This window comes from Nocardia sp. NPDC056064, from assembly GCF_042266925.1.
In the GTDB taxonomy this organism is placed as follows: Bacteria; Actinomycetota; Actinomycetes; order Mycobacteriales; family Mycobacteriaceae; genus Nocardia.
The window spans coordinates 553,117-610,787 of the sequence record NZ_JBHJWO010000001.1 but is presented as its reverse complement, the minus strand read 5'-3'; the positions used below and the strand labels follow the sequence as shown (position 1 = coordinate 610,787).

Sequence of the window (57,671 nt, the reverse complement as noted above, 5' to 3'; positions counted from 1 at the left end):
CTGTCCGCCGGGGCCGCCGAGGCGGCCGACGGGCGCTGGATCGAGATGCTCGAGACCGACGCCCGCCTCGCCCCCGAGCTGCTCGTGCCCGCGCACGAACCCGCCGGTTCCGCGACGGCCCTGCTGACCGGGGCGACCGGTTTCGTCGGCATCCACCTGCTGCGCGAACTGCTCGACAGCACCGACGCCCGGATCTGGTGCCTGGTGCGCGCCGACGACATCGAGGCGGGCCATCAGCGCCTGGCCGCGACCATGGCACGCTTCGGGCTCGACGCCACCGACCTACGCGAGCGGGTGGTCCCGCTGCCCGGTGACCTGGCCGCCCCGCGCCTCGGCCTGTCCGAGGACGACTGGGCCACCCTCGCCGGGCAGATCGAGGTGATCTACCACAACGGCGCCCGGGTGAACCATCTCGAACCGTACGAGGTGCTGCGCCCGGCCAATATCGGCGGCACCGTGGAGGTGCTGCGGCTCGCGGTGACCACCCGGGTGAAGACGCTGCACTTCGTGTCCACGGTGAACGCCGCGGTCGGCATCGACCACACCGGCATCGTCACCGAGGCCGCCGCCATCACCGCCGCCGAGGTGCCCCGCAACGGGTACATGGCGGGCAAGTGGGTCGCCGAACAGCTCGTGCTCGCCGCCGCCCGGCGCGGCCTGCCGGTGGCCGTGCACCGTCCCGGCCTGGTCTCGGGCGCCACCACCAACGGCACCGTGAACAGCGACGACGCCTTCTGGACCCTCATCCGCTCGGCCGCCCACCTGGGCGTGGCCCCCGAGATCGGCGAGGCGAAGGTGACCCTGGCCCCGGTCGACTACGTCGCCCGCGCCATCGTCGCCCTGGCCACCGCCCGCCACCCCGCCGGCGAGGTCTACCACCTGGTCAACCGCGAACCCACCCCCATCGCGGCCATCCTCGACGTCCTGCGCGACCAGGGCTACCCCGTCGACACCGTCGCCGTCGAGGACGCCGCCCACCGCCTCGCCGACCGCATCGGCGACCACGCCGACCTCATGCGCGCCGCCCTCATCGCCGAGAACTACCTCGGCGCAGGCGGCGGCGACCTCGTCATCGACGACGAAGCCACCCGCACCGCCCTGGCAGGCACCGAGGTCGCCTGCCCCCGCGTCGACACCCCCCTCCTGCACCGCTACATCACCGGCTTCGTCACCACCGGCCTGCTGCCCCAGCCCGTCTGACGTGGTTATGGTGGAGACGTGGGCATCATGGGTGAGCTGTTTCCCGGGCAGAAGCTGCAGAACGACGGCAGTGGGGACAGTGACGGGCAGGGGCATCGGCCGCGGGTCGATCTGGATCTCGACGCCGGGGTGATCCGGGTGTCGGGGACGGTGGCGCCGCGGCCCGCCGAGGACGACGCGCAGGACTGACCTGCGGGGAGTTCGGCTCAGCGGTGGGCGAACCATTGCGGGCCGGGGTGCGCGTCGCGGATAGTTCACGGCACTTCGCCCAGAAGGAGCCGCCCATGACCGCCACCGAAGTTCCCCGTTCCGGGGCCCGCGCCGTCGACCGTGCCGTCCATGTCCTCAACTGCTTCCAGGGCGGCGATCCGGAGCTGTCGCTGAGCGAACTCGCCCAGCGCGCCGGGCTGCCGGTGAGCACCACCTTCCGGCTGGCGCAGGCGCTGGTGCGCGGCAGGCTGCTCGAACAGGACACCGCCACCGACCGCTACCGGATCGGGCACGGACTGGCCTGCCTGGCCCGCCCCGCGCTGTCACGGCTCGGGCTCGACGCGGCCGCACCGCATCTCTACGCGCTGGCGGCCGGCATCAAGATCACCGTCAGCTTGAGCGTGCCCGAGGACGACGAAGCCCTCACCGTCTTCCAGGCGCGTCCGCCGGTCTCGTTCTGCCACAACCAGATCCCCCGCGAACGCAGCCCACTGCACAGCAGCGCGGTCGGGCACGCGCTGCTGGCCCACACCGCCACCGGCGCCGACCGCCGCGAACTGTTCGACACCGTGCGCAGGCGCGGCTTCGCGGTCGAGGAGATCGACAGCGAGGAACCGATCCGCGCCATCGCCGTGCCCGTGCTCGGCCCGGACAAGCAGGTGTGGGGCGCGCTGGGCGTGCAGGCGCGGGCGGTGCGCCTGGATCACGACCTGGTGCGCGCCGTGGTGCCCGCCATGCATCAGATCGCGGTGCGGATCGGCCCGTATTTCCACACCGCCGCCGCTACCGAATTCGGCGCACCGTGATTTCCACGATGTGAAAACAATATTGCCCAACCCGTATCACGCACCGCACCATAGGAATTCGAGACGGCGAATCATTCGCCGATCCCCCGGCAGGAAAGTCCCGACATGACCGACACCCTCGCGCTCGTCCGCCGCAGGACGGTGGACCTGATGCGCCTGTCGCCCGGGTGCTGTCGCCGCTGATCTCCCGGCGACCGTCTGCGCGTCGCCCAGCCTGTTCTTCTTCTCTCCCCCGTTAGTCCGTTCCGTGCGGATCGTCGCGGCGTGCCTTCTTCCGGCACGCGGCGCGATCGCGCACGCCATCGAAAGATTCGCCAACCATGCTGTCCACCCTCTTGCGACGACGTCCGCTGCGTGCGCTCGCCGCCGCGCTCGTCGTTCCCGCCGCCCTCGCGGTGGTCACCGCGTGCGGCGCCTCCGACACGCCGACGACCGCCGACGGCAAGACCGTGTTGCGCTACCAGGGGCAGACCGGCCTGGTCACCCCCTTCGAACTGGCCGACGACCTCGGCTATTTCAGCTCGATCGCCCTGCAGTGGGAGAGCGACACCACCAGCGGCCCGGCCAATATCCAGGCCGCGGCCACCAAGCAGGTCGAGTTCGGCAGCGCGTTCAACGGCGCGGTGGTCAAGCTCGCCGCCGGCGGTGCGCCCGTGCAGGCGGTGCTGAGTTCCTACGGTTCCGACGCCAAGTCCTTCACCGGCTATTTCGTGCGCGAGGACGCGGGCATCAAGACCGCGCGTGACCTGATCGGCAAGAAGGTCGGCATCAACACCCTCGGCGCGCACCACGAGTTCGTCACCCGCGAATGGCTGCACCAGCAGGGCCTGACCGAGGCCGAGATCAAGCAGGTCCAGCTCATCGTGGTGCCCCCGATCAACACCGAGGAGGCGCTGCGCAGCGGGCAGATCGATGTCGGCGCGCTGGGTGGTGTCTACCGCGAGACCGCGGTGCCGCGCGGCGGTCTGCACGCACTGTTCACCGACAAGGACATCTTCGGTGAATTCGACTACGGCACCTACGTCTTCCGCAAGGACTTCATCGCCCAGAACCCCGAGGCCGTGAAGGACTTCGTCCAGGGCACCGCCCGCGCCACCCGCTGGCTGCAGATCACCCCGCGCGACGAGGTGGTCGCCAAGTTCACCGAGATCATCAGCAAGCGCGGCCGCAACGAGAACCTCAAGCTGCTCGACTACTGGCGCAGCTCCGGCATCCCGGTCCCCGGCGCGGTGATCGCCGAGCGCGAGATCCAGATCTGGATCGACTGGCTCGAACGCAACGGCGAGCTCGAGCGCGGCAAGATCACCGCCGCCGACCTCTACACCAACAAGGACAACCCCTACGCCAACGGCACCTACCAGCCCGAGAGCGGACCGACCGGAGAGGTGGTGGCCGCGAAATGAGCAGCACCGCAGTCAAACTCGCACTCCAGGGCGTCGGCAAGCAGTTCGCCGTCCGGGGCAGCGCCGAGCGTTTCACCGCCATCGACGACATCTCCATCGAGGTCGGCGCCGGGGAATTCCTGGTCCTGGTCGGCCCGAGTGGTTCGGGCAAGTCCACCCTGCTCGACCTGCTCGGCGGGCTGAGCACCCCGAGTTCGGGCCGCATCCTGCTCGACGGCGCCCCGATCTCCGGACCCGGCCTCGACCGCGGGGTGGTGTTCCAGCAGTACGCGCTGCTGCCGTGGCGTACCGCCCGCGCCAATATCCAGTTCGGGCTCGAGGCCAAGGGCGTACCGCGCAAGGAACGCAAAGCGATCGCCGATCACTATCTCGAATTGGTCGGCCTCACCGGATTCGGTGACCGGTATCCGCACGAACTCTCGGGCGGGATGAAGCAGCGGGTCGCGATCGCGCGCAGCCTGGCCTTCGACCCGGAGGTGCTGCTGATGGACGAGCCGTTCGCCGCGCTCGACGCCCAGACCAGGGAGTCGCTGCAGGACGAACTGCTGCGCATCTGGGAAGCCACCGGCAAGACCATCCTGTTCATCACCCACGGCATCGACGAGGCCGTCTACCTGGGTCAGCGGGTCGCGGTGCTCACCTCGCGACCGGGCCGGATCAAGGCCGTCATCGATATCGACATCGCGCGCGGTGGCGATATCGACGTCCGGTCCAGCGAGCAGTTCCGCGAGTACCGCCACCGGATCTGGACCGAACTGCAGAGCGAGGTGAGCCGGGCCCAGCAGCTCGAGCTCGCCGCCGCCGAGGACAGCACCGCCTCGGAGGCATCCACCGACAGGAGTCCCGCCCATGTCTAGCGCCGTCCCGGTCCTCGACCGGCCCACCGATCTCGTCCCCCCGGCACCCGCACCCGCCGCGGCACCGGCCCGCGCGGTTCCCGGCAGCGTCACCCGGGCGGCCGCGACCGCGGGCAGGCTGCTGATCCGCATCGCCAAGCCGCTGCTGGCCTTCGCGCTGCTGCTCGGCGCCTGGGAACTCGCGCCGCGCTTCGGCCTGGTGGACGAGGTGTTCCTGCCGCCGTTCTCGATCGTCGTGCAGGCGTTCTTCGAGCTGGCGGCCAACGGCCAGCTCGGCGACCACATCTCGGCCAGCCTCACCCGCTCGGTCACCGGGTTCTCCATCGCACTGGTGATCGCGGTGCCCGCCGGTATCGCCATCGCCTGGTACAAGCCGGTCTCGGACTTCCTCAACCCGGTGCTCGAGCTGTTCCGCAACACCGCCGCCCTGGCGCTGCTGCCGGTGTTCGTGCTCATCCTCGGGATCGGCGAGACCTCCAAGATCGCGCTGATCGGCTACGCCACCTTCTTCCCGATCCTGCTCAACACCATCACCGGGGTCCGCACGGTGGACCCGCTGCTGGTGAAATCGGCGGTGTCGCTGGGCTTCTCGCCGCTGCGGCTGTTCCAGAAGGTGATCCTGCCCGCGGCGGTGCCCTCGATCTTCACCGGCATCCGGATGGCGGCCTCGGGGTCGATCCTGGTCCTCATCGCCGCCGAGATGATCGGGGCCAGGGCCGGGCTCGGTTATCTGATCACCGCCGCCCAGCAGAACTTCCAGATCCCGCAGATGTACGCGGGGATCGTGGCGATCTCGCTGATCGGCCTCGGATTCAATGTCGCCCTCGTCGCCCTGGAGCGCCGCCTCTCCCGCTGGCGCACCGCCGCCGCCACCATCTGATCAGGAGAATTCCTTGTCTCGCAGGACCTTTCATCTCAATGCCTTCCTGATGGGCGTCGGCCACCACGAGGCGGCCTGGCGGCATCCGCGCACCGAGGAACACCGGGTGCTCGATGTGCGGCACTTCCAGGAGGTCGCCCGGATCGCCGAACGCGGCAAGCTCGACTCGGTGTTCTTCGCCGACACCCTCGCCGTCGGCCCGCGCGTCGAACGCAATGCGCTCACGGTGTTCGAGCCGGTGACGCTGCTGGCCGCCGTCGCGGCGGTCACCGAGCGGATCGGACTGATCGCCACCGCGTCGACCAGCTACAACGAGCCGTTCAACCTGGCCCGCAAATTCGCCTCGCTCGACCACATCAGCGGCGGGCGGGCCGGCTGGAACATCGTCACCTCCGGCACCGTCGACGAGGCCTACAACTTCGGGCTCGACGCCATTCCCGAGCACGCGCGCCGCTACGAACGGGCCGCGGAGTTCGTCGACGTGGCGCTCGCGCTGTGGGACAGCTGGGAATCCGAGGCGATCGTGCTCGACACCGAGACCGGTGTCTTCGCCGATCCCACCAAGGTGCACACCCTCGACTACACCGGGGAGCGGTTCCGGGTGCGCGGACCGCTCAATTCGCCGCGGGGCCCGCAGGGCAGGCCGCTGCTGGTGCAGGCCGGGTCCTCGGAATCGGGCAAGGAGTTCGCCGCCCAGCACGCCGAGGCCGTGTTCACCGCGCAACGCACCCTCGAGGAGGGCGTGCGTTTCTCCCGCGACCTGAAGTCGCGCCTGGCGAAGTACGGCCGGGCCGAGCACGAACTGAAGGTGCTGCCGGGGCTGGTGCCGTTCATCGCCGACACCGCCGAGGAGGCCAGGGCGCTCGAGCAGGAGTTCACCGACCTCATCTCCCCCGACTACGCGCTGCGTCAGCTCTCCACCATGCTCGGGGTCGACCTCACCGCGCACGCGCTGGACGCCCCGCTGCCGCCGCTGCCCGCCGAGAGCGAGATCGAGGGCGGCAAGAGCCGGTTCACGCTGGTCAAGGAGCTGGCCGAGACCGAGGACCTGACCGTGCGCCAGCTCATCGGCAAGCTCGGTGGTGGCCGCGGGCACCGCACCTTCGCGGGCACGCCCGAGCAGGTGGCCGACGAATTGCAGCGCTGGTTCGACGCGGGCGCGGCCGACGGCTTCAACATCATGCCGCCGTATCTGCCCGGCGGGCTGGCGGAGTTCGTCGACCGGGTGGTGCCGATCCTGCAGGAGCGCGGCCTGTTCCGCACCGACTACGAATCCACCACCCTGCGTGGGCACTACGGACTGGACCCGGTGGGCAACCGCTTCGCCCAGCGGGATTCGCGGGTCAGCGCCTGATGCGTGCCCGCCGGATCGAGATCGACCTCATGCGGGTGATCGCCAGCTCCTGTCCGGACCGGGGTCCACCTCGCTTCCACTCCGGCTCCACCCGAAGGACCATCGACATGACCACTATCGAGAACACCCGCACCGTCACCATCGCGCCCGTCGCGGGCCACATCGGCGCCGAGGTCACCGGCCTCGACCTGCGCGAGGAGCTCACCGAGACCCAGGTCGGCGAGCTCACCGAGGCGCTGCACCGGCACAAGGTGCTGTTCTTCCGCGACCAGCAGATCGGCCACGCCGAGCAGATCGCGTTCTCCCGCCGCTTCGGCGCCGTCACCCCCTCGCACCCGTACGACGACGACGCGCCCACCGAGCACCCCGAGATCCTCGCCGTCGACAGCAGGCTCTACGAGAAGAAGTTCGGCCGCAAGAAGTTCAGCTACACCAACAAGTGGCACACCGATGTCTCCCCGCTGATCAACCCGCCCGCGGCCTCCATCCTGCGCGCCGAGATCGCCCCGGAGATCGGCGGCGACACCCAGTGGACCAACCTCGCGGCGGTCTACGCGGCGCTGCCGGAATCGCTGCGCACCTTCCTCGACGGCCTGCGCGCCGAGCACCGTTTCGGTGGCCGGATCCCGCAGTGGGAGGCCGACAGCGAGTACGCCCGCAAGATCGCCGCCGCACCGCTGGTCACCGAGCACCCGGTGGTCCGCGTGCACCCGGTGACCGGCGAGCGCGCACTGTTCGTCAACCCCGGCTTCACCACCCGCATCCTGGGCCTGACCCCGCCGCAGAGCGACGCCCTGCTGCAGCTGCTCTTCGACGAGATCTCCCACCCCGCCTACACCGTGCGGTTCCGCTGGGAGAAGGGCAGCATCGCGTTCTGGGACAACCGCGCCACCGCCCACCTCGCCCCCAGCGACCTCGACCACCTCGACGTCACCCGCGTGCTCTACCGCACCACCCTCGAGGGCGACATCCCGGTCGGCGTGGACGGCCAACCCTCCCGCCCGATCGCCGGCGACAAATTCACCGGCGCCTGACAAACCACGGTGGTGCCCGACGCAATCGCTCCGGGCACCACCGACCCCCACATCCCGACCCCGAGGAGGGATCGCCGACGCAGTCGGCGGTTCGCGCCCGTCCCGTCGATCAGGTGCCGTTGCGTACGCGACGAAGGAGCAAGCAACGGCGCCTGATCGACGGGACCGCCCAAGGGGCGCGAACTCGAGCGCGCCAGCGCTCCAATAACAAGGACAGCTTCCTATGAGCGAGATATTGCAGGCGAGCACCGATGTGCTCATCATCGGCGGTGGTCCGGCCGCGTGCTGGGCGGCCATCCACGCCCGTGAGACGGGGGCCGACGTGGTCCTGGTCGACAAGGGCTACTGCGGCACCAGTGGCGCGACCGCGCCGTCGGGTACCGGTGTCTGGTACGTGGCGCCCGAGGCCGAGGCGCGCGCCGCCGCGAAGGCGAGCCGGGAGGCGCTGGGCGGCTATCTCGCCGATCACCACTGGATGGATCGCGTCCTGGATCAGACCTACACGAACATGAACCGGCTCGCCGTCGAGGGCCGGTACCCGTTCCCGGTCGACCCGGCGACCGGCACACCGCTGCGCACGGGCGTGCAGGGCCCGGAGTACATGCGCCGGATGCGGGCCTGGCTGACGCGGATCGGCGTCCGGGTCCACGATCACAGTCCCGCCCTGGAACTGCTCGTCGACGAGTCCGGCGCGGTCCGTGGCGCGGCGGGCCATCAGCGTCAGCTCGACCGCGACTACCGGATCACCGCGGGCGCGGTGGTGCTGGCCACGGGTGGCTGCGCGTTCCTGTCGCGGGCGCTGGGCACCAATGTCGACACCGGCGACGGCGCGCTCATGGCGGCCGAGGCCGGTGCCCGCTTCTCCGGCATGGAGTTCTCCAACGCCTACGCGCTGGTGCCCAAGGGTTCCACCATCACCAAGACCGCCTACTACGGCTACGCCACCTTCTTCGGCGCCGACGGCCGGGTGCTCGAGGAGGCAGGCTCGGCGCGCGGCCGCTCGGTGATCGCGCGCACCCTGCTGCAGGAGAAGGTGTTCGCCCAGCTCGATCGCGCGGACGCGACCGTGCAGGCACAGATGCGGGTGGGTCAGCCCAACTTCTTCCTGCAGTTCGACCGGCGCGGCATCGATCCGTTCACCCAGCGCTTCGAGATCGATCTGCTCGCCGAGGGCACCGTGCGCGGCACCGGCGGCATCGATGTGGTCGACGACGATTGCGCGACAACGGTTCCCGGCCTGTATGTCGCCGGTGACGCGGCGACCAGGGAACGGATCTGTGGCGGGTTCACCGGCGGTGGCAGCCACAACGCGGCCTGGGCGATGTCGTCGGGCAGCTGGGCGGGTGCGGGCGCGGCCCGCTACGCGCGGACGGCCGAGGTCGGCACCGGCGCGGTGCGCGGTCTCGGTGGCGTCGGACTACGGCCCGAGGGTGGGCCGTCGGTGTCGGCTGCCGAGGTGGTGGCCGCCGCGCAGGCCGAACTGCTGCCGATCGAGCACAATTTCCTGCGCCACGGCGAGCGGCTTCGCCCGGCGCTGGCCCGGCTCGACGAGCTGTGGTCGGCCGCGTCCGACGGGCTCGGCGGGTCGAGCGGGGACGAACGGATCCGGGCCCGTCAGGCCGCGGCCATCACCGCGGTCGGGCGGCTCATGTACCGGTCGGCGCTGGCGCGCACCGAGACCCGCGGCATGAGCAAGCGCGCCGATCATCCGGACCTGGACCCGGCCCAGCACCATCATCTGCTCTCCGGCGGACTGGACGCGCCGTGGACGGATCCGGCGCCCACCCGCGAGCGGGCACTGGCGGTGGCGTCGTGATCGAGCTGCTGCGCGCCGACGACTGCATCGGCTGCGACAAGTGCGTGGCCGCCTGCCCGACCAATGTGTTCGACAGCACCGACAGCGGCATCCCGGTCATCGCCCGGCAGTCCGACTGCCAGACATGCTTCCTGTGCGAGGCGTATTGCCCGGTCGACGCGCTCTACGTCGCCCCGGAGGTCACCCCGCTGCCCGCCGGTGCCGCGGTGCCGACCGAGCACATCGGTGGCTACCGGGAGAAACTCGGCTGGGGACGCGGCCGCACACCGGGTGCCCGGCTCGCGGTGGGACCCCGGCTCCCGCACGGCACCCCGCCGCCGCGGCTCAGTTCCTGAGCAGCCGATCCCGCTCCGGCGTGCGCAGCGGCCCGAACAGCGGATCGTCGAAGACGGTGCGCTCCACGACCGGAGTGGGATCGCGCAGCAGGTCGGCGGTGCTGACCTCCGACCAGTCGTATCGGCCGTTCTCGCAGAGCAATTCGACCATCGACACGGCCGAGACCGTGTCGTCGAGGGTGAAGTCGACGAAACCGTCCTCGGCCAGGGCCGCGCGGATCCGGTCGCGCGAAGACGGCTCGGTCGCGTGCGCCAGGGCCAGGTAGGGCTGCAGCGGCTCGCCGAATTCGGGGATGCGCTCGCGGATCCATACCTCGCTCAGCGCGCGGGTGAGGTCTTCGCGCACGCGAACCAGTTCCTCGGGCAGGGCGATCGGCAGCCGGATCGAGTCGTCGGCGACCATGGGCGGACCGAATGTGAGCGGGAACGGCGCGTGCTCGGCCAGCAGGTCGCGCGCCCCGGCGACCAGCGCCGCCAGATGCACGCCCTTGACGCCGTCGACGAAACCGATGCCCTGCACCCCGATCCGCAGACGGGCGGCGTCGACCTGCTCGAGCCCGGGTAATCGGGCCAGCGTCGGCGCGAAGATCTCGACGAGTTTGTCGGCGACGGTCTGGGTGGGCACGATCTGCCAGTCGTAGAAGGAACGCCCCGGTGTCCACCCCGGCCGCCACCACCAGCGGCTGGCAACCGTCATCTCGCTCGCGATCATGGTCCCACCTCCCGATCTCGGCCGGTGCTGCGATGCCAGTTACCTCTCAGCGACGGTATTCCCCGGCGCTGTGGGCCCGCAACACGACGAGACCGTTCCGTTGCCTCTTCGATCCCGAGTCAGCGCTTCGAGCCACGGCGCGCCTGCGCGCACTACACTGACCGGCATGCCTGTTCGACGGCTGATCTCGCTCTGCGCGTTCGCCCTGCTGCTTCCCCTCGCCGCCACCGCCTGCACCATGACCGGCCCCGGCACCACCTCCGAGTGCACCGTCGGCGGCTGCACCATCACCTTCGAGCGCGGGGTGCAGGCCAAGGCCTCGGTCCTCGGGATCGACGCCGAGCTCGTCGCCGTCAACGGTGACCTGGTCACCCTGAGCATCGGTGGCCAGCAGATCACCGTGCCGGTGGGTCAGTCCCAGGCCGCCGACGGGGTCGATGTCCGGGTCAGCGAGGTGACCGCCGACAAGGTGGTCGTCGTGCTGAACTCCGGCCTGCAGCAGAACTGACGCTCAGCCCAGCACGTTGGGCTGATCCAGGATCCATCGCCAGCTCCCGTCGGGCTGCCGCCGCGCGACTTCCACCGTGGCCCCACCACCGCCGGGCAGCCGCGACGAGGTGAGCGCGAGGTCGCCCGCGCGTAGGGCGGGCGATTGCGCGCCCGGCTGGAACACCGGCCGCGAGGCCACCAGCCGCGTGTAGGCGGCCCTGATCTGCTCGATCCCGGTCGCGACGACACCGTCGGGCAGGGCGAGCACCGCGTCGGACTCGTACAGCTCCACCAGACCGTCCACATCGCCGGCGTTGAGCCGTTCGACCACGAGCCTGCTCAGGTCTTCCGGGCGCCGGGCACGTTCGCGCGCGGCGTTGTCGTTCTCGGTCATCGCCACCCCTGTCCTCGATATGGGCTGTGCGACAACGGTAACGCCGGGGTCCGACACGTTCGGCGCACCGGAGCGCAGACGACGAAACCCCCGAAAGCCGGTGGCTGTTCGGGGGTTTCGTCAGCGTGCCTCAACCGATCACAGCGGCGGGAACCCCGACGAGCCGGTCGCCATCCAGTTCCAGAACTCGGCGGCGCGGTTCACGAGCAACGCGATGACGTCGAGGGCAGTGCTTCCCATGGTCTTCCTCACGGTCGAACGAACAAACTTCCGCGCGCCACCATAGCAACCGGCTTCGGCTGGGCAACGCTGTGATAACGCGCAGATAACGAGCCCCGAGGGCGCCTATAGTTCACCAGAGGGGTGTCACCCGACGACCACGGTGAGGGCCGATGGAAGGCAACAGACACAAGCTCCTGCACGGGCCCTTGTTCTCCCGGGTCCCGCTCGACCAGCGCAATGCCGCCAGCCGGATCAGCGCCTACATCTACGGCAACATCCTGATTCTGGCCGCGCTGATCCCGGTCTCGCCGTCGAACGAGAACGTCGGCATCCTCGTCGTGCTCGGCACCGCCCTGTCGACCTTCGTCGCGCACGCCTTCGCCGAGAACATCGGCCGGTCGGTGCGGTCGGATCAGCCACCGACCGGGCTCGAGCGCTGGACCGACCTGCGCGACTCGCTGCCCATCCTCACCTCCGCCGTGCTGCCGTGCGTGATCCTCGCGGTCGCGGCGATCGGCTGGCTCGAACCGCGCACCGCGCAGATCCTCGCCGAGGCCGTGATGCTGGTCCGCATCGGCGGCATCGTCTTCGTCATCCGGCGGCTGCAGGGTGCGCGCCCGGACCGGTCGACGCTGACCGGTGCCCTGCTGCTGACCTGTGTGGCCACCGCGATCGTGGTGGTCAAAGTCGTCCTGACCCACTGACCCCGAGGAGCATGCCGATGTCGGCGCCACCGGTGAAGTCGAGTGCGATCGTGCTGGCCGTCCTGGCCTCCGGCCAGTTCCTGATGACGCTGGACAGTTCGGTGATGAACGTGTCGATGGCCACCGTCGCGCAGGATCTCGGCACCACCATCACCGGCATCCAGTCCGCGATCACGCTCTACACCCTGGTCATGGCCTCGCTGATGATCACCGGCAGCAAGGTGGGCGCGATCCTGGGACGGCGCCGGGTGTTCGGGATCGGCCTGGTCGTCTACGGTATCGGCTCGCTGGTCACCGGCGCGGCGCCGAATCTGGCGGTCCTGCTGCTGGGCTGGTCGCTGCTCGAGGGCATCGGTGCCGCCCTGATCATGCCCGCGATCGTCTCGCTCGTCGCGGGGAACTTCGCCGCCGAGCGCAGGCCCGCGGCCTACGGACTGGTGGCGGCGGCGGGCGCGATGGCCGTCGCCGTCGGCCCGCTGCTCGGTGGCGCGGTGACCACCTTCGCGTCCTGGCGCTACGTCTTCTTCGGCGAGGTGGTCGTCGTGGTGGCGATCCTGCTGGTACTGCGCCGGATCCAGGACGCCCCCGCACCCCGGGTCGAACTGGACCTGGTCGGGTCGGTGCTGTCGGCGATCGGCCTGGGCGCGATCGTGTTCGGGGTGCTGCGGTCGAGCGAATGGGGGTGGGTGCGGCCCGAGACCGGCGCACCGGCACTGTTCGGGCTCTCGGCGGTGTTCTGGTTGCTCATCGGCGGCCTGCTCACGCTGTATCTGTTCCTGCGCAGGCAGAACTGGCTGGTGCGCCGCGGCCGGGAACCGCTCATCGACCCGGCGCTGCTGCGCAACCGGCAACTGGTCGGCGGGTCGACCATGTTCTTCGCGCAGTTCGCCGTGCAGGCGGGGGTCTTCTTCGCGGTGCCGCTGTTCCTGTCGGTGGTGCTCGAACTCAGCGCGCTCGAGACCGGCGTCCGCATCCTGCCGCTGTCGATCGCCCTGGTCCTGGCCGCGGTGGGCATCCCGCGACTGCGCCCGCGGGCCGATCCGCGCCGGGTGGTCCGGTTCGGGCTGGGCGTGATGATCGTCGGGGTGCTGATCCTCGCGGCCGGAATGGATCCCGGGGCCGACGCGAGCGTGGTGGCGATCCCGATGGTGCTGATGGGCCTGGGACTGGGCGCGCTGGCCTCGCAGCTGGGCGCGGTCACGGTGTCTGCTGTTCCGGATTCGCGCAGTGCGGAGGTCGGCGGCCTGCAGAACACCGCCACCACACTCGGCGCGTCGCTGGGTACCGCGCTGATCGGCTCGGTGCTGATCGCCACGCTGTCCTCCGCGGCGCTGGCGGGCATCGAGGGCAATCCGGCGGTCCCGGCATCGGTCCAGGCGCAGGCCACCACGGATCTGGCCCAGGGCGTGCCGTTCCTGTCCGACAAGCAGGTGCACGAGGCACTCGACGCCGCGGGCGTGGACGACGCCACCGCCGAGACCATCGCGGACGTCAACGCCGAGGCCCGGCTCGAAGCCTTGCAGGTGGCTTTCGCCGTGACCGCGTTGATCGCGGTGATGGCACTGTTCGGCACCGGTTTGGTGCCGCGTCGGCCCGCGACCGAATCGAGCGGTTCAGGCTGAGTGTCGCCGGATAGAATTCGGAAATGACCGGAAATACAGGTTCGACACGAATGACGTCGCCGGTGGAAGAACCATTTCAGAAACAGGCCGTCGCGGAGGGCATTTCCGTGGTGGCCGCCTGCCTGTTGCTCATCATGGCGGCGGCCTCGGTATTGCAGGGCATCGCGGCGCTGGCGAACGACGAATTGTATGTCGCCGGAGTCGAATACGTGTACCGCTTCGATACGACGACCTGGGGCTGGATCCATGTGGTTCTCGGCGTGCTGGGGTTGATCGTCGGCGTCGGCCTGGTCCTGGGAGCGGCGTGGGGCCGGTATTCCGCCTTGGCGGTGGCGGCCCTGGTGATCGTCGCGAATTTCCTTTCCCTGCCGTACTACCCGGCGTGGTCGATCGTGATCATCGCGCTCAGCGTGCTCGTCATCTGGGCGGTCAGCACCTGGCAGCCCCGGCACTGACGACCACCGCATCGTGGGCGACGGCGACTTGCCCCCGGAATCGGTCCGCCACGCGATGACCGAGGATTCCGGGACGCGGGTGCGGCGCTGGTCGGCCAGGGCCGCCTACCTGTTCGCCGCGGTGACCATCGCGGTGCCGGTGGTGTTCGCCGGAGTGGTGGGCACGGTCGGGCTGCTGATCGTGGGGGCCGGCGGTGTCGTGGTCACGACGGCGGCGCTCTATTGGTTGCTGACCCGGTACGGACTGCTGCGCTGGGCGTCGCTGGTCATCGCGGCCCTCACCCCGATCGTGGTCGTGGCACTGTTCGTGCGTGCGCATCTGCTGTGGGTGGTGCTGCTCGCCGCGGCGGCCGCCCTGGCCGCCCTGGCCTGCGCGCGGATCGCCCTGCGCCCGGAGACTTCGCGCACCACCGCCCCCGAACTACCCGCCGCCCGGGCCCGGCACCCGTTCCTGATCATGAATCCGCGTTCCGGCGGCGGGAAGGTCGAGCGGTTCGAGCTGCCGCGCCGGGCCGAGGAGCTCGGGGCCGAAGTCGTGCTGCTGACCGGCCAGGTCGATGTCGTCGCCCTGGCTCGTGCCGCCGTGGCGCGCGGCGCGGACCTGCTCGGCGTCGCCGGTGGTGACGGCACGCAGGCCCTGGTCGCGGGTGTCGCGGCCGAGCACGGGCTGCCGTTCCTGGTGATCAGCGCGGGGACCCGGAACCATTTCGCGATGGACCTGGGGCTGGATCGCGCTGATCCCGCCGCCGGTCTCGACGCGCTGAGCGACGGGGTCGAGTTGCGCGTGGACCTGGGCCGGATCAATGGCCTGCCGTTCGTCAACAACGCGTCGTTCGGTGTCTACGCCGAGATCGTGCGCAGTCCCGCCTACCGCGACGACAAGACCGCGACGGTGCTGCGACTGCTCCCCGACCTGCTCGCGGGTCATCGCGGCAACCATCTCGTCGCGCGGATCGACGGGACGACCGTCACGGGCGCCCAGGCGATCCTGGTGAGCAACAACCCGTACGGCACCAGCGACCTCGCGGGCCTGAGCCGCCGCGAACGGCTCGACCGGGGCCTGCTCGGCGCGGTCACCCTCACCGTCGCGAGCACCCGCGACGCGGTCGGCCTGATCCGCCGCACCCGCAGCCGCGGCCTGACCCAGCGCACCGCGCCCGAGGTCACCGTCGACGCCGACGCGCCACGTATCCCGGTCGGTGTCGACGGCGAGTCCCTCGAACTCGACACCCCCGTCCGGTGTGTCGTCGAACCGGGCGCGCTGCGGGTGTGGGTGCCGAGGAACCGGCCGGGAACGCCACCCGCCGCGCCCACGATCGATTGGCTCCGGTTGCGCGATCTGGCCTTCCGCGGCCGGTGATCCGGGCCGATTCCACCGCTGCCGGATCGTCGCAAGTGAACGGACGGAAAACGGCACCGGACAACGATTCCCCCGGACTGTGACGACGACTACACCGTATATCCGGCTCGCGTGAACAAAACTCTCGATGGACACCGATGTCCACCATTTCCTCCACCCGAAATAGTGTGCGCGCCACCGATAATCCGCTGCGGCCGCCCCCGTCTATTTTGATCAGAAAGTATTGTTCAGCGGATCGGTGACCGCACTCACAGGCATGAATTCCGGCGCTCTGGCTATAGCATCGAACCCGCCGAGGCTTCCCGGGAATATCCACCGTCGAAGATCCAGAGCATCAGTGGTGTCACATCGACGTGCCCCTTTTCGAATCCGTCTTCCGCCGCTTCGGCCTGTATTCGTCACGAGGTGAACCCGGTCATGGAATACACCCACCTGTCCGAATTCGAGATCCGCCCCGGAATGCTGTCGATCTGGACCCCGGAACTGCCCGGTGCGGCCTGGCAGCCCGACGCCCGCCCGCTCACCAGCGTGCACGCCGGATACTGCGCCGGAGTCGACCCGGCCGACCCGCTGCCGGGTCGTGGCCGCTGGATCGGCACCGTGTTCGAGATGGACGCCCCGTTCCTGGCCCAGGCTTGGCGGGAGACGCTGCGGCGCTGGCACGCGCGCCACGAGGGCCTGCGCACCACCGTCGATCCGTCCGCCCGCACCCGGCTCACCGCCGCCGTGGACGACCTGGTCCTCGCCGAACAGCCCATCGACGGGCTCACCGACGGCACCGAGATCAACGAATTCCTGCGGGGCGCACTGGAACTGCGCCTGTCGCCGCTGGTGTGGCCGCACTGCCTGGCCGCCACCGTCGAGCATCCGGACACCGCCGACTTCACCGTCGTGGTGGCCGCCGATCACTCGGTGCTCGACGCCTACTCGCAGGCCATCCTGATCCTGGAACTGCGCGCGCTCTACCGCGAGGCGGTCGAGGGTCTGCCGTCGCGGGCGTCGGCCACCTTCGGCAGCGCCGCCGACTTCGCGGTGCTCGAACGAGCGGCCGCCCTAGCGCTCCAGCCCTCCTGCCCCGCCGTCACGACCTGGCGTGAATTCCTCGCAGGCGGGTCCATGCCGCGCTTCGCCCCGCACGCCCAGCGCCCGGTCGAGGCAGGCCTGCCGCAGCCCAGCGTGTCGCGCCGGGTGCTCGACCTGGCCGACCTCGAACGGGTCGAGGCCGCGCTGGACGCGATCCGGCACCGCCTGTCGGTGGCCGTGTTCGCGGGGCTGGCGCTGGCCAACCGGCAGCGGTTCGGTGAGAGCGGGTTGCGCACCGTCATGCCGATCGCGACCCGGCCGGATCTGCGCTGGCTGGAATCGATGGGCTGGTTCGTCAATGTGGTGCCGGTCGACATCGCCCTCACCGACACCGACGGTGTCGCCGACGCGCTCGACCGCACCCGCGCCGCCCTGCGCCGCGCCCGCACGGCAGGCGACGCGTCGTGGAGCCGCGTGCTCGAACTGCTGCAGGTCGCCGAGACGCCGCGCTTCGGCGTCTCCTTCCTCGACATCCGGGTGCTGCCCGGCTACGAACTCGTCGCCGACCTGCGCGGACGCACCCTGCGCGCCGAGTCGTACTCCCCCGACGAGGTGTTCCTGTGGGTCGTGCGCGCCGCCGACGGTCTCTACGTCTCCACCCGCTACCCGGCCGGTTTCCCCGCAGAGGTGATGGAGGAATTCCTGACCGAGTTCGGCCACGCACTGCGCGCGATCACCGCGATGGAGTCCGCGCCGGCACCGCACGCGCAGCTCGTCGCGGCCGCGCACTCCGCCGCCGACCCGGTCGGGTACGCGCAAGCACCGGACGCCTCCCATGGCGCCCCGGACCCGCTGACCGGCGCGGCCCAGGTGGGGTGAGCGGATGCGGGCACTGTTGGCCTTCACCGGCAGCCGGGGCGACGCGCAACCCGGCATTCTGCTGGCCCACGCGCTGCGCGAGCGCGGTCACGAGGTGACGCTCGCGCTGGCGCCGAACCTCGTCCCGTTCGCCGAGGCGCACGGCATCGCGGCCGTCCCGTACGGCTACGACAGCGCCGCGCTGCTGCTGGCGCAGCGCACCGACACCCGATTCGGCAGCCGCGACCCCCGTGCCCGGCTGCGCGCCGCGCTCGATCTGCAACGCCGCGGCGTACCGGAAATGGTGCGTGACCTGCGCGCACTCGTGCCCGGACACGATGTGGTCGTGGCCGGTATGGCCGGCGAGGAGGCCGCGGCCGCGACGGCGCGGGCACACGGCCTGCCGTTCGCCGCGCTGCACTTCTTCCCGATCCAGCCCAATACCGCCGTCCCGGTCGTGCCCGCCCCGTGGGCGCGGCGTCTGCCCGCAGCCGTGCACCGGCTCGGCTGGACGATCCTCACCGGTCTGCGCGCCGCCGCCCTCGCCCCGATCCTGCCCCGCGCGCAGGCCCACACCGCCACCGTCGCGATCCAGGCCTACGACCCGGACCTGTTCCCCGGCCTGCGCGCGCAGCTGCCCGGCCCGTTCACCGGCTTCCCGACCGACCGCGACGGCCTGCTGCGGCCACCCGCCGATCCCGATCTCGACGCCTGGCTCTCGGCGGGCAGCGCACCGGTCTATGTCGGCTTCGGGTCGATGGATGTCGGCGATCCGCTCGCCTTCGCCGCGATGCTGCGGGAGGTGTGCGCACGGCGCGGCCGACGGCTGCTGCTGGCCAGCGGCTGGAGTCCCCTCCCGCCGGAAATCGACGAGGCGGTGGCGGTCGTGGCGCACGTCGACCACGCCGCCGTGCTGCCGCGCTGCGTCGCCGCCGTGCACCACGGTGGCGCGGGCACGACCGCGGCCGCGCTGAGAGCCGGTGTGCCCCAGGTGATCTGCTCGGTGCAGGCCGACCAGCCCTACTGGGGCGCGGCCCTGCGGCAGCTCGGCCTCGCCGCGACCGTGCGAGCGAAGGACCTCACCAGCGACCGGCTCACCGAACTGCTCGACCGCGTCGCCGATCCCGACGTCGTGCTGCGCGCGGCCGCGTACGCCACGGACTACACCGACGACGGTGTCGACCGCGCCGCCGACACCGTCGCGGCCCTGGCCGCCCCGATCCCCGCCCCCAGGAGGCTCCGATGAGCACCGACCTCGCCATCCGCACCACCGGACTCGGCAAGTCCTACGGCGATTTCCAGGCCGTCGGCGGCGTGGACCTCACCGTCGCGGCCGGTTCCGTCTTCGCGCTGCTCGGCCCGAACGGCGCGGGCAAGACCACCACCGTGCGCATGCTCGCCACCCTCGTGCGTCCCGACCGCGGCAGTGCCGAGATCTTCGGCTACGACATCGTGCGCGACGCCACCGCCGTGCGCTCCCTGATCGGGCTCACCGGCCAGTACGCTTCCGTCGACGAAACCCTCACCGCCGGGGAGAACCTGCGCCTGTTCGCCCGCCTGCTCGGCTTCTCGCGCCGCGCGGCCGCCGACCGCAGCGCCGAGCTGCTCGCGGAATTCGAGCTGTCCGCGGTGACCGACCGTCCGGTGGCGCAGTTCTCCGGCGGCATGCGGCGCAGGCTCGACCTGGCGGCGACGCTGATCACCGATCCCCCGCTGATCTTCCTCGACGAGCCGACCACCGGCCTGGACCCGCACACCCGCGACAAGATGTGGGGCGTGATCCGGCGCCTCGTCGCCCGGGGCGCGACCGTGCTGCTCACCACGCAGTACCTCGAGGAGGCCGACGCACTCGCCGACCGGATCGCCGTCATCGACCGCGGCGCGATCGTCGCCGAGGGCACGGCCACCGAACTGAAGTCCTCCATCGGCGAGCAGGTGCTGCGGCTGGACCTCGCCGACCCCGCCGACTCCGCCCGCGCCGAGGGGATCGTCGTCGGGCTCACCGGCGAGATCCCGGAGGGTTCGACGGCGGGCACCCTCACCGTCGCCCTGGCCGACGCGGGTACCGCCGCCGACATCGTCGCCGCCTGCCGCGCGGCCGCGATCCCGTTGCGCGGCTTCGCCGTCGACCGTCCCGATCTCAACGAGGTCTTCCTCGCTCTCACCGGCACCGCCGCCTGACCCGCGAAAGCCCGAGGCCCGCAATGACTCTCACCGCCACCGAGATCGCCCCCGCGCCCACGACGATCGACCGCCGCCCCCGCGTCACCCGGGTGGGGCCGCGCGCCGCGCTGTTCCATGCGCTGATGATGGCCTGGCGCGGCCTGCTCACCTTCCGCCACAGCCCGCAGCTGCTCTACGACGCGCTACTGCTGCCCATCGTCGGGCCGGTGCTGTTCGGCAGCATCTTCGGCACCGCCATCGCCGGGAGCATGCAGGCGTACCTGCCGATCCTCATCCCCGGAGTGCTCGTGCAGATCGTGCTCACCTCGTCGGTGGCCACCGGCGTCCAGCTCTCCGAGGACATCCGGTCCGGCGTATTCGACCGGTTCGTCGCCATGCCGATCGCCCGCTCCGCGCCCGTCGCCGGCGCGCTGCTGGCCGGGGCGACCCGTTATGTGCTGGCCGCGACGACCGTGGTGATCGTCGGATTCGCGATGGGCTACCGGCCCGAGCACCCGCTCGGCTTCGCCGCCGGGGCGGTGCTGGTGGTGCTGGCCACCACGGCGATCAGCTGGCTGTTCGCGTTCATCGGGGTCACCGTGTCGCGACCGGCGGCGGTGCAGGGCATGTCGATGCTGGTGCTGACCTTCCTCAGCTTCGCCTCCAACGCGCTGGTTCCCGAGGAATCCATGCCCACCTGGCTCGCCTTCGTATCCGACTACAACCCGGTTTCCTATCTCGTGTCCGCGGTGCGCGCGCTCGCCGAGGACGGTGTCGTCGGCACCGACGCCCTGTGGTCGATCGTGGCCTCGTTCGCCGTGGCCGCCGTCTTCGCGCCCCTGACCGTGCGCACCCTGCGCGCCCGCTGAGGAGTTCCCATGACACTCACCGCCCCGGCCGCGACCACGCTCGCGCCCGCCGCCGTCAACCGCCTCACCGCCGACGACGACCTGTTCCTGAAACTGCACAGCCTCTACGGCAACGCCCTGGTCAACCAGCTCGCCTGGCGCTTCGACGAACCGCTGCCCCACCCGGTGCTGACCCGGCTGCACGCCCACCTCGCGCAAGGTTTCCTGGCCCGGCGCGTGCACCCCGCACGGCTGCCGTTCGCCCGCCCGTACTGGCTGCCCGCCACCGATTCGCTGCCGCTGGACCTGGACACGGCACCGGTGGCCGAGGCCGAGATCCTCGACTGGTTCTTCGACCGCGGCCGCGTGGATTTCGACCCGGCGACCGGACGCGTCTGGCAGCTCTCGGCGGCCCCCACCGTGTCCGGGGGAACACTGGTCTCGCTGGTGACCTCCCATGTCGTCTCCGACGGCGGCGCGGTGCTGTTCGCCGTCGGTGACGCACTGGCCCGGCTGGCCGCGCACGAGCAACCCGACCGCGCCACCAGCTCCGGACACCTGGTCGGGACCGCGCCACGAAACCCGTTGCGCGTGAACCTCTCCGACGCCGCCGGGCAGACCCGCGCCATCGCACGCGGTATCCGCGCGGCCATCGCGAGCCGAACCGTCACCGAGCCTGCCCGCAACCCCCGACCGCCACTGCCCGAACTCCCCCACCCCGCGCGATGGGCGCCCGCCGACCTCGTCGCCCAGATCGACTTGGACCAGTGGGAAACCGTGGCCCGCCGTCACCACGGCACCACCAACGGCCTGCTCATCGCCGTGGGCGCCGGTCTGCTCGGCCGTTCCGGCAGGGTCGGCGACGCCGCCGAGATCCGCGTCGACGTCCCGCACTCACTGCGCGTGCCCGGCGATCCGCGCGCCAATGCCACCACCGGTCTGCCGATCGCCCTCACCTACCGCGCCGGGGAACCCATCGACCTGGCCGTCGTCCGCACGGCCGTCAAGCAGGCGGCCACCGCCTACCGGGACCCGGCCACCACCCCGGCCCTGCAACACCTGCAACCACTGCAGATGGTGCTCCCGCAAGCGGTCCTGCGCTGGTTCGCCCGCACCGCCAAGGCCCCGGAATGCCTGTGCACCAACCTGGGCGAATCCGCCCTCGGTGTGGCCGATTTCGCCGGGCACCGCGCCACCGCGGTACTCATGCGCCCGGTGGTCTGCGCCAACGATCCGGCCATGTTCCGGCGCGTCGAGGTCGGGGTCAACCTGTCGTTCTCCACCGACGGCCACACCGTCACCCTCGCCGTCACCGGCGCCGACCCCGACCGCTTCCCCACCCGCGCGAGCCTGCGCGAGCAGCTGACGGCCGAACTCGCGTCCTGGGACCTGCGGCCGCACTACTGGTAATCACCCTCTCCGGGTGAGGACGGCATGCGGGTAGGCGTGTTCGCTGGAGACGTGAACGACTACCCACCGATCGACGAGCACGGCATCGTCGGGGATCTGCAGACCGCGGCACTGGTCTCGGCGGACGGGACGATCGACTGGTGGTGCGCGCCGCGCTTCGACTCACCCAGCGTCTTCGCCTCGCTGCTCGACAGCGACAAGGGCGGACACTGCGCGGTCGCGGTCGACACCTCCCACACGGTCACCGTCCGCCAGCTCTACCTGCCCGACACCGCGATCCTGCTCACCCGGTTCAGCGGGCCGGACGGCGTCGGCGAGGTCGCCGACTTCATGGAACCGCTCCTCGACGACGAACCGGCCGAACGGCACCGGCTGGTGCGCGTCATCCGGGTGGTGCGCGGCACGCTCACCTTCACCCTGAGCTGCCGCCCGCGCTTCGACTACGGGCGCGCCACCCACACCCTCGACCCGATCGACGACCACGCCGCCGTCTTCGACTCCCCCGTGGCCGGTCTGCACCTCGAGACCTCCGCCCAGATCGCCCTGCGCGCCGACGGCACCGACGCCGTCTCGGCCTTCACCCTGACCGCCGGTGACGTCGCCGGCATCGTGCTGACCACCACCGCCCCGGGCACGAAGCTCACCGAGCGGGCGAGCTACGACAGTGTCCGCGAGGCGTTCGACCGGTGCAGGCTCTACTGGCAGACCTGGCTGCGCACCTCCACCTACCGCGGTCGCTGGCGCGACATGGTCAACCGGTCCGCGATCACCCTCAAACTGCTCACCTACCACCCGACCGGCGCGCCCATCGCCGCCGCCACCATGGGCCTGCCCGAACAGATCGGCGGCGAACGCAACTGGGACTACCGCTACACCTGGATCCGGGACGCCTCGCTGTCGGTGCGGGCGCTGATGGATCTCGGCTTCACCGAGGAGGCGCACGCCTTCCGCGACTGGCTGCGCGAACGCGTCGGGGCGGGCGGCACCGCCTCGGGCGAACCGTTGCAGATCATGTACCGGGTCGACGGCGACCCGCACCTCACCGAGGAAACACTCGACCACCTGGCCGGCTACCGGAATTCGGCACCGGTCCGGCTCGGCAACGGCGCCGCCGACCAGATCCAGCTCGACATCTACGGCGAGGCCGCCGACGCCCTGGCCCAGGCCACCGGCATCGCGGGCATCGCCGGGTGGAAGATGTTCGCCGGACTCGTCGACTGGTTCGCCGACAACTGGGACCGCCCCGACGAGGGCATCTGGGAGACCCGCGGCGGCAGGCAGAACTTCACCTACAGCAGGCTGATGGCCTGGGTGGCCTTCGACCGCGCGATCCGCCTCGCGACCGAGCAGGCCCGGCCCGCCGACCTGATCCGCTGGCGCACCGAACGCGATGCCGTGTTCGCGCAGATCATCGAGCGCGGCTTCGACCCCGAACGCCGGGCCTTCGTGCAGCACTTCGACACCCATGTCCTGGACGCCTCGCTGCTGCTCATGCCGCGCATGGGATTCCTGGCGGCCTCGGACCCCATGTGGCTGAGCACCCTGGACGCGATGGAACGCGAACTCGTCAGCGACAGCCTGGTCTACCGGTACGACCCGGAAGCCTCACCGGACGGATTGCGCGGCACCGAAGGCACTTTCAACCTGTGCAGCTTCCTCTACGTCGAGGCGCTCGCCCGCACCGGCCGGGTCCAGCAGGCCCGCTACGCCTTCGACAAGATGCTCACCTACGCCAACCACGTCGGCCTGTTCGCCGAGGAGATCGGCCCCTCCGGCGAACAACTCGGCAATTTCCCCCAGGCCTTCACCCACCTGGCCCTCATCGCCGCCGCCCAAGCCCTCGACGAGGAACTCGACCGCGCCGAATCCCGCGACTGACCCGACACAGGAACAGCCGACCTCATGGCTGTTTGTGGACCACGCCGTCCTTCATGACGAAATCCACGGTGCCGGTGACGTCGATGTCGGTGAACGGGTCGCCGGGCATGGCGATGATGTCGGCGATCTTGCCCGGCGCCAGCACGCCGAGATCGTCGAGCTCGAGCAACTCGGCGGCGACGCTGGTAGCGGCCTTCAGCGCTCGTGCGTTACTGATCCCGGTCGAGACCATCATCGGGAACTCTTTCCAGTTGTCCGCGTGCGGGAACATGCCCGCATCGGTCCCGAACGCGATCTTCACCTGTGATTCCGCGACGAATGTGGCGCCGTCGAGCAGCGCTCGACGATGGACGCGGTACTTGTGCCGCTTGTAGGCGGGCTGGTGAGCCCAGTAGGCGTCGTCGTCGACGCGGCGGGCGTCGTCGAGCATCGTGTACTGGGTGGGCACCAGGAAGACGTCCTCGTCGATCATCATCCGCAGGGTCTGCGCGGTGGCCAGGTTGCCGTGCTCGATACTGCGCACACCGGCGCGGACCGCGCGCTGGACACCTTCGTCGCCCAGGCAGTGCGGGGTGGCGTGGCGGCCGAGGTCGCGTGCGGTGGCGACGAGGGTGTTCATTTCCTCTTGGCTGTAGGTGGTTTGGGCCGGGTCGTCGGAGGGGCTGGAGAATCCGCCGGTCGCCCCGAATTTGATCCAGTCGGCGCCCGCGCGGATCTCGGTGCGCACCCGGGTCCGGATCTCGTCGCAGCCGTCGGCGGCGGCCATCTCCAGCAGGCGGTGTCCACCCTGGAACTGCGCGTCCAGGATCGCGCTGAAGTCGCCGTGGCCACCGCGCGCGGAGATCATGTGCGGCGCCACCAGCATGCGCGGACCGACGATCAGACCGGCCGCGATCGCGTTGCGCAGATCGAGGGTGTTGTATTCGAGGTCGGCGGTCATCAGGTCGCGGATGGTGGTGAATCCGTTGAGCAGCATCGTCTTCAATACCGGCAGGCTGGCCAGCGCGATCGCCGCACCGGATTTCGCGATCGCCGGCGCCAGGGCCGGCGTGAGGGTGACGTGGGTGTGGCAATCCATGAAGCCCGGTGTCACCGTGTGACCGGCCAGGTCGATCACGACCGCTCCGTCCGGGACGGGAAGGTGCTCGCCGATCGCGCTGATCCGATCCTTGTCGACGAGGATGTCGCGCACCCCGGCCGGGGAATCGGTGAGCCCGTCCCACACGGTCGCACCAGTGAGCAGAGTGGTCATTCGATACCTCCAAGGCGTAGCGCCACACCGGACGGATCGGATTGCTTGGAGCTTGCTGTTACGGAAGGCTCGATCATAGGCAGTCATCGAGCCTTGTCGCGGGAGGCCGCGGCCCTTTCGCCGCCGTCGGCCGAGCTACCCCTGGGCGAGGGTGGAGTCGACTGTCCGGGACGGCTCACTTCCGCCAGAACAGGTGGTGCACGACCCCGCTCGCGCTCGGCACCTTCTCCAGATGGAACCGGTCGGTGAGCTCGTCCGGACTCTCCCAGAGCCGTTCCCCCCGACCGAGCACCACATCTGGGACCATCGCGCAGTGCAGGGAGTCGATCAGGTCGGCCGCGAGGAACTCCCGCACGGTCGCCACCCCACCGCCGATGCGCACGTCCTTGCCGTCGGCCGCCGCGAACGCCTCCTTCAGCGCGTCCGCCGGTGACGCGGCGAGGAAGTGAAACGTGGTGTCGCCCAGCGTGAACGAGGGCCGGGGGTGATGGGTGAGGACGAAGACCGGGGTGTGGAACGGCGGCTCGTCGCCCCACCAGCCCTGCCAGTCGTAGTTCTCCCAGGGCCCGCGCTGCGGCCCGAACTTGTTGCGGCCCATGATCTCGGCGCCGATGTTGTTGTGGAAGTCGCGCGTGAAGTAGTCGTCGAGCCCTTCACTGCCGCCCGGCTCCGAACGATTCGGCCAGTGCGCCGTCGCCCCCGCCCAGGACGCCAGTTTCGACGGATCGGCATGCCCGAACGGGCGCTCCCGGCTCTGCCCCTCGCCTGCCCCGAACCCGTCGGCCGACAGCATGAAGTTCTGCACCCGCACCCGCTGAGCCATCCCGAACCCTTCCGATCGCACCGGTCAAGTAGTTGCGAACCTACTCCTGCGGTGTGACACATCGGCTCATGGCTGGTACTGCTGCACGAACACGGTGTCGACCCCCAGCCGACCCACCGCCGACGCGCCGCCCGGGTGCCCGAGCGGCTCGGCACGACCTGGCAGCGGCTCGGTGAAGAATCGCGCGTTCTCGGCGATGAACTCGTCCTGCCCGTCGGGCATGTCGTCTTCGTAGTAGATCGCCTCCACCGGGCACGCCGGTTCGCACGCACCGCAGTCGGTGCACTCGTCGGGCTGGATGTAGGCCATCCGGTTGCCCTCGAAGATGCAGTCGACCGGGCACTCGTCGACACAGGCACGATCCAGCACATCAACACACGCGGCACCGATCACGAACGCCATACTGTCCTCCTCTGCCGAGCAACCCCGCGAACCGGGCTCGCCCCCAATCCTGGGCCGTTCCCGCACGCCGGAGTAGTGGTCAGCTGCCGACCACCTCATAAACCAGCCTTATGGGTGGCACCGCCGCCGATCCCGACCGCACCGATGACTTTCCGGCGCATCCGTCGTCTATACCTCCGGGTACCTACAGACAGGAGCGTTCCGCCATGACGAAACCGCTACGCAGCGGCCCGACCGCGGTACGGGCGAACGGAGTGGATCTCGGGATCGAAAGCTTCGGCCGCACCGAGGACCCGCTGATCCTGCTGGTCGGCGGCACGACGATGATGTCCTGGCCCGACGCGCTCTGCGAGCGGCTCGCCTCCGGCGGACGCCGCGTGGTCCGCTACGACCTGCGCGACTCCGGCGGTTCGACAACCCTCGATCCGGACAATCCCGCCTACGATCTGCGGGACCTCGTCGCCGACACCGCCGCGCTGGTCGCCGCGCTCGGTGCCGGGACAGCGCATCTCGGCGGCATCGGTGTCGGCGGGATGGTCGCCCAGGTCGCCGCCCTGGACCACCCTCACCTGTTCTCCGCGCTGACACTGGTCGGCACCAGGCCGGTCGCGCCGGGCCCGGTCGACGACGACCTACCCGACCACGACTCAGCGATCCTGGGCGACCTGTTCTCCCGTTCGCAGCCGGACTGGACCGACCGCGACGCTGTCGCCGCGTTCGCCGCCGAGGCAGCGGAGCCGCTGGGCAACGATCCGGCGGAGACCCGGGTGACAGCGGCCCGGATCTGGGACCGGACACCCGCGGCCGATCCCGCGGTGCATCGGGCGAACCAGCTCGGAATGGTGTTCTCCCGCATCGACTGCGCACCCCGCTGGCGAGGCCGACTCGGCGACCTCGATCTGCCCACGCTCGTGGTGCACGGTCGCGCGGACCCGTTCTTCCCGGTCGGCAACGGCGAGGCCCTCGCCGCCGAGATCCCCGCCGCACGTCTGCTCGTCCTCGACAACATGGGTACCGCCCTGCGCGCGTCCTCGGCCGACCGGGTCGCCACCGCGATGCTCGCCCTCTAGCGCCGGACTGCCCCGGTAGGTTCGTGGGCATGGAGAACGACGGACCGAGCCGCACCGCGCTCATCACCGCGTACGCCCGAGCCCACCACCAGGTCGTGGACCGCCCACAGATCTTCACCGACCCCTTGGCGGTGCCCCTGCTCGGGGTCTCCGCGGCGGAACTGGCCGACCAGCAACTCGGTGACGTGGTCAGCGATCGGCCCCGCCGCCTGTTCTTCGCCGCGCGCTCTCGCTTCGCCGAAGACGCCGTAGCCGAGGCCGCCGCCGCTGGTGTGCGGCAGGTCGTGATCCTCGGCGCGGGCCTGGACACCTTCGCCTACCGCAATCCGTTCCCCACTGTGCGGGTCTTCGAGGTCGACCACCCCGCCACCCAAGCCTGGAAACGCGAACGCCTCGCCGCCGCCGGAATCGAACTCCCCGAGACGCTGACCTTCGTGCCGGTCGACTTCGAAACCCAGACGCTGGCAGCGGGATTGGCGTCCGCCGGATTCCAGCGGTCGGAGGCGGCCGTGTTCGTGTGGCTCGGCGTCGTCTTCTATCTGACTCCGAACGCCGCCCACGCCACGCTCGAATACATCGCCGGTCAGGGCGCCTCGGTCGAGGTGGTGTTCGACTACCTGCAGCCCGCCGACAGCGACGACGGCCGCGCCCACCAGCAGGCCCGCGCCGATCGCCTGGCCGACATCGGCGAACCCGTGTTCAGCTACTTCACCTCCGACGACATCGCCACCCAGCTACGCGATCTCGGCTTCACCGACATCGACGACCATTCCGCCCCCGACCTCCTCACCCACTACCTCGACCGATCCCCGACCGTCGAAGCCGAACCGCCCGCCGCCCTGCGCGCGATCCGCATCCTGCGCGCGAGGCGCTGAGAACCCGGCGAGTCCCCCACGTCCGGCCCGAGATCGCGTCGCACCTATTGATGTTTCGTGCTCACCACTGGTCGAGCCGACGTTGTCCGCGCCGGTTGATCTCGCGCCATCGTTCCGCCTCGACGCGCTCGCGGATCGCGTCCACCGTGGGGTCCGGTGGGATGCCGCTCCGGCCAGACGATCACGCCGATGACTACCGCGATCGGCAGCCCGAACACCAGGACCCACCCGAGCGCGATCACCCGTCGGCCCGCAGGTCTGCGAGGTTTGGCGGGGCCGGTTGCTCATCGCGCGCTTCGGCCGCCGTGAGCCAATCGGCGACGTTGTCGAGCGTCCCCGACACGACCACCCGGAACGGGCTGTAGAGCTGCCACCCGTACGGCGGTTCGGGTGCTCGCCGGATGGCCATCGACCGGCGCGCGGCCCGCTTGGTGAGCGCGTGCAGGCGAGGCTGTACCACTGCGTTCATGACGCGCGCCGCTTCGGTTCCCACCGATCGAGCGCGGCGAGTAGCCGCCGGATCACTTCCGGCGGCGCGATCGTCACCGGGTCGGGGCGCTCGGATTTCGGCGTTTGTTGGGGTAGAGACACGTTCCCCTCCTGGTCTCGCTCGGGTTCCGCTCACGGCGGGGACTCTCGAAGTTCACCCGCCGTGAGCGTTGGGGAAAATCCTGCGCGCCACACACCAGGCGAACCGGTGCCGATGAACCACCGTGCGAGGTAGGGGGATTCCCCCTACCTGACTCCCTGGTGAGACCACACCAGCGGCCATATCCTGGGGTGACCTCTTCGCGGAGGACAGCGCCCCGGCCGACGGGCCGGGGGTATCCGCGAGGCGGTCCCCACCCCGCGAAGAAGGCAGGCCGCTATGCCGACTCCTGACGAACTCGCCGCCCGCGCGATAGGCGAGCGCATCCAGAACATCCGCACGCGGACCGGCCGAACCCGCTCCGTCGTCGCCGGACTCGTCGGCAGGTCCGAGGATTGGCTACGCGACGTCGAAAAAGGCCGCCTCCAGCACCCGCCGGGGCTCGAGCTATTGCTCAAGATCGGGCAGGCGCTCGGCGTGCGGGATTTGACCGAGATCACCGGCGAGCACGAGTTGCTCGTCGGCATCTCGCGCCGCGCCGGGCACCCCGTCGTTCCTGCCATCCGCGAGGCGATCGAGGGTGTCGACCTCACCCCGGCCCCGTCGCCGATCGACACCACCGAACTCGCCGCGCGGGTCGAGCGTGCTTGGCGTCTGTGGCACACATCGGCGACCCCGCGCGCCGACGCGGGCGCGATGCTGCCCGAACTCATCCGTGACGGCCGCCGAGCCCTGCGCACCCTCGACGGGGCCGAACGGCGGGCCGCCGCTGCTGCCCTGTCGGGTGCCTACGCCCTGTCCGAGCAAGTCCTGGCATGGGTCGCCGACGCCCCGCTGTTGTGGCTCGCCGCCGACCGGTGCATGTCGGCCGCCGAGATCGCCGACGACCCCGTGACGCTCGCGTCCGCGTCCTGGGTACTCGGCAATGTCTGGCGCTCGACGGGCCGTGAGGAAGACGCCTACCGGCTCGCGGTCGACGCCGTCGCGCTACTCGAGCCGCACCTGGACGGCGACCAGGACGCGCAAGCACTCTGGGGTGCCTGCCAGTTGCACGGCGCGATCACCGCCGCCAGGATCGGCCGGGAGGGTGACGCGCTGCGCGGGATTGATCAGGCCATGGGGATGGCGCGTGCGCTCCCCGCCGGCTCGGCGCACCCGTGGACGCTGTTCGGCATCGCGAACACCGAAATCAGCGCGGTGTCGGTACAGGTGGACTTGCGCAAGTCCGGCAGCGCCCTCGACGCGGCGAGCGTCGTCGACCCCGACGCGGTGCCGTCGGTCGACCGCCGCTCGCGGTTGTGGCTGGAGCTGTCGCGCGCGTACGCACAACAGCGTGACTGGCTCGGCACGCTCGGCGCGCTGCGCACCGGCACCGCTGTCAGTGAGGAATCGATGCGGTGCCATCCGCTGGCGCGCTCGCTCGTCGCCGAACTGGTCACGAACGGCGGTCGGCTCAACGAGCGCGAGTCGCGCGCCCTGGCGGGACGGCTCGGCGTCACGGCCTGACCGAAGCGCACCCGGTGGGCCGAGAGGCACCTACCGGGACCGAATCCGCGCCGGGTGCTCGAACCTCACGGCTGACCCGGGGAGGATCACCTCTCGGACGAACCGCCCGCCGAACCGGACCCCAGGACGCACAGCGGATTCGCCACCATGGCCGCCTGCGCCGAACCCGACGACGAACCGGTGATTCCGGAGTCGACCGGCGGAGTGTTCGGCACCGGTGCCGCGGGGTCGCCCGAGCCGCCGGTCACCATCGACTCGCCGTCGAGCGATGTGGGGGCCGGGACATCGAGCAGATCAAGCACGGTCGGTGTGATGTCGGCGAGGGTGTAGCCGTTGTTCTGCGCACCCGCCGCGAACCCCGGCCCGCGCGCGATCACGAAACTGGCTGTCTCGTAGGCGCTCTGTCCACCGTGCCCGCCCTCCGGCTTGTGGCCGTGATCGGTGGTGACCAGAATCGTCCACCGCTCGTTCGGATGCGCCGCCGCCCGCGCGTCCACCGCGTCAGCGATCTCGCCGACCAGGCCGTCCGCGCGGCTGATCGCATCGCGATACGCCTGCGGCCAGATTCCACGCAGCGTGTGACCCACGATGTCCACCTGATCGAGGTGGGTGAACAGCAGATCGGTCCCGTCATCGGTGATGGCCGTGACAGCCTCCGCGGTGGCGGCGGAATCGGCGGTGGTCTCGCAGATCCCGGCACCGGTGGGATCGATCTGGGTGACCGCCACCCGGTCGGCGTGCGGGCTGCCGGTGCGCGCGATCATGCCGATCGTGTCCCAGGTGCCGATGGAGGCCGTCGACAAGGCTGGACGCTCCCGCTCCACTTGGGTGAACACTGTCGGATACTGCGCAAAAGGTGCTGCGTTGCAGGTGGACCCATTGTCCTGGATCCCGTGCTTGGTGTCCCACACGCCGGTCAGCGCCGTCGCCCACGAGACGCACGACATCGTGGTGTGCGGGGCGATGGACGTGCGTGCCAGGGTGCCCTCGGCGGCCAGGCGGTCGAGGTTCGGCGCATCGGCCGCCGACACCTCGCTCCACAGTGTGCCGTCGATACCGATGACCACGACCTTGTTCACGACCGGAGTCGCCGGGGCGGGCGCCGCCACCGCGAACGGGACAGCAGCCAGGGCGATAGCCGCGAGTACGCGGTGAGTGCTAGCCATGTGCGGGACCGTAGTTGCCGAGCGAACCCACCACCCCACGAATTGGACAATCGACCGATACAGTCCCGCCCACCGGGAACCCCGACCCGGCGACAAGCCCCGGGTCGAGCGGCTCACGTCACCGCGCGAGAGGCAGCACTGTCGCCAGGCTGCGCAGGGCCGCGAGGTAGTCCTCGTTCAGGACCTGAATCGCGACGTGACCCGCCCCGGCATCCAGATGCTCGGCCAACCCGGCAGCCACCCGGTCGGGTTCCCCATGGAGCGCGAGAACGTCGATGAGCCGGTCGCTGCCCGGAGTCGTCAGGTCCTCCTCGGTGAAGCCGAGCCGGCGCAGATTGCTGACATAGTTCACCAACCCCAGATACATCGGGATCATCTTCCGGGCGACAGCCCGCGCGCGCTCGGGGTCACCGTCGACGACCACCTTCTGCTCGGCGACGAGCAGAGCATCCGCACCCACGACCCCGCGAGCGATCCGGGTGTGCTCCGGCGGGGCGAGATACGGCAGCGCACCGGCGGTCCGGTCCCGAGCCAATTCCAGTACTCGCGGACCGAGCGCCGCCAGCGCCCGGCTCTCCTCCGGCACCCCCGCCGCGTCGAGTTCGTCCAGATAACTCACCAGCGCGTCATACGGCTTGATCGCCTCCGCCCCGTTGGCTTCACGATGACCGGCGCCGATGCCGAGCAACAACCGCCCGGGAAACCGCTGCTCGATCCGATGGAAGGACTCCGCCACCTCACCGGCCCGCGCCGACCAGATATTGACGATGCTGGTTCCCACGGTCAACGATTCCGTCGCCTCCAGCAGCGACTCGGCCACCGACAGATCCGCCGGCGGCGACCCACCCAGCCACACCGCCCCGAACCCCAGCTCCTCGATCTCCCGCGCAGCCTCGGGAGTGAACCCCAGGTACCCACGCCACACACCGTATGTTCCGGCAAGCTTCGTCATGCCGGACGCAACCGCCACCCACCCCGCCCTATTCCCGCCCATACCTCTGCCGAGCGGCGCGAGGACGGCACCGGGGCAGCCACACCCGGGTACATGACGCGAACCCCGGATTCCGTCCACCAGCCGGTCTGCGACGTAGAGTACTTCCCGCGTGAGTTCGATCGAGCGACATCAGCGGCCATCGCCTCGGCGCGCTCCGGGAAACGGAGCACAACGACAGCGACAGGGGTTCGCTGGTCGTGAATTACCTGGAGAAACAGTCGGTTTCGGATCGAAACAGCCAGTCGCATTGCCCGTCGCACTCTGAACGACAGGAGCCGAGCACAATGCCCTCAGACTCGACAACACAGCCGAACACCTCGCCCGAGCAGACGCTGATCATTCTCGGCGCGAGCGGGGACCTGACCGCGCGGTTGCTGCTCCCGGGGCTCGGTGCGCTGTTGAGCACCGGAAGGGTGGACAAGCTCCGGCTTGTCGGCAGTGCGCTCGACGACTGGGACGACGATCGGTGGCGTGCGCAGGTCATCGAGTCCTTCGCGACGGTCAACGCCGACGGGCCGCAGGTGCACGAGGTCATCGACAGCACTCGATATGTCAGCGCGAATGTCACCGGCGAGGACGATCTGCGCGCGCTGCTGGGCTCCTGCGAGGGGCAGCTCGTCATCTACTTCGCGCTGCCGCCCGCCATCACCGAGAAAGCCTGCCGCGCCCTGACCGGCGTCGACCTGCCCGAAGGCACCCGGCTCGCGATCGAGAAACCGTTCGGTAGCGACGCCGACAGCGCCGCCGCGCTCAACGACCTGGTGACACAGCTCGTGCCGGAAGATCATGTGCACCGCATCGATCACTTCGTCGCCATGTCGGCGGTGCTCAACATTCTGGGCGTGCGGTTCGCCAATCGCGTGATCGAACCGCTGCTCAACAACCAGCACGTCCACAGCGTGGACGTGGTCTTCGACGAGAGCCTGACCCTGGAGGGGCGCGCCGCCTTCTACGACGGCACCGGCGCGATGGCCGACATGATCCAGAGCCACCTGCTCGAAGTGCTGGCACTGTTCGCCATGGAGCCCGTGCCGTCCTTGGCGGGCGAGGATGTGCGCGATGGAAAGGCACAGATCCTGCGGGCGACTCACATCTGGGACGACGACCCCATCCGCTACAGCCGACGCGCGCGCTACACCGCCGGCGAGATCGACGGCCGTCAGGTGCCGTCCTTCGTGGACGAGGACGGCATCGACCCGTCCCGCAATACCGAGACCTTCGCCGAGCTGGTGCTCGCGATCGACACGTGGCGCTGGGCCGGTGTGCCGTTCCGGGTGCGCTCGGGCAAATCGCTGGGCTCGCCCCGCACCGAGGTGACCGTCACCTTCCAGCCGCCCCAGCACGTTCCGACCGGCCTGACCGGCAACGCCCGACCCAACCGGCTCCACATCGGCATCCCGCTCGGCACCAACACGCTCGCGCTCGATGTGAACATCAGCGGGCCGGGCAACTCGCTGGACATAGATCCGGTGAGCTTGGCGGGCGAGTTCGGCGCGGGCGCGCTCCCGCCCTACGGATACGTGCTCGTGGGCATTCTCGAGGGCATCCCGCCGTTGTCGGTCCGCGGCGACATGGCCGTGCAGTGCTGGCGGATCATCGAACCGGTTCGCCAGGCGTGGCGCGAGAACAAGGTGCCCATGGGCGAATACGCGGCAGGAAGCCTCGGCCCGGATGGCTGGAGCGCGACCGGCCTGCCCGACCAGGCGGTGTGAGATGGCGGAGGAGATCCCCCGCGCGGGATTGCGCATGGTCGCTCGGTGGGGACTGTGGATCAACCTCGCCACCTTCCTGATCGGCTACGCCACCGGCATCATCTCCGGCGCGCTGCTCTACATCCGCGGCGACCTCGACCTCGACGACGGCCAGCAGGGCCTGGTGACCAGCATCCTGCTGCTGGGCGCGATGGTGTCGGCGTCGGTCACCGGCGGACTGGCCGACCGATTCGGCCGCAAGCTGGTGCTCGGCGGCGCCGGGGTGCTGTTCGCGATGGGATTCATCGTGTCGGCGCTGGCGACGGACTTCACCGTCCTGCTGCTGGGCCGCCTGATCATGGGCCTGGGCGTCGGTATCGCCTCGGCGCTCGTTCCCACCTACCTGAGCGAGATCTCCCCCGCGCAGATCCGCGGCCGCATGCTCACGCTCAACCAGCTGCTGCAAACGGTCGGCATGCTCGTCGCGTACCTGGTGAACCTCGCCTTCAGCGGCAGCGGGGACTGGCGGGCGATGTTCTGGGTGGGCGCGATTCCGGCCGTCGTGCTCGCGGTGATCGTGGTGCGGCTGCCCGAGACGCCGACCTGGTTGATCGCGCAGGGACGCACCGAGGAGGCGCGGGCGGCGATCGCCTCGGTCACCGGCCCCGAGGGCGCGGAGTCGGTGATGCAGCGTTATCGCCGCGACGACGAGGAACGACAGCGCAAACAGCAACAGGACAAGGAAACCGAGCACAAGGGGTGGCGGGCGTTGCTGGCGCCGCGCGTGCGCCCGGCACTGGTCGTCGGCCTCGGGCTCGCCGCCCTGCAGCAGTTCGTCGGCATCAACACCGTGCTCTACTACGCGCCGACGATCATGGAGGAGACCGGGCTCAGCGCGTCCAACTCGATCATCTACTCGGTCATCATCGGCGCGGTGAATCTCGCGATGACCTTCGTCTCGCTGCGCTTGATCGACCAGCTCGGACGCAGGCCGCTGCTGTTGATCTCGCTGACCGGCATGGGGATCTCGGTGGCGCTGCTCGGTGTCGCGTTCCTCGTCGACCTCGGCTCGGTGACGCTGCTGGTGTGCATGCTGGTGTTCGTGTCGTCCTTCGCCATCGGCATGGGTCCGGTGTTCTGGGTGATTCTCGGGGAGGTCTTCCCGCCCGATGTGCAGGCCCAGGGCTCGGGCGCGGGCTCGGCGCTGAGCTGGCTGTCGAACTTCGTCATGTCGACGGCGTTCCTGCCGCTGACCGGAGCACTCGGATCGGGACCGGTGTTCTTGATGTTCGCCGTCGTCTGCCTGATCGCGCTGGCGTTCGTCTACCGCCTCGTCCCGGAGACCAAGGACCGCGATTTCGCCGAGATCGACGCCGACCTGCAAGCCCGCGCGGGCAGGCAGAAACCGGACACCGCGACCGCCTGACGCCGGTGCCCGCGGGCGACAGGTCAGCTATCATCTGGTTAACGAACAGGGTTCTCGACGCGATGAAATCTGGTAGTCGCATCGATCACGTTCCCGACGTTCGGAGCCGAGGATGGACAAGCCACAGAGCCGGACCGACCCGAAGCGCTACCTGTGGGCCCTGGGACTGATCGCTCCCGCGTGCGCGCTCCTCCCGTCCCAGCTCGTCTACCGAACCGGCATCGAGGCGTTCTGGTGGATCGGCCCTGTCATCGTGTTGATCGCCATTCCGCTGGTGGACTGGATCGTCGGCGAAGACGGCGCCAACCCACGCGACGAGGACTACCAGGCACTGTCGAACGACCGCTACTACCGGTGGTGCACCTTCCTCTTCCTGCCGATCCAGCTGGTCAGCCTGATGATCGCGTGCGCGATGTGGACCGGTGACGAACTCGATCTGGTCGACAAACTCGGCCTGGCGGCCACCGTCGGGCTGGTCAGCGGCATCGGGATCAACGCCGCCCACGAACTCGGACACCGAGTCGAGCGATCGGAACGCTGGCTGGCCAAGATCGCCCTCGCCCAATCCGCCTACGGCCACTTCTTCGTCGAGCACAACCGCGGCCACCACGTCCGGGTCGCCACACCCGAGGATCCGGCCAGCGCTCGCCTGGGCGAATCGCTGTGGCGGTTTCTGCCACGCTCGATATCCGGCGGCTTCCGCTCGGCCTACACACTCGAACGAGATCGTCTACGCAGGCGCGACCGCGGCTGGTGGAGCCCACACAACCACATCCTGCAGGCATGGGCGATGAGCGCGGTCCTGTTCGGCACACTCGTCGCGATCTGGGGTCCAGCGCTCATCCCCTGGTTGATCGTGCAGGCCGCGATCGGCATCGGGCTACTCGAAACGGTCAACTACGTCGAGCACTACGGCCTGCTACGCCGCCGCCGTCCCAACGGGCGCTACGAACGCTGCACACCCCGTGACAGCTGGAACAGCGACCGGCTGGTCACCAACATCTTCCTGTTCCACCTCCAACGCCACAGCGACCACCACGCCAACCCCGGCCGCCGCTACCAGACCCTCCGCTCCGACGACGAAGCCCCGCAACTGCCCGCGGGCTACCCGACGATGATCCTGCTGGCCACCGTCCCACCCCTGTGGCGGCGGGTGATGGACCCGAAAGTCGCCGCACACTACGACGGGGATCTGAACTGCGCGAACATCGAGCCGAGCAAACGCGGCAAGCTCCTGCGACCGGCTGCCGACGGCGGAAGTCTTCGACGCGGTCCGCGGTAGTCGATCCACAAATCTGTCACAGAGCAGCGGCACCTACGGTGAATTCGATGCCGAATCCGAGATCGAACAAATAGCCTTCTGCAGCAACAGTTTTGGAGACTCTCCATCTGAACACCCGGCGGAATCGATGATCACCACCACACGCCGAGGCCTCACCCCTGCTACAGGCCGGACAAATATGCCATCCACCATCGATTTCGCCGCCGAATGTGTACGGTACACGATCTGCCCGCCGCGGCGTGGACCACGGATGTTCAACCACCACTGGATAACTGGCACAAGGTTCAGTTTTATTAGCAGGATAGAAAAAGCTGTTCCACAGCGTCGCCATTGGGTACTCTGAAACGGCCCAGGCGCGCGCCGCCCAGACCCCGCTTCGTCGCCCTGATCCGTAGTCGTCCCGAACCCCGACGGCTGTGTGAAAGCATTTGCTATGGCGACAGGAGCGTAGGACCAGCGCAGACACCTGGAACAAGTTGTATGTGACATCCGTGGCGTTGTAATCGGCCACCGTCCGAATATCCTCGGCACGACTGTGCAGTGGAAATGCGGACATGACGCGGGCGATCGGGGTCCCCGCGAGTACTCGATCCAGTGGATCGAATGTGCCGTTCGGTTTCGTGCTTTCGCATGCGATCGATCTCCGACAATCTTAGGATCTCGATGGTAATTTCACGGCTATTTCCGAACCGAGTCATCCACACTGGGCTGTTCACTGCCATCCTCTTCTCGGCGGCGGTGATCGGGCCCGGGCCCGCAGCAGGAACGGAAAATATCAACCAGATCATCGACGGCTCCGGACGCACCGTCCAAGCAGTCGAATCGGATACCAGAATCGAGTTCGTCGCCCCGCTGGACGGCAACCCCCTGACCAGGGAATGGTTCCATTCCGGCAAAGCCGGATACAACATATCCGGCCCTGGCGCCGAGAACTTCCGCGGGAAAATCGTCATCGGCTACCAGGTCGGCTATCCGGCATCCTTCGACGGCAGGCTGAAATTCGAGTGGATGACTCCCGACCTCGGCGTATCGATCGGCGGTAGCTCCCCCGGAATCACGGTCAACAGTCTCCTGCCCAGGGCCGGCGTCGAGATGGAGCTCGGGTTCGGGCCCGGCATCGTCGATGTCGATTGCGCTACCGGTTCCATCTCCGGCAGCACCGGATTCATCCAGCTGTCGGCGGTACACGCCTCCGTCACCGGCGCGGTCGGCTCCATCAACATCCGACCCTATGTCACCGTGATCAGCGAGACCGGCGATACCGTCGTCGCCTACGGTCCGGCCACCAGCCACTGACAGTCACGCCGGAACCGGTCTCACACCACCTGAAACGATTCGGACGCAACGAATTCGGCGAACCCGATCCACACACGTTCCAGTCGGACAGAAACGGTGTAACGTTCGTCACCCTCTTCGCGACAATCAGTTCGCACACACCGTCCCAGAACCCGCCGGTGGCTCGACCACAGCACTGCGGGAAGGACGAGCGGAGATGGTCGAAGAACTCTCCCACGGTGAGCATCCACCGCCACCACGCTGACCGCCGAAATCTTCGGCCGGCCGCAACATCAGAACTGATATTCAGCTGCCCTGCCGTATCGCGCACCGCGCGTGCCCGGCACGGCGCCAGACACGCATGCGATCCCGAATGCGTCGACCGCCGGTAGCCGACCGGCGTTCCCAGATGAGGTGTGTCCCATGATCGAAAGAACTCCAGCGATCGACCCCGACAGCAGATCCGCCCCGCCACCGGATCATCGGTCGAGCAGGCCACCGAAAAGCGCTGTCAGCCTGGTGATTCCGGCGCGCAATGAAGCGCGCAACATCGCCTGGGTGCTGGAACAGATTCCGGAGAGTATTACCGAGGTGATCCTGGTCGACGACTCCACCGATGCCACACTGATCACCGCCCGCAGCTCACGGCCCGACATCAGGGTGGTGTCACAGCAGGGGATCGGAAAAGGGTGCGCATTGCGCGCCGGATTCCTCGCCGCGACCGGCGACGTGATCGTGATGATGGATGCGGACGGCAGCATGTCACCGCAGGAGATCTCCCACTATGTTCATTTCCTGGAGAACGGCTACGATTTCGTCAAGGGATCGCGTTTCATCGGCGGCGGCGGCTCACTCGATATCACCAGGATCCGCCGGTGGGGAAACCGCTTTCTGCTGATGGCATTCAACGCGATATATCACACGCGCCTCACCGACTTGTGCTACGGGTACTGCGCGTTCCACCGGCGATATCTCGAGCATTTGAACCTCTGCGCGACAGGATTCGAGATCGAGGCCGAAATGACGGTACGGGCGATGCAGGCCGGGCTACGGATCGCGGAAGTACCCAGCCTGGAACTACCGCGGCGGGCAGGCCAGTCGAACCTGCGCGCGATACACGACGGCACCCGGGTCCTGCGGACCGTGATGCGTGGACACCGGACCGGCCTGTCCGGCCGAGTGGTACAGGCGACGCTCAACCGGCACCCGGCTCCGCCCGACGCGGTGATGGGCTCGTCATGACCGCCGCGACGACCCACCCGGAGCCACCCCGCGCACTGACCGAGGCGGGCGCGGCGCGCACTATCGAGCAGGCCGATCTTCCGGTGGGGCGGGTCGACGTCGAACTGAGTATGCCGGGACGCGAACTCGCGCTCGCCGACCCATCGGTGCAACCGGCGAAGATCCTGGCACTGCTCCGGCTGCACGGACACCCGATCGGGATCGCGGTGCTCGACGGACAACTCGGGCCGGCCTGGCACAAACATGCGCCTGCGGTCTGGGCAGCGGTCGGCGAGGCCGTCGACGCACACCTGATCGCGGACGGGTTGCCCCGGGCGACGCACCTCGACGACGTGGCCAGTGAGCCCGTGGTGTCGGCGCAGTGCCAGCGCTGGCACGAGGAACTGCTGCTGCATGCCCCCGTGATCACCGTGGTGGTCGCCACCCGGGACCGGCCGGACAGTGTGTGCGAGTGTCTGGACGCGCTGCTGCAGATGGAGTACCCGGCCTTCGAAATCGTCGTCGTCGACAACGATCCGACCACCGAGGCCACTTCCACGGCGATCGCCCGCCGTTTCGGAGCCAGGGTTCGGTATGTGCGGGAGAACCGGCGCGGTCTCGCGGCAGCGCACAACCGAGGAGTATCCGCCGCTCGTGGTGAGATCGTGGCATTCGTCGACGACGATGTCGTTGTCGACCGCCACTGGCTCACCGGTATCGCCGAGGGCTTCGCCTCGGGACCCGACGTCGCTTGCGTCACCGGGCTGATCCTGCCCGCCCAGCTCGAAACGCCTGCCCAGTTGTTACTCGAGCAGCACGGCGGGTTCGACAAGGGCTTCGAACTCCGTGTCTTCGACACCGGGCCGAACCGCCCCGCGGATCCGTTGTTCCCTTTCACCGCAGGCGCTTTCGGGTCCGGTGCCAACATGGCCTTCGATGCCGCGGTCCTGCGTGAACTCGGCGGCTTCGACCAGGCGATCGGTGCCGGGACGTTCGCGCGCGGTGGTGACGATCTGGCCGGCTTCTTCCGTGTTGTCGTTGCCGGACACCAACTGGTGTACCAACCCAGCGCCGTGGTGTGGCACCGTCACCACCGCGAGATGGCCGCCCTGCGCAATCAGGCCTACGGGTACGGTGTCGGGCTCGGCGCGTTCCTGACCAGCGCACTGATCCACGAACCGCGGACGATACCCGCGCTGGTGCGGCGGTTGCCCCGCGGAGTCGGCTACACCTTCGGCGCGGCGTCGGCTCGCAATCGTGGCCGCTACGACGGACTGCCCGGCGGCCTGGCGCGTCTGGAACAGCGCGGTGTGCTGTTCGGGCCGGTGGCCTACGTGGTCAGCCGGTGGCGCACGCGCGGCCGGGGTGGCCGGCCGTGAGTATCGGAACGGCCCGTCGGCGGGTCCTGTCCGATTCCGCGGCGCCCGCACCGACGATCATCGACAGATTCGCCCGGGACTGGCGAAAGCCGCTGCTGCGCAACGGCCTGCTCCTCACGGTCAGTTCCGGGCTGTCAGCGCTGATCGGGTTCGCCTTCTGGGCGCTGGTCGCGCGGCACTACGACACCGCGTCGGTGGGCAGCAACTCGGCGGCGATCTCGATGGCTGTTCTCGCCGCCACGGTCGCGCAGTTGAACCTGTCCAGCGCGATGGTCCGGTTCGTGCCGACGGCGGGTCGCCGTACTGCCGCGCTGATCGCGGGGGCGCACGCGCTGAGCGCGGGCCTTGCGCTGATCGTCGCGGTGGGTTCGGTGCTGGCGGTGCGGGTGCTCGCCCCCGGCACGACTTTTCTGTCCGACGACCGGGCCCAGGTTCTGTTCGTCGCAGGCACCGTCGCGGTCACCCTTTTCGTCCTACAGGACGGTGTGCTGGTCGGGCTCCGGCGTACCCCCGTCGTTCCGCTGGCCAACATCGTGTTCGCGGTGGCGAAGCTGGTTCTCGTCGTGGCCGTGGCCGCGGCGCTGCCCCGCTACGGCATCTTCGCGTCGTGGACGGTCTCGTCGGCAGCTGTCGTCGTCCTGGTCGGCGCGTACCTCTTCTTCTGGGCGATCCCGCATCGGAAGGCCACCGCCGACACGACCGAGACGCTCCCACCGATGCCGCACCTCGCCCGCTTCGTGGCCGCCGACTATGTCGGATCGGTGTGCTCGATCGGCGCGGCGATGCTGCTGCCGATTCTCGTTCTCCACGCGCTCGGTCCCGTACCGACCGCCTATTTCTCCATCGCCTGGGCCATCGCGAACGTCATCCACCTGATCAACACCAATTTCGGCACCTCCCTCGTCGCGGAGTCCGCCACCGACCCATCCCAGTTCGCCCGCAACGTCCACCAGGTCCTGGTCCACGGTGCCAAGCTGGTGCTGCCGATCGTGGCCGCGGTGCTCGTCCTCGCGCCGATCGTTCTCGCCATCTTCGGCAGTGAGTACCGCGCGGGCGCCGATGTGCTGCGCCTGCTGGCGGTCGCCGCCGTTCCCGGATTGCTGGTCTCCACGGCGATCAGTTCGGCACGGGCGAATCGCCGGTTACGCCTGCTCCTCTCGATCCAGGCGTCGAACTTCGTTCTCACTGTCGGCCTGGCCTGGGTGCTGCTGGATGTCGTCGGGGTGGCGGGGGCCGGGCTCGCCTGTCTGCTGAGCCAGACCATCATCGCCTGCGCGTTGCTCGCGCGTCGCGACCTCTGGTGGTTCGCCGACACCGCTCAGCATGCGATCACAGCACCGACATCCCTCCGGTTGCGCAGTGCCGCAGCATTGTTCGTACTCAGGTCGGCCGACACCACCCACACCCGACGGATCCTGAACAGCGCGAGAGCGTTGCTCCGCCGGCGGCGGTCCCGCGACCGGAATCACGAACTGTTGCGCCTGGCCGCACGGCTCGATGCCTCCTCGGACACCTGGACAACCGCTCGGAGCGTCCGGACGGTAACCGATATCGAGGTGGGCTACCTCGGCCGGGGCTCCGACATGCCGACAGCGGTGCTGAAAGTCGCGCGGTCACCGCTGGCCGCCACCGATCTGCGCCGTCAACGGGAGATCCTGGCGACGCTGGCCGCCGATTCCCGGCTCGACAGCTGGTGCCTGCTTCCGCACATCCTCGCCTTCGCCGACGACGCCGAAAGCGTGACATCCATCGAGACCTTCCATCCGCGAGCAGACATGGGTGCGATCCTGACCGCACACCCGGACCTGTGCGCATCCCTGTCGACGATCGCCCTCGCTTCGATCAGCGAGTTGCACCACCGGACAGGCTATTTCGTCACTGTCGACGAGGTCCTGCTCACCCGGTGGGTCGACGAACCGGTCCGCACACTGACCGATCTGTGCGCGACGCACTCCCCCGCCTCGGCCGACGTCGCCGAAACGCTCAGGCGTTCGCTGCGCGCGGCACTGGCCGGTCACCTGGTGCTGGCCGGTTGGGCGCACGGCGACCTCCACGGCGGCAACGTCATGATCGACTCCGGACGGGTCACCGCCATCATCGACTGGGGCGGGGCCCGGCCGGACTGGCTCTGCCTGCTCGATGCCTACCACCTGGTCCTGACCACCACGGCTACCGTCGAACAACGCGAACTCGGCACGGTGCTGGCTCGGCGGCTGCGCACGGGCGGTCTCGCCGATCACGAGAGGCGACTGCTCGACTCCGGCGGCAATCCCCGAACAGGGCACGGCGAAGGACTCGACGAGCGGATGGCGATCCTGCTGACCTGGCTGCATCATGTCGTGGCGCTGTCACGCAAATGCGGTGCCTTCCACGAGCATCGGGTCTGGTGGGCGCTCAACGCCGAACCGGTCCTGCGAGCCTTCGGTGAGCAGACTCCGGCCATCACCGCCCGACTGCGTGCTGCGGAACTCGCCGGCGTCGTCGACCGACCGGCACACCGCCGATTCGCCCCGATCGCGCAGAGATCAGCTGTCGCGACCTTCGACAGCGAACAAGACCGCGCCACGTCGCCCGCGGTGGCGCTGCGAGAACGATCCGATCAGCTCTCCGTCTCGGTTGTCGTCTGTTCCTACACCGACGAGCGTTGGGACAGTTTGGCTCGAGCGGTCGCATCGGTCCGGACGCAGTCTCGATCCGCTGCGGAGATCGTGGTCGTCATCGACCACAACCCCTCGATGCTCGCCCGCGCAGTCGACGCACTGCCCGGTGTTCGGGTGGTGCCGAACCGATACGCACGGGGTCTGTCCGGCGCCCGCAACAGTGGATCCGAGATCAGCACCGGCGATATCGTGGCCTTCCTCGACGACGATGCCTACGCCGACACCGACTGGCTGGCCGAACTGAGTGCTCCCTACACCGACCCCGCCGTGCTCGGCGTCGGCGGACTCGTCACCGCGCACTGGCTCACCGCCCGGCCGCCCTGGTTCCCCGCGGAGTTCGACTGGGTCGTCGGTTGCACTTACCGGGGCATGTCCACCGGACGCGCTGCGGTCCGCAACATGATCGGCGCCAACATGTCGTTCCGGCGGGAACTGCTCGTCGAATCCGGCGGATTCCACACCGGCCTCGGCCGGGTAGGGGCACGGCCGCTCGGGTGCGAAGAGACCGAACTGTGTATCCGGCTGCAGAACGATCACCCGGGCGGCCGGTTCATGTACGAACCAGAGGCCCGGGTATGGCACAGCGTTCCGGCCACTCGCACCACCTGGTCGTACTTCCGCTCGCGCTGTTATGCCGAAGGGCGGTCCAAGGCGACAGTCAGCCATCTCGCCGGCGCCGATCGCGCACTGGCAAGCGAACGGTCCTACCTGACCTCGACGGTGCCGCGTGGCACGTTGCGCTACTTCGGTGCCGGATTGCGTGGTCGGCTCTGGGGATTCGTGACCGCCATCGTGATGATGCTCGGCGTCACGGCGACCACGATCGGCTACGCCACCGGCACCACCGCGCACCGGCGAACGCCCGATCGGCCGGAGGTCGCCGGATCGGCGGGCGTGTGGCGCTACACCGGCGTCACGGTGGCCGCGGCGCTCTGGGCGGTCTCGCTGCCCCGCATCGACCTCGAGCGGATCGGCGACTACGGTCTGCTGCCGCTGCTCCCGTTCACTTTCTGGGCGGGAACAGCGGTCCTGCTCGTGAGTTTCGGTGTGCTGGTACAAACGTCGGCGGCGACGACACGGCTGCTCGCCGCGCATGTCGCCGTGTTGATCGCCATCCTGCACGCGACCCCGTCCGTGGTTTACGAGACCCTGCGCTATTCCTGGGCGTGGAAGCACGTGGGCATCGTCGACTTCTTCCAACGGCACAACGGCGTCGACACCACGCTCAACGAACTGGCCGTGTACCAATTCTGGCCGGGTTTCTTCAATCTCAACGCCATGCTGGTGCAAGCCGGTGGGCTGGAGTCCGCGCTCGGCTACGCCGCCTGGGCACCGCCCGTGTTCAACCTGCTGTTGATCGGCCCGCTGTATCTGATCTTCACGACCTTCAGCACCGACCGGCGCCTGATCTGGTCGGCGATCGTGATCTATGTCCTCGGCGCGTGGGTGGGCCAGGACTACTTCGCCCCGCAAGCATGTGCCAACTTCCTGTACCTCACGATCGTGGCACTGGTCCTGCGGTATATGCGCCGCGAGTCCCGGGCACTCGACCGGCGGATGATCGCCGTGTTCGCGATCGTGCCGATGATGGCGGCCATTGTCCCCACCCATCAATTGACAGCACCGATGGTCATCTTGGCGCTGGGCTTGCTCGCGGTGTTCCGCGTCCGGCGTGTCTTCGTGCTGACCGTGTTCATGGTCGCGATGACTCTCGGCTGGGATCTGCTCTTCGCCGGACCCTGGCTGAGCGAGAACCTCTCCGGCCTGCTGGCGAACTTCGGTAACGCCGAATCGAACGCCGGGGCGAACTTCATCGACCTGAGCGCGGGGAGTCGCAGCCAGAGCGTCGTCGCCGAGGTCGACCGGGCGCTGAGTGCGGCGATCTGGCTCCTGGCCGCCGTCGGGTTCGCCCGCCGCTTCCGCACTCGCGGAGAACTCGCGTTACCGCTGCTGGCGATCGCGCCGCTCCCGCTGATCCTCAGCAACGACTACGGCGGCGAGATGGTCTTCCGGGTGTACCTGTTCGGACTACCCTTCGTCGCCTTCTACGCAGCGGCCGCCTTCTTCCCGCGCCCGGTGAGCGCCGCGCCCGGTGAGCGCCGCCGGGGCAGGCTTCTCGGTCGGCTGGTGCTGCCCGCGGTGCTGCTGTTGCTGGTCACCGGATTCGGATTCGGCTACTACGGCAAGGAGCAGACGTCCTACTTCGCGCCGGAGGAACTCGCGGCGTCGCAGTTCGTCTACGGCATCGCCCCACGCGGATCACTGATCGTCGGCGCTACGAGTGGTTTTCCCTGGGCGTTCAAGAACTTCGAGTTCTACGACCACCTGTGGTTCGCGACCCTCGACGCCGAGGACCGGCGAGCCGTCGTCGACGACCCGATCTCACAACTCGGCGACATGATGTCCGCGTACCGCCATCACCACTCCTATCTCATCCTCACCCGCAGTCAGGCCGCCGGCACAACGCTGTCGGGTGACCTGCCGGGCGACGCGCTGGCGCGTATCGAGCAGACGCTGTCGGAGTCACCGAAATTCACCGTGCTCTACCGGAATACGCACGCCGTCGTGATCACCCTGACCCAACCAGCACCGGAGCGGTAGACATGACACGAATCCTTGCTGACCTCCCCCGCTACGGGCTCCCCGATCCCGCGGCCCTACGACACGGCCTGCGTACGACGCCGCTTGTCACCTGGCTGCTGGCCGGGTCCGGCTGGCTCACGCTGCTCTGTGTCCACACCATCTCCCCTGATGGGCCGCTCTCGATGCTGCGCACGCTCATCGTCTTCGGATTCGTGTTGCTGTGCCCCGGCCTGGCCGTCGCGCGCTTGCTGCCACTGCGCGAGGACATCGAGGTCTGGGTGGTCGGAATCGCGCTCAGTCTCTCCCTCGGCCTGCTGGTCAGCGTGGCGTTCACGGCGGCACGCAACGATTCCACGACATCGAGACTGGTGACGCTGGCGATTGTTCCGACCGCGGCCGCCGCGGTTCAGGTCCTTCGATCGGCACGGCCATGATCATCGTTCCGATCCTGCTCTACCATTCCGTGTCGGCCGATCCGGCGGGGTGGATCGCCCCGTTCGCTGTCGACCCACCCACCTTCGCCCGGCACGTCGAGCTGATGGCCGCCAGCGGGCGCACGCCGATGACCGCCGCGTCCCTGACCGACGCGCTCCGTGAGGGGCGGGCACTGCCCGCGCGGCCCCTGGTGGTGACATTCGACGACGGCTTCGCCGATTTCGCCGACGCCGCACCGGTACTCGCCGCCCGTCACATCCCGTGCACGCTGTACGTGACGACCGGAGCACTACGCGGACCGCATCTGTCCGACCGGCTGTGCCTGCCACCGGCACGAATGCTGGCGTGGTCACAACTCGCCGAACTGACCGGATACGACATCGAGATCGCCGCCCACACCCACACTCACCCGCAACTGGACACCCTGCGAGAACAGGCGGCAGCCGCCGAGATCCACCGATGCAAGGACCTGCTCGAGGACGCGACAGGACAGCAGATCCGCAGCTTCGCCTACCCCCACGGATTCCACTCTCCCCGGGTCCGCCGCCAGGCACGCGCGGCGGGCTACACCGGCGCGGCCGCGGTGGGCGATTCCTTCAGTTCCGATGCCGACGATCGATTCGCGCTGGCCCGGCTCACTGTTCGATCCACGACCACGATCGACGAGCTGACGGCCTGGTTGTCCGGGCGCGACGCGCATATCGCGCCGCGTCCGGAGGCGTGGCGAACCAAACTCTGGCGAACCTACCGCAGACTGCGCGGTCCCCGATCGACGCGCGGAGTCATCACCCTGCCCGATCAGCCGTCGAGATCCCCCGGAGGTATCTGACCATGCGCACCATCGTCACCGGCGCTGCCGGATTCATCGGCTCGAATCTGGTCGACAGCCTGCTCGCCGACGGCCACACCGTCGTCGGCATCGACAACCTCGCCACCGGTCGAATAGACAACCTGGACAACGCTTTCCAGCACGACACGTTCACTCTCGCAGAGACCGGAGTCACGCGAAGCGACCTCGGCGAGCTCGTGGGCGAGATCGCCCCCGATGTGGTGTTCCACCTCGCCGCCCAGGTCGATGTCCGCAAATCGGTCGGTGACCCCTGTTCCGACGCGGGTACGAACGTGCTGGGCACTATCAACGTGGCCGAGGCGTGCAGGCAGGCAGGCACTCGCCGCGTCGTCTTCGCGGCTTCCGGCGGATCGCGCTACGGCGCACCCACCGCCCTGCCGATCGCCGAAGACGCACCGCCTCACCCGCTCTCACCGTACGCGGCCGCGAAGGTCGCCGGGGAGCTCTACCTCTCCGCGTACGCCGACATGTACGGGCTGGCACCGATCAGCCTCGCCTTGTCGAATGTCTATGGCCCACGCCAGGATCCGCGGGGCGAGGCCGGCGTCGTCGCGATCTTCGGCTGCGCGTTGTTGCGCGGACACCCGGGCACCATCTACGGCGACGGCACCGCCACCCGTGACTACGTCTACGTCGGTGATGTCGTCGACGCCTTCCGCAGCGCGGGCGCGGCACCGGAAACGCTGACCGGCACGTTCAACATCGGCACCGGGGTGCAGACCACGACCACCGACTTGCACCGCATGATCGCCGCCGCACTGGGCGTCGACGATCCGCCGGTCTACGCACCGGCGCGAACCGGTGAGGTCCAGGCAATCGCTCTCGACCACACCGCGGCGCACCAGCGGTTGGGCTGGGATCCACACGTCGGGATCACCGACGGGATCGACCACACCATCGCCTGGTTGCGCGAAACCCTCGATCGCCGCGACAGCGCGACACCTGCCACCGCATGAACGGAGCCGGACACATGGCATCGACGACGAGCACCATCGGCTCCCCGGCCCCCCGGGTGACGGTCGGTACCGCGGTGCCGCGCGCGGTGTGGACCCAGTTGCACCGCGCGGATCCGCGCGCCCTGCCCACCCAGACGCGGGCATGGCTCGACTGCCTGATCGCGACAGGCGGCTACCGCGACGCGAGCAGGCTGTACGAGATGCCCGACGGCCGACGAGCGCTGCTTCCGCTGGTACGCCGCACCTATCCGACCGGCGGGTCGGCGATCCTGCAATCCCTGCCCAAGGGCTGGGGGTTCGGTGGCCTGATCGCGCCCGACGGCGTCACCGCTGGTCTCGTCTCCGCGGTGTTCGACGATCTGACCGCGACGCCCGCGCTGCGGATACACTTTCGACCCAATCCCTTGGACGCCGCCGCATGGGCCGAGGCCGCCGCGGAACGAACCGGGATCACGGCGGTACCCGCACGCGCACACGTCCTGGACTTGGACGGCGGATTCGACCAGGTGTGGCGCGACAGGTTCAAGGCATCGACACGAACGGCCGTCCGGCGCGCCGAGCGGGCCGGGGTCGAGGTGGAGACCGACACCACCGGCCGCCTGGTTCCGGTGTTCCACGCCCTGCTGCAACGCTCTTTCGATCGATGGGCACGCCTGCAGCACGAACCGGTGCGGCTCGCCAGATTCCGTGGTCGCCATCGGGATCCGGCGACCAAATTCGCCACGATCGCCGCGCGACTCGGCATGGGATGCCGGGTATCGGTGGCGTGGTTCGACGCCCACCCGGTGGCCGCGGTCCTCGTGCTGCATGGGGGTGCGAACGCGCACTACACCCGCGGGGCCATGGATGAAACGCGCGCCTTCCCTACAGCCAACCGGCTTCTGCACACCGTGGCGATAGAGAACGCGTGCCGCGACGGGTGTCGCAGCTATCACATGGGAGAGTCCGGTGTCTCGCCCGGATTGGCCCGATTCAAGGAGTACTTCGGCGCCGAGCCCTACGACTACTGCGAGTACTGGCTGGAGCGGGTCCCGATGTACCGCGCCGACCGGGCACTTCGTGACTGCGTCAAACGAGCGATCGGCTTTCACGATGTCTAGGTCCGGCTACTGCGCCCACCTCTGCGCCGCACTGTCGGCGATGGTCGTCGTCGCCGTCGGAACAGGTTGTGGCAGCGGCACGCCCGACCCGGCCGACGATCCCCTGCCACCGGGGAGCTATGTCCTGGTCGCCAACGCGCAGACCAGCGACCTGCGCGTACTCGACGCGTCGACCTGGAAGGGATACGGGGACCCGATCGAGGTCGGCCCCATCCCCTCCGACGTGGTGGCCAGCCCGGTCGGCGACCGCGCCTATGTCGTCAGTCCGACGGCCAGCGTGGTCACGGTGGTCGACCTCGCCACCCGGCGCACCCTCGGCGACCCGATCCGGGTCGGGACCTATCCGGCGGGCATCGTCGTCAGTCCGGACGGACGCCGCATCTATGTCGCCGGCGGTGAGACCGATGATGTCCGCGCGTATGACACCACCACTCATCGGATGGTCGGGGCACCGATGAAGATCGGCGACGCGCCGGGCGGTCTGGCCATCAGTGCCGACGGGCGCTGGATCTTCGCCACCAGCCAGTACCAGAACGACGTGCGGGTGATCGACACCGATGCACTGGCCGTCGTGGGCAACCCGATCGTCGTGGGCAAGGCACCGACGCGGGCGGCGGTGAGCCCGGACGGACGTCGCGTCTACGTCGCCAATGCCAACTCCGACGACGTCTCGGTCATCGACACCGCGACCCGGCAGGTCGTCGGGGAACCGATCCCGGTCGGCCGCTATCCCACCGGGATCGCCACCAGCGCCGACGGCAGGCGGGTCTTCGTCGCCGGCCAGAACTCCAACGATGTGCGCGTCATCGACGCCGAGACCCTGCGGATCACCGGCGAACCGATCGGCACCGGCGCCGCGCCCGCCCAGATGACGACGAGCACAGACGGCCACCTGCTCTACATCGCCAACATCTATTCCGACGATGTGACGACCATCGACACCCGCACACTTCGAACGACCGACTCCGGACCCGTCGGCCGAACCCCACGAGGTGTCGCGGTGGTGACGAAATGACCGGCCGCGCCCCTTGCACGTCGGCGCGGCTGAGCATCGCGGTTGCCGTCGTCGTGCTCGGTGTCGGGTGTGGCCATGACACCGCTGCCCACGACCAGACGACCCAGCCGACATTCGCCGACGAGTTCGACGGCCCGCCAGGCGCGACACCGGATCCATCGATCTGGCAACCCGACGTCGGCGGAACCGGTTGGGGCAATGAGGAATTGCAGTACTACACCCGCGACGCCAACACCGCCCTCGACGGCAGCGGACACCTCGTCATCGAAGCCCGCGCCGGATCGGAGGGACATTCCTGCTGGTACGGAACCTGCAGCTATACCAGCGGCAAGCTGACGACACGACAACGACGTGGTGTCGCCTTCGCCCAGCGATACGGCACCTTCGAGGCACGGATCAAGATGCCGGGCGGCACCGGGCTCTGGCCTGCCTTCTGGATGCTCGGCGAGAACATAGAAGCGGTCGGACACCCCGCCGCGGGCGAGATCGATGTCGTCGAAGTGCTGGGCCATCGAACCGATTCGGTGGAGCAACACGTTCACGGTCCGGGCCTGAACTTCGGTTCCGACTTCCGGCTTCCGGCCGGACAGTCGGTGACCGACTGGCACACCTACGCGGTCGAGTGGTCTCCGGACCGGATCACCTGGCTGGTCGACGGACGCGCGACCCGCACGCTGACCCGGGCCGAAGCGGGGCCCGGTTGGGTCTTCGATCACCGGTTCTATCTGTTGCTGAACCTCGCGGTCGGGGGTGAGTGGCCCGGGTCCCCCGACCGCGACACCCGCTTCCCGGCCCGAATGCTCGTCGACTACGTCCGGGTCTATCCCGGGGAACGGTACTGAACGATGAAGCCCGAGACACAGAAGTGGGATGTGCGGACAGCACGCGGACCGGTACGGGTGACCAGTCCCGCACCACGCGCGGCATGGAACGAGATCGTCGGCACGGATCCCCTGGCGGGACCGTCACAGCTGCCCGCCTGGTCGGATGCTGTGTGCCGATCCGACGGCTGGACCGAGGCCAGCAGGCTCTACGACCTGCCCGGCGGCAGACAGCTGGTGCTTCCGCTCGTGCGGCGCGTCGTCGCCGGATCGCCGGGCGACCCGAAACTGCTGACCGTGCAGGCCTCGCTCCCGCATGGCTGGGGGTCGGGCGGCCTCGTGGCACCCGGCGGTGCCGATGTCGATGATGTCGCGGTGGTCATGGCAGACCTCGCCGGGGGCCGAGAGCTGCGGACACTGCTGCGGCCCGGTTTCGCCACGGCCCCCGCCTGGCACGGGGCATGGACGGTCGGCGAAGCGAACCAGCGTGTCCCGGTTCGGATTCCGGTGCAGACCCATGTACTCGACCTGGGCGGTGGGTTGTCGGAGGTCTGGTCGCGGCGGCTCAGTTCGAAGGCGCGCACCGGCATTCGCAGTGCTCGCCGCAAAGCCGAGAGCGCCGGACTGGTCATCGAGGTAGGTAGTTCCCCCGGGCTGGTCGAGGACTTGTACGCGGTGTATCTGCGGTGGGTGGACCGTCGGGCGCTGCAGCGTCGGATGCCGCGCCGGGTCGCCCGGATACGGGGGATGCGAGCCGAGCCGTCGCGCCGGTTCCATACCGTCGCCGCGGCTTTCGGTGATCGGTGCCGGATCTGGGTGGCGCGACTGGACGGGTCTCCGATCGCCGCGGCGATCGCTGTCTTTCATGGTGAGGTCGGGGTCGGCTGGCGCGCCTTCAGCGACCGCGAGCTCGCCGGGCCGCTGCGCGCCCATGAGCTGATGCAGTTCCTGGCTGTGGAGCATGCCTGCCGGGTCGGGTGCCGCTACTTCGACATGGGCGAATCGGGTGGTGTCACGACGCTCACCCACGTCAAGGACCGGCTCGGCGGTACCCGTCAGGAGCTCGCCGAGTACGCCTTCGAGCGGGTGCCGCTCAGCCGGTTCGACCACGGACGCCTCGCACTACGCGGCTACGTCGAGCGTCGGATGCTGGCGATGGACCACCCCACAGAACGGCTTCGCCCATGACCGAGCGGATGGCACCACTGGATCTGCTCTGCACCGCGCCTGCGGTCACCGACCTGCTGAACCAGGCGATCATCGACAGGGACCGGCTCGACACCTTTCTGCTCACGGCGGGATTGAGTCAGCTGGTCGAGGATCGCCTCCACCCCGACCCGTTGCAACTGCATCGCGGCGCGGAATTCCTCGACGACGGCGCCGGATCCCACCGCGCGGCCGCTCTGGCACGCACCGCGGCTCGGGTGCTGCGCCCGTTCGCCGTCGGCCGCGACGCCGGCACGCTGCTGCGGCTACGCGCGGTCCTCGGTGAGGCGTCGATCCGATGCGGACACGCTGTCCTCGATCCCACTGTCACCGACCCCGCCCTGTCCAGCGGATTCACCGCGGGCCTGCCGAGTATCCGCTGGCTGCCCAGTGACATTCTGCGAGTTCCCACCTGCTTCCGTAGCTTCGACCAGCACCCGGACGATGTCGTCGAACTCGCCCACCGGTTACTGAAACGCACGCCCGATCGCACGACACCGATCTGTGTCGTGGGCGTTCGAACCTCGGGAAGCTATCTGGCGCCGCTGTGCGCCGCCGCGCTGGAGCTGGCCGGTTCGACGGCAGTGTCGGTGTGTACCTACCGGCCGGGTCGGCCGTGGCGGCGCGTCGAGACCGTCCAGCTGCGCGCCGTGGTCGCGGCGGGTGGCACGATCGCGGTGATCGATGATCCGCCGGTGACCGGGACCGCGCTGGCCAGGACAGGGCGAGCCCTCGAAAGGCTCGGAGTGCCCTCGCGCTCGATCGTCTTCCTGCTGGCATCGGCTGACACCGAGTCGCCGAGTGTGATCCGACGCCGGCACACGATCACGCTGCCGTGGTCGCAGTGGAGTGTGCACCAGCGGCTCACCGAAGAGGCCGTCGGTGCGACGCTGACCGAACTGCTCGGCCCCGGACACACCGTGGTGGCCCGGCACCAGCCGGAGACCCATATCCACAGCCGAGCCAGGGTCCGGGAGCGGTACGCCGTGGAGATCACGACCGGCAGCGGCACGACGCACCGCGATATCGCCGTGGAAGGCGCGGGCCTGGGCTACTTCGGACGACATGCTTCGGCTGTGGCGACAGCGGTGCCCGGGCACGTCCCCCACGTCTACGGGCTCGTCGACGGCTTGCTCTACCGAGACTGGATATCGGGCGTCGACCGACCCGGCGAAATCGCGGCGGCCGAGCAGATCGCACGCTATGTGGTCGACCGGCAGCGCGCACTGCAGGTCGACACCGACCGGGCCACCAGCATGCGTGGGCGCAGGCCCGCCTGGGAGGTGGCCTCCGGGCTGCTGAGCCGACAGTTCGGCCGCCTCGCTCCTGCCGGACAAACCCAGATCATGGATCGCGTGGTGCGGAACCTGCTGCGGGTGGACACCGCCAGCATCCCCGACGGTCACACCGACGCCCGATACTGGCTGCGGTCCGAGCGGGACGGACCATTGCGCAAGGTCGACTTTCACCAGTTCTCCTTCAGCAATCTCGAGATGACCTGCTATGACGCGATCTGCGACCTCGCGGGGGCCGCCGCCGACCCCCCGTCCGCCCTGTTCGAGTCCCGACTGCGCCAGGCCTATCTCGCTCAGACCGGCGAAGCGGTCGACCAGGAGAAGTGGTTGTTGTACCGGCTCACCCAGTTGTGGGGTCTCGGCCGTGCCGGTGAGCTGTCCGAGACCGACATCGAGGATCGATGCGCGGAGGCCGTACACGACTATCTGTCCACCGTCATCGCACTGCCCCGGTCGACTGACGGCAGCCCCGCGGCGCCGATCTGTGCCATCGATCTCGATGGTGTTCTGGAGACCGATCCCCTCGGATTTCCGTGTACAACGCCCGCGGGCGCGCTCAGCTTGCGCGCTCTCCGTGTGCACGGGTATCGGCCGGTCGTGGTGACCGGGCGCAGCCTGCCCGAAGCGGTGGCCAGGTGCAGGCAATTCGGGCTCGCCGGCGCGGTCGCGGAGTACGGCGCCGTGCTCTACGACCAGCGAACTCGGCAGTGCGTCGATCTGAGGGACCGCACCGCCGCCCAGGCAATGCGCGCGGTTCGCCGCTGTCTCGAGACATCCGACGGCATCGAGATCGACCGGCGCTATCGCTACGGGGTGCGCGCCCGGTCACGGCGTGGCCCGCTCCCGGCGGAACTTACCCGCGCGATCGTGACGACGACGGGCCCCGCGGTTCGCGTCGTCGTCGGTGCGGGTCAAACGGACTTCGTCCCGAGCGGGATCGACAAAGCCACGGGTATGCGCGCACTGTCGGCTCGGCTGGGCGGTGATCTCGCGTTCGCGGTCGGCGACACCGCCGAGGATCTGCCGGTCTTCGCCGCGGCCACGCTCGCACGCGCGCCCCGCAACGCCGACCTCCGGGTGCGCGGCGCAGCGATTCCGCTGACCCGGAGTTCCTATCAAGCAGGTCTCGCCGAAGCGTGTTCCTCGCTGCTCGGGCACCGGCCCGGCAGCTGCCCGGTGTGCCGTCTGCCCGATCTCCAGGCCAGGACCTCACTGCTGTGCAGGGTGCTCGCGCTCCGGGAGGACGGCATGCGTGGACTGGCCGCACGCACGGCAGCCCTGATCGCGACGACTGCCGCTCACAATCGCAGGTGAAGCTCGACGATCGCCTTGGCCACCGCCTGCACGGTGACGTGGTGGCTGCGGGCGTGGTTGCGGATCAGCGCGAACGCCTGATCCATGTCGATGGAGTGCTGGTTGGCGAGGATGCCTTTTGCCTGCTCGATCACGATTCGCGCGTCCAGTGCGCGCTGGAGTTGCTCGGTGAGCTGCTGCTGACGGTGCTGGACGGCGGAATTGACCAGGTACCCGCCGGCGATATCGGCCAGAACCTGTGCTGCCTCGATGTCGGCGCCCGACCATCGCCGCGGCTCGGCGGCGTACAAATCGAGCACACCGACCCGTTCGGCGGCGTGGGCGATGGGGATGGCGGCCACCGCGGCGATCCCGACACGGCGCGCAGCGTTCGAGTAGCCGGGCCAGCGCACGGCGTGTTCACGGACATCGGTGACCGACACCGTCTCATGCGTCTCGTGGGCAACACAACACGGTCCTGACCGAAACCGCTCCTGATACCGCTCCAGCTCGACAGCCGGGCCGGGGGTCGCGGTGACGTGGCGCAACTGCCCATCGACAGCCAAAATGACTCCTGCTCCCGCCAGGTCGAGTAGCACGGTCACGATGTCGGTCAAATCGGTCAACATCGCGTTGACGTCGTCTTTGGTCACCGGTAACCGGGCGAAACGCGACAAGACTCCGATGAACGATTCCGTGTCATTCACGCCCCGCACCTTCAACTCGCAATGTCAGCTACTTCATCGTTACCATCGGTCAGCGCAACCGCACTATTACACCCAGGCCGCTGGTAACCTCCCCGGTCGTACGTGCCCCCGGCGCCAGGTGACCATCCGATCACCGCTATCAGTGGTTCCAGCGCCGTGCAGATCGGCTGCACCCGACCGCACAGCCGGAACGGCCGACCCGCGCCGGCTTCCTCGTAGGTGTTCAGTGAGTCGTGACGTCCGCGTCGGCGACCAGACGCAGTACTGAGCAGCAGGGTCGGCACCGAGCAGGCCGACCTCGTCGAGGTGGTCCAGACGCCGGTAGGCACGTCGGGCAACGCCGTCGGAGATGGCGCCGGTCTCGCGAGAGCGCTGGACTCCAACGTGCCGACCGACCGCTAGCTCGCCATCAGGGGCGTGACCTGGTCGGCGCCGACCCTCGATCGAAAGTCGGGATCGGTGACGCCGAGTCCCGGTGCGTCCGCGAGGCAGCGGATTCCGATCTTGCCGATGTGCTCGTTGTTCTGGATCGCCCGTGCGGCTTCACCGACCTGTTCCAGCGGGTACGTTCCCGACAGCATCGGTGCCACTCGACCACGTTGGATGAGTCGATTGGTCTGCCACTGTTCGTGGAGATTCGCGCCGTGGCTGCCGATGATCCGCTTCAACCGCATCCACAGGTAGCGGTTGTCGAAATTGTGCGCGTAGCCCGTACTCGACCCGCAGGTGACGATCGTCCCGCCGCGCGCCGCCACATACACCGAGATTCCGAAGGTGTCGCGTCCGACGTGCTCGAAGACGATCCGCGGGTCCTCTCCGATCTCGCGCCGGATGATCGCGCCGAGTCTCTTTCCGGCACGCACGGTGGCGTCCGGGTCGGCTGATATCTCCCCGATCTCGCGCCGGTCGATCACCAGCTCACAGCCGAGCCTGCGCGCGATCTCGGCCTTCTCGGCCGAGCCGACGATACCGATCGGGATGCCGCCGCCGTTGCGCACGAATTGCACCGCGTATCCGCCGAGTCCACCGACCGCGCCCCAGATGAGCACGGTGTCGCCCTGACGCATATTGGCGCCGTGCTCGCTGACCAGCATGCGGTAGGCCGTGGCGGCACACAGCGGGTTGCAGGCCGCCTCCTCCCAGGACAGATGGGCGGCTTTGGGCAGCAACTGACTCGCCCGGACAACGGCGTAACGTGCCAGGCCGCCGAAATTGGTCTCGAAACCCCAGGCACGCTGTTCGGCGCCCATCATGCCGTCGGCGTGGGTGAGCGGGTCCTGATCGTCGACATGGGCCGTCGCCACCACCACGTGGTCTCCGACTCGCCAATTGCGCACGCCGGCACCGACCCGCACGATGACGCCCGCCGCGTCCGAACCCAGTACGTGATACGGCTGATCATGCCGCGCGGCCCAACCACCCTGTTTTCCGTAGTAGCGCAGGAAGTCGAAACTCGGGATCGGCTCGAATTTCGCCGACCAGATCGTGTTGTAGTTCATCCCGGCTGCCATGACACCGAGGAGGACTTCGTCCGGAGCGAGTTCCGGCATGGGCACAGGTCCGACATGGATCGATTTCCGAACGTCTCGCTCCGAATCACCGGCGAAGATGCCGACATCCTCGATGCGCAGATGCGCGGCAGTGTACTCGGCGGGCACGGGGGTTCGTTCGAGAACTTCGGGGGAGGCACCGGACACTACGGCTTCGGCGAGCGGGTCCATTTCGTCATCCTTTCTTCGTCACGATTTCGACCAGCACACCGCCGC

General features: G+C 69.1%; 51 protein-coding genes (2 of these 51 only partly in view). 39 read left to right on the top strand and 12 right to left on the bottom strand.

Going from position 1 to position 57,671, the window contains the following annotated elements; all coding sequences use genetic code 11:
• From ACFC06_RS02795 to ACFC06_RS02750, 10 genes are all read left to right on the top strand, one after another.
• Positions 1–1,200 carry the end of an amino acid adenylation domain-containing protein gene (locus ACFC06_RS02795; protein ID WP_375927191.1) on the top strand. The gene continues 4,698 nt to the left of window position 1, outside the view, so only the last 1,200 of its 5,898 coding nucleotides appear in the window; the start codon falls outside the window, past its left edge; the stop codon is at positions 1,198–1,200.
• A gap of 18 nt (positions 1,201–1,218) precedes the next feature.
• Positions 1,219–1,389 carry a hypothetical protein gene (locus tag ACFC06_RS02790; RefSeq protein WP_375935733.1) on the top strand — a complete coding sequence of 57 codons (171 nt, stop codon included), beginning with the start codon at positions 1,219–1,221 and terminating at the stop codon, positions 1,387–1,389.
• 95 nt (positions 1,390–1,484) lie between these two features.
• Positions 1,485–2,216: an IclR family transcriptional regulator gene (locus tag ACFC06_RS02785; RefSeq protein ID WP_375927189.1), complete on the top strand. Its 732-nt coding sequence runs from the start codon at positions 1,485–1,487 to the stop codon at positions 2,214–2,216.
• 320 nt (positions 2,217–2,536) lie between these two features.
• Entirely contained in the window at positions 2,537–3,619 is a 1,083-nt protein-coding gene (locus tag ACFC06_RS02780) for an ABC transporter substrate-binding protein (RefSeq protein WP_375927187.1), read from the top strand.
• Positions 3,616–4,476 (top strand): ABC transporter ATP-binding protein, encoded by an 861-nt coding sequence (locus ACFC06_RS02775; protein WP_375927184.1) that lies wholly within the window; start codon positions 3,616–3,618, stop codon positions 4,474–4,476. The genes ACFC06_RS02780 and ACFC06_RS02775 overlap by 4 nt, the downstream gene beginning before the upstream one ends.
• Complete coding sequence (locus ACFC06_RS02770) at positions 4,469–5,356, top strand: ABC transporter permease (RefSeq protein WP_375927182.1); 888 nt, start codon at positions 4,469–4,471, stop codon at positions 5,354–5,356. Before ACFC06_RS02775 ends, ACFC06_RS02770 begins: the two co-directional genes overlap by 8 nt.
• Before the next feature lie 13 nt (positions 5,357–5,369).
• Positions 5,370–6,710, top strand: coding sequence for an LLM class flavin-dependent oxidoreductase (locus ACFC06_RS02765; protein WP_375927180.1), 1,341 nt, complete (start codon positions 5,370–5,372; stop codon positions 6,708–6,710).
• A 107-nt stretch (positions 6,711–6,817) separates the two neighbouring features.
• Positions 6,818–7,744: a TauD/TfdA dioxygenase family protein gene (locus ACFC06_RS02760; protein ID WP_375927179.1), complete on the top strand. Its 927-nt coding sequence runs from the start codon at positions 6,818–6,820 to the stop codon at positions 7,742–7,744.
• Between the two features lie 223 nt (positions 7,745–7,967).
• Positions 7,968–9,560: an FAD-binding protein gene (locus ACFC06_RS02755; protein ID WP_375927177.1), complete on the top strand. Its 1,593-nt coding sequence runs from the start codon at positions 7,968–7,970 to the stop codon at positions 9,558–9,560.
• Complete coding sequence (locus ACFC06_RS02750) at positions 9,557–9,895, top strand: 4Fe-4S dicluster domain-containing protein (protein ID WP_375927175.1); 339 nt, start codon at positions 9,557–9,559, stop codon at positions 9,893–9,895. The genes ACFC06_RS02755 and ACFC06_RS02750 overlap by 4 nt, the downstream gene beginning before the upstream one ends.
• Here the strand turns inward: ACFC06_RS02750 and ACFC06_RS02745 are convergent.
• On the bottom strand, positions 9,885–10,607 hold the full coding sequence (locus tag ACFC06_RS02745; RefSeq protein ID WP_375927173.1) for a 2'-5' RNA ligase family protein: 723 nt from the start codon (positions 10,605–10,607) through the stop codon (positions 9,885–9,887). The two genes, ACFC06_RS02750 and ACFC06_RS02745, sit on opposite strands and share 11 nt — an antisense overlap.
• Positions 10,608–10,773: 166 nt before the next feature.
• Between ACFC06_RS02745 and ACFC06_RS02740 the strand changes: the two genes are divergently transcribed.
• Positions 10,774–11,115: a hypothetical protein gene (locus ACFC06_RS02740; RefSeq protein ID WP_375927171.1), complete on the top strand. Its 342-nt coding sequence runs from the start codon at positions 10,774–10,776 to the stop codon at positions 11,113–11,115.
• A 3-nt stretch (positions 11,116–11,118) separates the two neighbouring features.
• Here ACFC06_RS02740 and ACFC06_RS02735 read toward each other — a convergent pair whose 3' ends face one another.
• On the bottom strand, positions 11,119–11,490 hold the full coding sequence (locus tag ACFC06_RS02735) for a YybH family protein (protein WP_375927169.1): 372 nt from the start codon (positions 11,488–11,490) through the stop codon (positions 11,119–11,121).
• Positions 11,491–11,882: 392 nt separating this feature from the next.
• Here ACFC06_RS02735 and ACFC06_RS02730 point away from each other — a divergent pair, with 392 nt between their 5' ends.
• The 10 genes from ACFC06_RS02730 (at position 11,883) to ACFC06_RS02685 (ending at position 24,033) form a co-directional block, all read left to right on the top strand.
• A complete protein-coding gene (locus tag ACFC06_RS02730) occupies positions 11,883–12,416 on the top strand; it encodes a hypothetical protein (protein WP_375927167.1) in 534 nt (177 codons plus the stop codon).
• A gap of 17 nt (positions 12,417–12,433) precedes the next feature.
• Positions 12,434–14,038, top strand: a complete 1,605-nt coding sequence (locus ACFC06_RS02725) for an MFS transporter (RefSeq protein ID WP_375927165.1) — start codon at positions 12,434–12,436, stop codon at positions 14,036–14,038.
• A 23-nt stretch (positions 14,039–14,061) separates the two neighbouring features.
• Positions 14,062–14,493: an acetyltransferase gene (locus ACFC06_RS02720; protein WP_375927162.1), complete on the top strand. Its 432-nt coding sequence runs from the start codon at positions 14,062–14,064 to the stop codon at positions 14,491–14,493.
• A 55-nt stretch (positions 14,494–14,548) separates the two neighbouring features.
• Entirely contained in the window at positions 14,549–15,853 is a 1,305-nt protein-coding gene (locus tag ACFC06_RS02715; protein WP_375935159.1) for a diacylglycerol/lipid kinase family protein, read from the top strand.
• Between the two features lie 417 nt (positions 15,854–16,270).
• Positions 16,271–17,755, top strand: coding sequence for a condensation domain-containing protein (locus ACFC06_RS02710; protein ID WP_375927159.1), 1,485 nt, complete (start codon positions 16,271–16,273; stop codon positions 17,753–17,755).
• Positions 17,756–17,759: 4 nt separating this feature from the next.
• Positions 17,760–18,980: a glycosyltransferase gene (locus ACFC06_RS02705; RefSeq protein WP_375927156.1), complete on the top strand. Its 1,221-nt coding sequence runs from the start codon at positions 17,760–17,762 to the stop codon at positions 18,978–18,980.
• Positions 18,977–19,915, top strand: coding sequence for an ATP-binding cassette domain-containing protein (locus tag ACFC06_RS02700; protein WP_375927153.1), 939 nt, complete (start codon positions 18,977–18,979; stop codon positions 19,913–19,915). The genes ACFC06_RS02705 and ACFC06_RS02700 overlap by 4 nt, the downstream gene beginning before the upstream one ends.
• Positions 19,916–19,938: 23 nt before the next feature.
• Positions 19,939–20,766: an ABC transporter permease gene (locus tag ACFC06_RS02695; protein WP_375927150.1), complete on the top strand. Its 828-nt coding sequence runs from the start codon at positions 19,939–19,941 to the stop codon at positions 20,764–20,766.
• 9 nt (positions 20,767–20,775) lie between these two features.
• The gene (locus ACFC06_RS02690; RefSeq protein WP_375927147.1) at positions 20,776–22,155 is read left to right on the top strand and encodes a hypothetical protein; all 1,380 of its coding nucleotides are present in this window, start codon (positions 20,776–20,778) and stop codon (positions 22,153–22,155) included.
• A 51-nt stretch (positions 22,156–22,206) separates the two neighbouring features.
• The gene (locus ACFC06_RS02685) at positions 22,207–24,033 is read left to right on the top strand and encodes a glycoside hydrolase family 15 protein (protein WP_375927144.1); all 1,827 of its coding nucleotides are present in this window, start codon (positions 22,207–22,209) and stop codon (positions 24,031–24,033) included.
• Positions 24,034–24,055: 22 nt separating this feature from the next.
• On the opposite strand, the gene ACFC06_RS02680 is transcribed toward ACFC06_RS02685, so the two are convergent.
• The 3 genes from ACFC06_RS02680 to fdxA all read right to left on the bottom strand — a co-directional run bounded on the left by ACFC06_RS02680 (position 24,056) and on the right by fdxA (position 26,510).
• Positions 24,056–25,285, bottom strand: coding sequence for an amidohydrolase family protein (locus ACFC06_RS02680; RefSeq protein ID WP_375927141.1), 1,230 nt, complete (start codon positions 25,283–25,285; stop codon positions 24,056–24,058).
• Between the two features lie 175 nt (positions 25,286–25,460).
• Complete coding sequence (locus ACFC06_RS02675) at positions 25,461–26,108, bottom strand: dihydrofolate reductase family protein (protein WP_375927138.1); 648 nt, start codon at positions 26,106–26,108, stop codon at positions 25,461–25,463.
• Positions 26,109–26,174: 66 nt separating this feature from the next.
• Positions 26,175–26,510, bottom strand: coding sequence for a ferredoxin (fdxA, locus tag ACFC06_RS02670; protein ID WP_375927135.1), 336 nt, complete (start codon positions 26,508–26,510; stop codon positions 26,175–26,177).
• Positions 26,511–26,716: 206 nt separating this feature from the next.
• Here fdxA and ACFC06_RS02665 point away from each other — a divergent pair, with 206 nt between their 5' ends.
• Both ACFC06_RS02665 and ACFC06_RS02660 read left to right on the top strand, forming a co-directional pair.
• On the top strand, positions 26,717–27,580 hold the full coding sequence (locus ACFC06_RS02665; protein WP_375927132.1) for an alpha/beta fold hydrolase: 864 nt from the start codon (positions 26,717–26,719) through the stop codon (positions 27,578–27,580).
• A 29-nt stretch (positions 27,581–27,609) separates the two neighbouring features.
• On the top strand, positions 27,610–28,455 hold the full coding sequence (locus ACFC06_RS02660; RefSeq protein WP_375927130.1) for a class I SAM-dependent methyltransferase: 846 nt from the start codon (positions 27,610–27,612) through the stop codon (positions 28,453–28,455).
• A gap of 238 nt (positions 28,456–28,693) precedes the next feature.
• On the opposite strand, the gene ACFC06_RS02655 is transcribed toward ACFC06_RS02660, so the two are convergent.
• Positions 28,694–28,924, bottom strand: coding sequence for a hypothetical protein (locus ACFC06_RS02655; RefSeq protein ID WP_375927127.1), 231 nt, complete (start codon positions 28,922–28,924; stop codon positions 28,694–28,696).
• A gap of 399 nt (positions 28,925–29,323) precedes the next feature.
• Between ACFC06_RS02655 and ACFC06_RS02650 the strand changes: the two genes are divergently transcribed.
• Positions 29,324–30,550: a helix-turn-helix domain-containing protein gene (locus tag ACFC06_RS02650; RefSeq protein WP_375927124.1), complete on the top strand. Its 1,227-nt coding sequence runs from the start codon at positions 29,324–29,326 to the stop codon at positions 30,548–30,550.
• 86 nt (positions 30,551–30,636) lie between these two features.
• On the opposite strand, the gene ACFC06_RS02645 is transcribed toward ACFC06_RS02650, so the two are convergent.
• Both ACFC06_RS02645 and ACFC06_RS02640 read right to left on the bottom strand, forming a co-directional pair.
• A complete protein-coding gene (locus ACFC06_RS02645; RefSeq protein WP_375927121.1) occupies positions 30,637–31,716 on the bottom strand; it encodes an alkaline phosphatase family protein in 1,080 nt (359 codons plus the stop codon).
• Between the two features lie 118 nt (positions 31,717–31,834).
• Complete coding sequence (locus tag ACFC06_RS02640) at positions 31,835–32,710, bottom strand: LLM class F420-dependent oxidoreductase (protein ID WP_375927118.1); 876 nt, start codon at positions 32,708–32,710, stop codon at positions 31,835–31,837.
• 284 nt (positions 32,711–32,994) lie between these two features.
• Between ACFC06_RS02640 and ACFC06_RS02635 the strand changes: the two genes are divergently transcribed.
• The 3 genes from ACFC06_RS02635 to ACFC06_RS02625 all read left to right on the top strand — a co-directional run bounded on the left by ACFC06_RS02635 (position 32,995) and on the right by ACFC06_RS02625 (position 37,109).
• Positions 32,995–34,422, top strand: a complete 1,428-nt coding sequence (locus tag ACFC06_RS02635) for a glucose-6-phosphate dehydrogenase (RefSeq protein WP_375927116.1) — start codon at positions 32,995–32,997, stop codon at positions 34,420–34,422.
• Between the two features lies 1 nt (position 34,423).
• Positions 34,424–35,827 (top strand): sugar porter family MFS transporter, encoded by a 1,404-nt coding sequence (locus ACFC06_RS02630; RefSeq protein ID WP_375927113.1) that lies wholly within the window; start codon positions 34,424–34,426, stop codon positions 35,825–35,827.
• Positions 35,828–35,939: 112 nt separating this feature from the next.
• A complete protein-coding gene (locus ACFC06_RS02625) occupies positions 35,940–37,109 on the top strand; it encodes an alkane 1-monooxygenase (RefSeq protein WP_375927110.1) in 1,170 nt (389 codons plus the stop codon).
• Positions 37,110–37,125: 16 nt separating this feature from the next.
• On the opposite strand, the gene ACFC06_RS02620 is transcribed toward ACFC06_RS02625, so the two are convergent.
• On the bottom strand, positions 37,126–37,620 hold the full coding sequence (locus tag ACFC06_RS02620; RefSeq protein WP_375927108.1) for a hypothetical protein: 495 nt from the start codon (positions 37,618–37,620) through the stop codon (positions 37,126–37,128).
• A gap of 119 nt (positions 37,621–37,739) precedes the next feature.
• On the opposite strand from ACFC06_RS02620, the gene ACFC06_RS02615 reads away from it, so the two are divergent.
• The 12 genes from ACFC06_RS02615 (at position 37,740) to ACFC06_RS02560 (ending at position 55,219) form a co-directional block, all read left to right on the top strand.
• A complete protein-coding gene (locus ACFC06_RS02615) occupies positions 37,740–38,405 on the top strand; it encodes an MspA family porin (protein WP_375927105.1) in 666 nt (221 codons plus the stop codon).
• Positions 38,406–38,807: 402 nt separating this feature from the next.
• A complete protein-coding gene (locus ACFC06_RS02610; protein ID WP_375927102.1) occupies positions 38,808–39,626 on the top strand; it encodes a glycosyltransferase family 2 protein in 819 nt (272 codons plus the stop codon).
• Positions 39,623–40,984 (top strand): glycosyltransferase, encoded by a 1,362-nt coding sequence (locus ACFC06_RS02605; RefSeq protein ID WP_375927100.1) that lies wholly within the window; start codon positions 39,623–39,625, stop codon positions 40,982–40,984. The genes ACFC06_RS02610 and ACFC06_RS02605 overlap by 4 nt, the downstream gene beginning before the upstream one ends.
• A complete protein-coding gene (locus ACFC06_RS02600) occupies positions 40,981–46,245 on the top strand; it encodes a glycosyltransferase (protein WP_375927098.1) in 5,265 nt (1,754 codons plus the stop codon). Before ACFC06_RS02605 ends, ACFC06_RS02600 begins: the two co-directional genes overlap by 4 nt.
• 2 nt (positions 46,246–46,247) lie before the next feature.
• A complete protein-coding gene (locus ACFC06_RS02595; protein ID WP_375927095.1) occupies positions 46,248–46,661 on the top strand; it encodes a hypothetical protein in 414 nt (137 codons plus the stop codon).
• Positions 46,658–47,491 carry a polysaccharide deacetylase family protein gene (locus tag ACFC06_RS02590; protein ID WP_375927093.1) on the top strand — a complete coding sequence of 278 codons (834 nt, stop codon included), beginning with the start codon at positions 46,658–46,660 and terminating at the stop codon, positions 47,489–47,491. Before ACFC06_RS02595 ends, ACFC06_RS02590 begins: the two co-directional genes overlap by 4 nt.
• Before the next feature lie 2 nt (positions 47,492–47,493).
• On the top strand, positions 47,494–48,468 hold the full coding sequence (locus ACFC06_RS02585) for an NAD-dependent epimerase/dehydratase family protein (RefSeq protein ID WP_375927090.1): 975 nt from the start codon (positions 47,494–47,496) through the stop codon (positions 48,466–48,468).
• A 200-nt stretch (positions 48,469–48,668) separates the two neighbouring features.
• Positions 48,669–49,568, top strand: a complete 900-nt coding sequence (locus ACFC06_RS02580) for a GNAT family N-acetyltransferase (RefSeq protein ID WP_375927087.1) — start codon at positions 48,669–48,671, stop codon at positions 49,566–49,568.
• Entirely contained in the window at positions 49,561–50,583 is a 1,023-nt protein-coding gene (locus ACFC06_RS02575) for a beta-propeller fold lactonase family protein (protein WP_375927084.1), read from the top strand. The genes ACFC06_RS02580 and ACFC06_RS02575 overlap by 8 nt, the downstream gene beginning before the upstream one ends.
• On the top strand, positions 50,580–51,425 hold the full coding sequence (locus tag ACFC06_RS02570; RefSeq protein ID WP_375927081.1) for a family 16 glycosylhydrolase: 846 nt from the start codon (positions 50,580–50,582) through the stop codon (positions 51,423–51,425). The genes ACFC06_RS02575 and ACFC06_RS02570 overlap by 4 nt, the downstream gene beginning before the upstream one ends.
• A 3-nt stretch (positions 51,426–51,428) precedes the next feature.
• Complete coding sequence (locus ACFC06_RS02565; protein WP_375927078.1) at positions 51,429–52,592, top strand: GNAT family N-acetyltransferase; 1,164 nt, start codon at positions 51,429–51,431, stop codon at positions 52,590–52,592.
• Positions 52,589–55,219 (top strand): HAD family hydrolase, encoded by a 2,631-nt coding sequence (locus ACFC06_RS02560; protein WP_375927075.1) that lies wholly within the window; start codon positions 52,589–52,591, stop codon positions 55,217–55,219. Before ACFC06_RS02565 ends, ACFC06_RS02560 begins: the two co-directional genes overlap by 4 nt.
• Here the strand turns inward: ACFC06_RS02560 and ACFC06_RS02555 are convergent.
• From ACFC06_RS02555 to mce, 3 genes are all read right to left on the bottom strand, one after another.
• The gene (locus ACFC06_RS02555; RefSeq protein ID WP_375927072.1) at positions 55,204–55,905 is read right to left on the bottom strand and encodes a GAF and ANTAR domain-containing protein; all 702 of its coding nucleotides are present in this window, start codon (positions 55,903–55,905) and stop codon (positions 55,204–55,206) included. The genes ACFC06_RS02560 and ACFC06_RS02555 overlap by 16 nt on opposite strands.
• Before the next feature lie 398 nt (positions 55,906–56,303).
• Positions 56,304–57,626: a crotonyl-CoA carboxylase/reductase gene (gene ccrA, locus ACFC06_RS02550; protein WP_375927069.1), complete on the bottom strand. Its 1,323-nt coding sequence runs from the start codon at positions 57,624–57,626 to the stop codon at positions 56,304–56,306.
• Positions 57,627–57,630: 4 nt separating this feature from the next.
• Positions 57,631–57,671, bottom strand: partial view of a methylmalonyl-CoA epimerase gene (gene mce, locus ACFC06_RS02545; RefSeq protein WP_375927066.1) — the final stretch only. Its footprint extends 382 nt past the window's final position; only the last 41 of its 423 coding nucleotides appear in the window; the start codon falls outside the window, past its right edge; it ends in the stop codon at positions 57,631–57,633.

Bases quoted from the DNA above. Each gene is read 5' to 3' on its own strand.
- ACFC06_RS02785 (WP_375927189.1), top strand. From the start codon at position 1,485: ATGACCGCCACCGAAGTTCCCCGTTCCGGGGCCCGCGCCGTCGACCGT.
- ACFC06_RS02780 (WP_375927187.1), top strand. From the start codon at position 2,537: ATGCTGTCCACCCTCTTGCGACGACGTCCGCTGCGTGCGCTCGCCGCC.
- ACFC06_RS02775 (WP_375927184.1), top strand. From the start codon at position 3,616: ATGAGCAGCACCGCAGTCAAACTCGCACTCCAGGGCGTCGGCAAGCAG.
- ACFC06_RS02770 (WP_375927182.1), top strand. From the start codon at position 4,469: ATGTCTAGCGCCGTCCCGGTCCTCGACCGGCCCACCGATCTCGTCCCC.
- ACFC06_RS02760 (WP_375927179.1), top strand. From the start codon at position 6,818: ATGACCACTATCGAGAACACCCGCACCGTCACCATCGCGCCCGTCGCG.
- ACFC06_RS02755 (WP_375927177.1), top strand. From the start codon at position 7,968: ATGAGCGAGATATTGCAGGCGAGCACCGATGTGCTCATCATCGGCGGT.
- ACFC06_RS02745 (WP_375927173.1), bottom strand. From the start codon at position 10,607: ATGATCGCGAGCGAGATGACGGTTGCCAGCCGCTGGTGGTGGCGGCCG.
- ACFC06_RS02740 (WP_375927171.1), top strand. From the start codon at position 10,774: ATGCCTGTTCGACGGCTGATCTCGCTCTGCGCGTTCGCCCTGCTGCTT.
- ACFC06_RS02735 (WP_375927169.1), bottom strand. From the start codon at position 11,490: ATGACCGAGAACGACAACGCCGCGCGCGAACGTGCCCGGCGCCCGGAA.
- ACFC06_RS02730 (WP_375927167.1), top strand. From the start codon at position 11,883: ATGGAAGGCAACAGACACAAGCTCCTGCACGGGCCCTTGTTCTCCCGG.
- ACFC06_RS02725 (WP_375927165.1), top strand. From the start codon at position 12,434: ATGTCGGCGCCACCGGTGAAGTCGAGTGCGATCGTGCTGGCCGTCCTG.
- ACFC06_RS02720 (WP_375927162.1), top strand. From the start codon at position 14,062: ATGACCGGAAATACAGGTTCGACACGAATGACGTCGCCGGTGGAAGAA.
- ACFC06_RS02715 (WP_375935159.1), top strand. From the start codon at position 14,549: ATGACCGAGGATTCCGGGACGCGGGTGCGGCGCTGGTCGGCCAGGGCC.
- ACFC06_RS02710 (WP_375927159.1), top strand. From the start codon at position 16,271: ATGGAATACACCCACCTGTCCGAATTCGAGATCCGCCCCGGAATGCTG.
- ACFC06_RS02705 (WP_375927156.1), top strand. From the start codon at position 17,760: ATGCGGGCACTGTTGGCCTTCACCGGCAGCCGGGGCGACGCGCAACCC.
- ACFC06_RS02700 (WP_375927153.1), top strand. From the start codon at position 18,977: ATGAGCACCGACCTCGCCATCCGCACCACCGGACTCGGCAAGTCCTAC.
- ACFC06_RS02695 (WP_375927150.1), top strand. From the start codon at position 19,939: ATGACTCTCACCGCCACCGAGATCGCCCCCGCGCCCACGACGATCGAC.
- ACFC06_RS02690 (WP_375927147.1), top strand. From the start codon at position 20,776: ATGACACTCACCGCCCCGGCCGCGACCACGCTCGCGCCCGCCGCCGTC.
- ACFC06_RS02680 (WP_375927141.1), bottom strand. From the start codon at position 25,285: ATGACCACTCTGCTCACTGGTGCGACCGTGTGGGACGGGCTCACCGAT.
- ACFC06_RS02675 (WP_375927138.1), bottom strand. From the start codon at position 26,108: ATGGCTCAGCGGGTGCGGGTGCAGAACTTCATGCTGTCGGCCGACGGG.
- fdxA (WP_375927135.1), bottom strand. From the start codon at position 26,510: ATGGCGTTCGTGATCGGTGCCGCGTGTGTTGATGTGCTGGATCGTGCC.
- ACFC06_RS02665 (WP_375927132.1), top strand. From the start codon at position 26,717: ATGACGAAACCGCTACGCAGCGGCCCGACCGCGGTACGGGCGAACGGA.
- ACFC06_RS02660 (WP_375927130.1), top strand. From the start codon at position 27,610: ATGGAGAACGACGGACCGAGCCGCACCGCGCTCATCACCGCGTACGCC.
- ACFC06_RS02655 (WP_375927127.1), bottom strand. From the start codon at position 28,924: ATGAACGCAGTGGTACAGCCTCGCCTGCACGCGCTCACCAAGCGGGCC.
- ACFC06_RS02650 (WP_375927124.1), top strand. From the start codon at position 29,324: ATGCCGACTCCTGACGAACTCGCCGCCCGCGCGATAGGCGAGCGCATC.
- ACFC06_RS02645 (WP_375927121.1), bottom strand. From the start codon at position 31,716: ATGGCTAGCACTCACCGCGTACTCGCGGCTATCGCCCTGGCTGCTGTC.
- ACFC06_RS02640 (WP_375927118.1), bottom strand. From the start codon at position 32,710: ATGGGCGGGAATAGGGCGGGGTGGGTGGCGGTTGCGTCCGGCATGACG.
- ACFC06_RS02635 (WP_375927116.1), top strand. From the start codon at position 32,995: ATGCCCTCAGACTCGACAACACAGCCGAACACCTCGCCCGAGCAGACG.
- ACFC06_RS02630 (WP_375927113.1), top strand. From the start codon at position 34,424: ATGGCGGAGGAGATCCCCCGCGCGGGATTGCGCATGGTCGCTCGGTGG.
- ACFC06_RS02625 (WP_375927110.1), top strand. From the start codon at position 35,940: ATGGACAAGCCACAGAGCCGGACCGACCCGAAGCGCTACCTGTGGGCC.
- ACFC06_RS02615 (WP_375927105.1), top strand. From the start codon at position 37,740: ATGCGATCGATCTCCGACAATCTTAGGATCTCGATGGTAATTTCACGG.
- ACFC06_RS02610 (WP_375927102.1), top strand. From the start codon at position 38,808: ATGATCGAAAGAACTCCAGCGATCGACCCCGACAGCAGATCCGCCCCG.
- ACFC06_RS02605 (WP_375927100.1), top strand. From the start codon at position 39,623: ATGACCGCCGCGACGACCCACCCGGAGCCACCCCGCGCACTGACCGAG.
- ACFC06_RS02595 (WP_375927095.1), top strand. From the start codon at position 46,248: ATGACACGAATCCTTGCTGACCTCCCCCGCTACGGGCTCCCCGATCCC.
- ACFC06_RS02590 (WP_375927093.1), top strand. From the start codon at position 46,658: ATGATCATCGTTCCGATCCTGCTCTACCATTCCGTGTCGGCCGATCCG.
- ACFC06_RS02585 (WP_375927090.1), top strand. From the start codon at position 47,494: ATGCGCACCATCGTCACCGGCGCTGCCGGATTCATCGGCTCGAATCTG.
- ACFC06_RS02580 (WP_375927087.1), top strand. From the start codon at position 48,669: ATGCCCGACGGCCGACGAGCGCTGCTTCCGCTGGTACGCCGCACCTAT.
- ACFC06_RS02575 (WP_375927084.1), top strand. From the start codon at position 49,561: ATGTCTAGGTCCGGCTACTGCGCCCACCTCTGCGCCGCACTGTCGGCG.
- ACFC06_RS02570 (WP_375927081.1), top strand. From the start codon at position 50,580: ATGACCGGCCGCGCCCCTTGCACGTCGGCGCGGCTGAGCATCGCGGTT.
- ACFC06_RS02565 (WP_375927078.1), top strand. From the start codon at position 51,429: ATGAAGCCCGAGACACAGAAGTGGGATGTGCGGACAGCACGCGGACCG.
- ACFC06_RS02560 (WP_375927075.1), top strand. From the start codon at position 52,589: ATGACCGAGCGGATGGCACCACTGGATCTGCTCTGCACCGCGCCTGCG.
- ccrA (WP_375927069.1), bottom strand. From the start codon at position 57,626: ATGGACCCGCTCGCCGAAGCCGTAGTGTCCGGTGCCTCCCCCGAAGTT.